Here is a 56318-nt window from a genome sequence, read left to right on the forward strand (position 1 = left end):
CTTCTTGATAAGAAAAACCACCTTTTTTCGTAACCTAAATTTTATTTTGGACGCTACTGATGAGGCAATTGAAAAATCCCGGAAATATAACAATGACGAAACAATTCCTATCCGATAAAAAAGTCCAATGTCCTTGTGGGGCAAAAGTTTAAACCTCCTTATTATACGGGCAAAATAATAATTTAAAAAAGTAGAGTCAATGCACAATTTCTGCGTATCTCTAATAGGAAGACAAAAATGGATGGATCTTACAGTCTGTAAGATCCATTTTTTATAAATGATGTTTAACAATGGGCATTTTACCCACAGTACTAAAAAACAAACAACATGAAAAAGAAAATTGTGATATGTGATGATGACAAAGAAATATTGAATACATTTTCTATGGCGCTGGAAGATCAATATACGATTGTTATAACCGTAGCGGACAGCTTAGTACTGGCAGAAGTGTTGGATAGTATAGATGCTGATATACTGTTTTTGGATATTCATATGTCGTCACGCAACGGAGATCTTGTATTGCGTAATCTCAGGAGCTCATCTAAACATGATAAACTGCCCGTGATCATGATTTCAGGCCATATTGACGGAAGGAGAATTTCAGAGGAGTGCGGGGCAGACGGTTTTTTAGCTAAACCTTTTGATCTTACCGACGTGGAAAACTACATACGAAGATTTGTTTATGAAAGTTAATCTTAGTATTGTATTTGGTTTTAAGTTGCCCGAAATTTTGGGCAACTTATATTTATATACGGTAAGCTGTATGGAATTTTGCTGTAACGGTTTTATTTTCAAAAATCACAATTTAATATAGCCCCACTGCTTGCATTGCTAACAAGCTGCCGATATTGACTTAACCATTTAGAATTCAGTTTTTTTCTAATCGGAGTAAAGTTTTTTCTACGCATTTGGATCTCTTCTTGGCTAATATCAACTGAAAGTATATGTTTGTCAACATCAATAAGGATGCGGTCTCCGTTTTTTAGTAATCCAATCAATCCGCCTTCAGCAGCCTCAGGTGAGACATGTCCTATAGCTATTCCGCGAGTAGCTCCGCTAAATCGGCCATCTGTTACCAACGCTACAGAACTGCCCAATCCCATTCCCATGATCAGGCTTGTAGGTGTCAACATTTCCTGCATCCCCGGGCCACCTTTGGGACCTTCGTAACGTATTACCACAACATCGCCGGCTTTGATCTCACCGGCAAGGATGCCTACTATGGCATCTCCTTGACTATCATAGCAAACTGCAGTTCCGCTAAATTTCTTGTTGCCCGTGATTCCTGCGGATTTTACCACTGCTCCCTGTTCTGCAAGATTTCCAAATAGAATCGCCAATCCTCCAACAGGACTGTATGGATTGTTTATTGTATGTATGATTGTTGCATCTTTGATTGCTGCATTTGCAATTTTTTCGAATAGCATTTCGCCACCTACCGTCATATTATCCAGAAGGATATGGTTGCTGCGCTTGGTCATTTCGTTCATTACAGCGTTTACTCCTCCGGCGCGATGGACGTCTTCCATGTGAACGGTGCTTAAACTTGGCGATATTTTTGCGATGTGCGCTACTTGATCTGCTATTGAATTAATGTCCCTAAGCTGAAAATCTATTTCCGCTTCGTGAGCTATAGCAAGCATATGAAGGACAGTATTGGTACTACCGCCCATGGCCATATCCACTGCAAAAGCATTCTGGATGGCTTTTTCATTGATGATGTTTTTAAGTTTGAATTGTTTGGAAAGCTGATCGTCTTTGGCGATTTCACAGATCCTTCTGGCTGATTCCCGATATAGATTTTCACGCTCGGGTGTTAACGCCAATATGGTTCCATTACCAGGTAGTGCTATACCCATAGCTTCCATCAGCGTGTTCATGGAATTTGCTGTAAACATACCTGAGCAGCTGCCGCCACTGGGGCATGCGTTACACTCGATGTCTTTGAGCTCTTCGTCACTGATTATACCTGCTTCGTGTTTGCCCACTGCCTCAAAGGCTGTAGACAGGTCAATCGCAGTACCATCTTTGGTATAACCCTTTCGCATGGGGCCTCCACTAACAAAGATCGTGGGCACATCTACGCGTAGTGCACCCATAATCATCCCGGGTACAATCTTATCGCAGTTAGGGATAGCTATCATAGCATCCAATTTGTGCGCATTCATGACACTTTCAATTGAATTAGCGATCAATTCTCGGCTGGGGAGCGAGTACAACATACCATCGTGTCCCATAGCGATACCATCGTCTATACCGATTGTATTGAATTCAAAGGGAACACATCCGTTTGCCCTAATTTCTTCTTTAATGATTTCTGCCACCTTATTCAAAAAAAAATGTCCGGGTATAATTTCGATAAAGGAATTGGCCACTCCAATAAAAGGCTTATCAAAATCGTTATCATTTACGCCTGTAGCCCGAAATAGGGCTCTATGGGGAGTACGTTGGTATCCTTTCTTTACTTCGTCGCTTCTCATTTTTTATTAGTTATATAGTAGATTTGAGCCTACTAAGTGTTTCAGGTGATATCGCCAGATAAGCCGCAAGGTTGGCATTAGACAAACGCTGTATGAGCTCAGGATTATTTTTCAGTAGATCGCGATAGCGTTCTTTAGCTGTTTGGGTTAATAAGCTGCTGAGTTTATTATTTACGACAGTTAATCCATATTCGAGAATGTAGATATAAAAATTGTCCCAGCCAGGCATGTTTTCTCTCAAAAAGGTAAAATCAGTGTTGCTGATGCTTAGGACCTCCGTGTCTTCTACGGCTTGGATAAATTCTGTAGCTGGCTGTCTTGAAATAAAACTGACGATAGAGGTCAAAAAAGTATGCTCAAAAGCCATGAATCGGGTTGCCGTTGATAGTTCGTCATTGCGAAAATATAAACGCAAACAGCCCTTGCCGACAAAGAAAAGATAGTCTGCAATTGAACCTTCGTTGAGGAGATGGTGATTTTTCTTTATCGATTGATGTTTAAAATAAGTTAGGGCCTCCGTTAATTGCTGTTCGGTTAACGACGCTTTTTCACGTAACAATTGTAATAGTTGCTCTCTCATCGCTTATTATTTTATACGTCAAAGATGCACTTTATGTTAGGATATAGTCGTTGACATTGGTCAAAAACGTCAACTATTTATAAAAGTTTTAAACTCCTCATAGGGGGAGTTCTCTTTGTTTAACTTATTACTCTATACGATGACAAATTTCATTAAAGAACTTTTGAGCGTTTCACATGTGCTGGAATCAGCAACAACTTGATTGCAGCTATCTATTGCCATTGATTCACAACTTAAACAGATATTTAGAACGGAAACAATTTCTCAGATTTTTTTATAGAACACGATAGCATCCCTGTAAATAGGAGCATACATAACCTATACCTTAGCCTTACTAAATATGTAATAATCTAGATAGTTAATATTGACAAGCATATTAATTCAGCATAAACAATGTATATTAGGCTTGGGTATTAACCTTGCCCGACTGAAAAGTAGCATGCCATGATAGTAACTACGACCAATTCCATCAAAGGGAGGGAGATCTCACGATTTAATGATCCAATAGCTGCCCATATAGTCATCGGCACCAATGTCTTTAGCGATATAGGAGCGAACTATGTCGATTCTTTGGCGGTTGCTCTACCAGCTATGAGAGGTTTCATCCATCCGTTGCATATAAAAAATAAGAAACCCTGAATATCTTTACTGCTTACAATGTTACTAATATTATTAGTAATATTGTAAAATGAAACCGCTAGAAATCTTTTGCCGAAATCGGGTAATGTACGCTCAAATTACCGTGCATGATAAAAGCATGGGCATGAAAGATTATCATCTTTACAACAAAAATGGTCTTGCTTTTTATGTTTTCAGGAAATCTCAGGGAGTGTGGCAATTGGCATTCGGTGTACTTGCCGATGACATCAAGGAAGCCTGCATTGATGCCCTTATACTTCGTTTTGATACGGATGTGCCTGAGCTGTTTTATCATCATGGAAAACGCCAGGTAGTGGAAGTTAGGGCCAAGAAATACAGCCTTTGGCATATATACCTCAATAATGCTTATGTAGGAAGTATTCAGTATGAAACCTTCACTAAACAGTTCAATTACCACCTTGACGACAATTGCTTATTGACAAATGATCACGTGCAAAAGTATATTGCCATGATCCAATGCGGGGAATTAAAGTGGATAAAGGATGATATTAGATGAAAAAGGATATAAAAGGAATAAAAAAAACTTGAGTCTGGGAGGATCTCAAGGTTTACCAATTACTACCTAAATTACTACCTATTTTTGAAAAGTACTATTAATACAATATTGAATCCTGTTTGGTTTTTAAAAAAAAATATTTCTAGATGTTCAGAATGAAGTATCAGCGGTCTAAAAGTTTTCTATTACCAGATACCTAACTATAGATGATCTAAGCATTAAAAAATATTTCATGTTGACGGACCAGGTTTGGAGGATCATATAAGAACTTTTTAACAAAAGACGGTTGTTTTTTATCCAAGAGTGGGTTGATCTGGAGTGATCGTGAAACTGATAATACTATTTGAGGAAGTAAAATAGCATTTCAGAATGCAATTATCATCAAGTGGCAAGTTTTGAACAACATTTTCAGCGAAATGAACAACTATCATCTAAAAATAATTTATGATCTTTACATTAGATGAATGCCCAAAGCCGGTTAACATCTAGCTCAAGCGGACATCTAGCCAAAATTGCCTCCTTTAACGGTTATAAGGGAGGCTTTTTTTTAATTTTTACCTTCTTAAAATTGTTGAATAAATCAGCTACGTTAAGCATGCCAACATTACTCCCTTGGTCAAATATGCAATTACTGGTTGGAAATTTCATATTTTCTTCAAAGGAGTTCCCTATATGATCTAATTCTTCGCTATACAAAATACCTTACGTACTATTTCCAGTAACCGTTAAGGTATTTGTCAATCTGATTTCTGTTGCTTAAATCGATTAATTGCAAGCTATTCCAGTCCGCTAAAACCATTTCGTATTCTTCTCCTAAGCTATATAGTGCGTCTTTAATCAATTTGAAATGTTCTCGTGAAATTTCCGTTCGAGAAGCTGTCGCGTTGATCGAAAGCCAAATATGTTTTACAAATTCTTCTTCCGTATCAAAAAATACAGTGAAGTTTGAGAAACCAAAAGCTTTAGTGGATGTTGTTTCGCAGTTGGCTATTTTATAGCCGACATAGTTAATGCTTTCTGCTTTTTCAAATTTATAATTTGTTAATAGTTGACTCAGCGGCTCTGTTAGGATTTCTTTTGAAAAAGTCGTTATAGACATCTGGCCGACTTCGAATATTTCAGTAAAACCCAGACCTTCTCCTGATTGATCCGCGAGAATTTTTACTTCTGTAATCCTCTTCTCTATAGACTCCCTATTTTCGGCGGGGACAATTTCAATTTGACAATAATCGTCGTCCCAAGAAAGGGGCAAGTATGCATTCCTCTTAGTTTTTGATGGAATCTTTCGTTTAAATATTCTGAAAAAGTCTAATATCTTCATCCTGTCTTAATCGCTGTATAAAATGCCAATTAAAAAATCTATTTTATTAAATTAAACCGTGCTTTTCTGCATATTCTTTGAGCCTCGCTAGTTGATGTCGATTGTAATTTTCATTTGATATTTTCCTGTATTCGACTCTGACTTTATCCAGGAGCTTTATCTCTGCGAAAAACGTCATTTTAGCGGCGGTGTGCAGTAAGGTTTCAGAAGCTTCCAGTTCGTTGATAAGCTTTTGTACTGTGTTTAACTTTTCAAAGAACGGTAAAATAAAGCCTAAAATATTATATTTCATTTCAGCAACTAGTTCGTCAGCATCTGTCGTCGTTGTTACAGTATACCAAGTATCGTCTATACCTCTCATACAACCAATTCTTTTTCTTATTAAACACTCAGGTTCGGTTGGATATACCGGTACATCTTTGTTATGATAGTTAAAGCACGCTAGCCAATACTCGGGTGAAAATATTCCAACGTTTACGGTGAAACGGATATCGTCTTTGGTGCTATATCTACTTTTTTGAATATTAATGATGTGACCAATTTTCTCAAGCGGCAGATAAAAGTTTTTTTTGGCCTTCTTTTTAAAACCAAGCGGTTTTAAGATTTCAATAAAGCTTTCTTTTATGATTCTGTCAAATTTTTCTTGAGTTTCTGTTCCCATAAATCACTGTGTTACCATTATAATTATTCAATTTTTGAAAAGCGGAAGGCTTCAAAAATGGTAAGTCTTCAAACGCGCCTTAGCATCCTCCGTAATTTACATATCTATTAAGTTATTAAAGTAATATAAGCGTTTCAAGTCACAAACTGGTTTTGGATTATCGGATAAGGTTTGGACGATTTCTATGTTTACAGTAGCGTTATTAATCCATTTGCTTATGATTTGGAGACGCAATATGCCAACATTCGGCCTGGTAGCAGTTTGGGCTTTAATGGATATTGCAGTCGCAAATAAAAAAAACAATAACCTTGTTTTCTTATCCGCTATTATCGCGGCTGTTATTATCTTTCTAAACGTGGTTACATATTATATTCGATTTAGAAAGGAGAAGGTTGCTTACTCTTGATCTTTTTACTGAAATTTATCGACGTTTTCTAAAATTTTGCTTGTTCATATTGTGACAACAGTTATAAAATATTACAATGGAAGCTACACTATGACGATCTTTTGTAATGACTGGAAATTACTTTACCACAAAAGCATATAATTTAGTACATTTAATTATCTTTTACTCATACATATAGTTATGCACCTTCCATTAGAAAAGCATTATGTTAATCGTGTGGGTTGGCTTCGTGCTGCGGTATTAGGCGCCAATGATGGACTGTTATCGACTACAAGTATTGTTATTGGAGTTGCGGCCGCTAATCCTGATCGGAATACCATTGTATTGGCTGCGTTGGCAGGTTTGATTGCAGGAGCAATGTCTATGGCTGCGGGGGAATACGTTTCGGTAAGCTCGCAGGAAGATACTGAAAAAGCAGATCTATTGCGTGAGCAAAAAGAGCTCGAAGAAATGCCAGAGCTAGAGTTGCAGGAGTTGGCGAAGGTCTATGAGAAGAGAGGAGTAAGTCCGGAGACAGCACAGCAAGTTGCGCGAGAACTCACCGCGCACGATGCATTAGGGGCTCATGCTCATGATGAATTGGGGATAAATGAAATAACGCAAGCCAAGCCTCTGTTGGCGGCAATAGCATCATTTGGCTCTTTTGCTCTCGGAGCCGTGCTTCCATTTATGGTATCATTATTTGCACCAATTAAGCTGATGGTCTATTTACAATATGGTTTTACGATTATTTTTTTAATGATTCTTGGGGCAATTTCTGCAAAAACAGGGGGCTCAAATATAGGCGTTGCTGTGGGCAGGATCTGTTTTTGGGGTACCATAGCAATGGGTGTGACTGCATTAATAGGTCATCTTTTTGGAGTAAATATCGCTTAGTTCATTAACTATAGATTCTTTCAGTACTTGTTGCAGTTTCGATTACAGCATTTTTTGTATTCAGTCTTTCATATGCCGGTATAAAGTACCGAGACTTTATAGTGTGTTTTTACACAAAAAAAGCTTTACTTGCTTTTTCGGATTTTTATAGAACCCGTGTGAAAAATTTGCGTGTATTTTTGAACTACTTTGATCTTAGGTTGTTTGTCTAATCAAAAGATTGAAAATTATAATTATGAAAGACAAAAAAATATTAGTTTCGGGTGCTAGCATCGCCGGTCCTACATTGGCTTACTGGCTGGATAGGTACGGCTTCGAGGTTACCGTGATAGAGCGTGCAGCAGCCTTGAGACTGGGTGGACAGAATATAGACGTGAAAGGACCAGCAAAAGAAATTGCGCTTAAGATGGGTATTTTAGAAGAGATCCGCGCACATAATACCACCGAGATTGGGCTACGTTTCGTTAATTCCGACAATCATACAATAGCAGAATTTCCATCTGATAGTTCAATGAGCATGACTCAGGAACTTGAGATCCTACGTGGCGATCTGGTTAAGATACTGTACGATCTCACCGCGAAGCGTGTAGAATATATTTTTGGTGATCACATCATTGATTTGATAGAAAGTGAAAATGAGGTCAAGGTGGATTTTGCAAGTGGAAAGAAGGGTGTCTTTGATATTGTGGTTATAGCTGAAGGTATCGGTTCTGCAACGCGTGATCTTGCCTTTGGCGGTCGTCCTCGTTTTAACTATTTAGGTTTATATACCGCTTATCTTACTATCCTTCGAAATAATAGCGACAGTCGATGGGCACGTTGGTATAATGCGCCAAAGGGCATTGTATTTATGTTGAGGCCTGATAATTATGGAAAGACAAGGGCTTCGGTAACTTTTCTGGCAAAAGAGAACGCGTATAAAGACCTAAGTGAAGCAGATCAGAAAAGAGCGCTTATTGATCGTATACAAGGTGCAGGCTGGGAATCTGAACGATTAGTTAATGAGATAAAAGAGAGTGAAGATCTTTATTTTGAGAGGGTCAGCCAAGTCAAGACTGATAAATGGACTAAGGGAAGGGTTGTCATTACAGGTGATGCCGCTTGGTGTGCTACACCAATTGCAGGAAAAGGTACAGACCTTGCCTTGGCAGGAGCCTATATCCTTGCTGGAGAGCTTTATAGAGCAGGTAATTATGAAGAGGCTTTCCGTAACTACGAAAAAATAATGAAACCCTACGTTCAAGAGTGTCAAAAGCTGCCTCCGGGTATTCCTCGTATAGTATATCCGGAGTCGAGAGTCGGAGTTGCACTCCTAAATCAATTGATAGCCATTGTTGGAAGCAAACCTGTAAAATGGTTGATGCGCGTTTTTTCAGGAGATAAAAAAGACAATAAGAAGAATAGAAAGAAAGAAATTATACTACCAGATTACGAATAGGTAACACTTAGCCGGAACCAGTTCAGTGTATCCATCTACAATTGACTGAATAAACAGATATAACCGTCATTCATCGGGAAATCGTTTTTTCTAACAAACCAGGTCAGACAGGTTAAATACTTTTTTGGCGGAATACTGACTCTTAATTGCCGTGCTAAAACTTTTTGAAAGAAACTTTATGACGGGCCTTAGATATATTATGAAGAATAAGTTCTGGAATAAAATTATGGTTAACGGCTTGTCAGTGCTATTTTAATCCCCCATGCAACGCTAAATGGTTTATATTTTGTATTGTTAAAAGACCTATTTTATCCCAAAAAGTTTATTAACGAATGATTCAACAGGCATTAAAATATGAATCTTATTTAACTGGACGGAATTGGATAACGTCGAAACCTATAAACGATTTATTGAATTTGCCAAAGTTAGGATGAGTAAAGAATCATTTGATTTTATAGCTGACTTAGAATTGGCAATATACAATAGTTGGATTAATAGAAATCGGAAATAAAAATATGATTTAGCTATTGGACTGAACAAACTGCATAGGTTTCAATGTCGATTTAATTCAATTACATGAATTTCATATTTTATATAATCAATGTAACTTAAAAACTAGCTATGTCTAAGACATCGGAAATAAACTGGCGGGACTACGAGGCCATTACTAAATACGTATATGAGTCCCTCGGTGCGCAATATGGCATCAAGATCTTAGGTTACGGTAATGCGTGTAAGTTGAAAGGGAAGTCTGGTATCATGCATCAGATTGATGTCTTGACTGAGCAATTAGATGGTACGAAAAGCATGCGTACTGCGATTGAATGTAAATACTGCAAAGAGAAAGCTAATAAGGATATTGTAATGAAACTATCTGAAACTATGCTTGACTTGGCTATAGAAAAGGGAATAATAGTATGCAAATCAGGATTTACTAAAGATACCGTAAAGTATGCTGAACACAAGGGCATAAAGCTAGTTAAGTTCTGGGAAGCCGGAGAGAGTGATGTGGATTACAAAAAGGAAATAGAATTTGGAACTCTGGATATTCGTCTAAACATTACACGCACTCGTGCTAATATAACCAGTATAACCTTTGGAGATAAAACTATTAATTTTGATCCTTTGATAGGTGCGGCCTATTTATTTAATCTTCGTGATGCTTGTGGAAGAGAAGTTAACTTAAAACCGTATCTGCTAAAATTTGCTTCTGAGGTTACCAAAAGGAGAGAGGTTCTAAAGAATATTACACTTGATTATTCAACGGATAGAAAATTATTCCTGGATGTTGAAAACGGAGTACTAGCCATCAAAAAGTTTTCTGTTACCGGATTTTTGACTATAGATGATCTAAGCACCAAAAATATTTTACGTTGACGGATCAGGTGTGGATGATCATGGAAGAACTTTTTGATAAAAGATGCTTGTCATTATCGAAGAGTGAATTGATCTGGAGTGTTTGTGAGACAGATAATACTATTTGATGAAGTGAAATAGCCTTTTGGAATTGAATTATTATTAGGATGGAATTTTTGAACAACATTTTCGAAGAAATTAACAACAATTATCTCAACTAATCTCGCGATCTTTACAGTAGATGAATGCCCAAAGCCGGTTAACATCTAGCCCAAGCGGACAACTAGCCAAATTGCCTCCCTTAACGGTTATAAGGGGGGCTTTTTTTATTTTATTGTCTTCTTAAAATAGTTGAATAAATCAGCTACGGTTTCCCGTAACCATTCCTAATTCCAATCCCGTATTTTAGCCTTACAGTTTGTAATAATCTTGAAAGTTAATATCTGTAAACATATTAATTCAGCATAAAAAATGTATATTAGGCTTGGGTATTAACCTTGCCCGATTGAAAAGTACAATGCCATGATAGTAACCACGACCAATTCCATCGAAGGGAGGAAGATTTCACGTTATAATGATCCAATAGCTGCCAATGTTGTTATCGGCACCACTGTCTTTAGCGATATAGGAGCGAGCTATATAGATTTCTTTGGAGACAATTTTACTATTCGTATTTTTTCTTTGCACACGAAAAACTGCCTTTTTTGAATAACTAATATCTGATTTAACTGATATTGAAACCGCTAATAAATTATAATAATAAATATGGGAAAAACAGTAAAAATCGTCGAAGACTTCACCTATATCGAGGATATGCCTCGACCAAGGTTGAAGAAATTGGTAGTTAAAAATTTTAGATGTATTGGTAGTAAGGGAGTGGAGATTGACCTTGACGATATCGTTGTATTAGTTGGAGCAAACAACGCTGGGAAAAGTTCAATTTTAAAAGCTTATGAAGTCGTTATGTCAGACGGCTCGAAGAAAGGAGAACTTACATTGGAAGACTTTCCAAATAATATCATTAATCCAGAAAGCCTTCCTGAAATAGAACTTCACACTGTTGTATATGATGAACGAGTCGGACGAAAATGGCTTTCCGCTACGGACGGTGGGTATTTGGTTAGGGAGAGATGGACATGGCCGAGCGTGGGAAAGGCGGTCCGTCGTGGATGGAATGTTGAGATAGATGATTGGGACGAGTCTAGTTTTCCTTTCGGCCCACCTAACATAGCTAACAAAAGAAGGCCTGAACCTCATAAAGTTGATGCTTTTTCTGACCCAGAAGAACAGGCGAAAGAAATTAAGAAGCTATTGATGGCAGCTATTACGGAAAGAGTTAAAAGCTTACAATCATCTGAAGAAAAAAACGAGTATCATGAACTTCTTGAGCAAGCACTAACTTTGCAGGCAAAAATTATTGATGAAACAAGAGATCAGATTGATGTTGCCAATAGCTCACTGACTGGATTAATAAATCAGGTTTTTCCGAATTATATAGTGAATTTTGAAGCGCAACCTGATAATACTTTAGATTTAGGAATTTTCAAATGGCATTCTCAATTGAAGATGGGGCCAGAAGGTGGATTTCAAAGTACTATTGACAAACAAGGAAGTGGGGCTAGAAGAACTTTGTTATGGACAGCATTGAAATATATTGCTGAAACAAATAGAAAAGCGAAAGAAGAGAACGCTCTTCAAAGACCATATTTATTATTGATTGACGAACCAGAAATATGTTTACATCCAAGTGCGATACGTGAGGCATGTAAAGTTCTTTATGATTTACCATTGTCAGGAAACTGGCAAGTTATGGTAACGACTCATAGTCCTGTTTTTATTGATTTCTCTCGTGACAATACTACGATAGTGAAAGTGGAAAGAAGCTTAGATGGAGACATTGAAGGTACTACGGTATTTAGGCCTGATAGAGTTAATTTTGATGGAGATGATCGGCAGAATCTTAAACTTCTTAATATTTGTGATCCTTATGTCGCGGAGTTTTTCTTTGGCGGTAGAGTGATAATTGTCGAAGGTGATACTGAATATACCGCCTTCAATTACGTTCGTCGAGAAAAACCTGAAAAATATAATAACGTCCATATAATAAGGGCACGAGGAAAAGCTACTATTGTGTCCCTTGTTAAAATTCTTAATCACTTTGGAACAGCCTATTCTGTATTACACGATAGTGATACACCACGCACCAAAGATGGAAATCGAGCAAATCCTGCTTGGACAAATAATCAACGAATTTTAGATAGTTTAAATGCTCGGCCTGTAGGACTAGCTGTTCGCTTATTGGCCTCTATACCAAATTTTGAAGGTGCCTATTTTAAAGAAGAGATAGTAGGTGATAAGCCGTACAATGCTTTAGCTACGCTTACAACGGACAATGAAAAATTCGGCGTGGTTGAGCAGCTTCTGGACTCTTTGATCGATCATGCTTTACCTCACCCACCTAATTGTTTAGAATGGAATGATATCGAACAATTGTCGGAAGGCCTTTCTAATTTTATGACTAAAGGATAATAAATTCGGACTATATTATGAAAGGAAAAGAATATACACTTGATCAAATTTCATTGTTAGAGACACAATTAGTTCAATAAATAAGTGTTTCAATAATCATTTAAAAAGATTCAATAAGTTGTTACATACCTAAAATGAGAATTTGAATAAACGTATTTCCGAGATTGGGAATAATAGATAATTTATTATTAAAGTGACTTCTTTTATTATAATTTGATATATAAAAAATAAGGAAATCATAAACTAAATTTTATGCAAGTAGAACCAATAATTAATGCCCGATTTAAGCAATTTAGGCAAAAAAATGAGTTAGAGCATGTCCCAGATGGAGTAGCTTTTGAAAAGTTTGTAAATTATACAATTTTTACTTTGCATCAACCAGATGCATTTAGTGCAGATACCGAACTTTTAGATTTCGTGAGTATAGGAGGTGCCAATGATATGGGGATCGATGGGATAGCTATTAAAGTTGAAGATATAATTGTCAAAACTAAAAATGAAATTGACGATATAATAAAATTTAATAGGAATAAAAGAATAAATGTTGAGTTTATTTTTATCCAATCAAAATATAAAATCCATTTTGATAAAGGTGAATTAAATAATTTTGTCGATGGGGTTAGAGATTTTTTATCTGAGGATCATCATTTTCCTATGAATGAATCTGTTAAAGATTGTCTCGAGTTGAAGGAATATTTATTGAGTGATGAAATCACTATAATGTGGGATAACAATCCTAATGTAATTCTTTATTATGTAGGAATGGGCCGCTGGAAAGATCCTGCTGATCTTATTGGAATTGCCAATCATTTTAAAAAAGATATATCATATTTAAATATATATAATTTCGACGATAATAATTTTAAGTTTGTTGATAGCGGAGAATTAAAAGAATTATATGATAGTATTCAGAATACATTTAATGTAACGATTGATACTAGGCATTCCATGCCACTGACTGATGTTTTGGGAGTAACGAACGCTTGTTTATCAATTGTGTTTGGTAATGAATTAATAAAATTAATTTCTACGGACGATGGTATAATACGTAAATCACTTTTTAATGATAATGTGCGAGACTTTCAGGGATTAAACCCCGTAAACTTAGAAATAGAAAATACAGTTAAAGATAGCCCCGAAAAGTTTATTGTTCTTAACAATGGTATTACTATTGTGTGTGATGATTACAAACAGAATAATACGAAGCTTACTATTTATAATCCACAAATTGTAAACGGATGTCAAACAAGTCATATAATATATGATTGTTATCGGAAAAATTTAGATTTATCAAAAGTGCCTATATCTGTCAGAGTAATTAGTACAACTGATGAGGAAATAGTGAACGATATTGTTCGAGGAACAAATAGACAAAACATTGTTTTAGAAGAAGCTTTTGAAAGTACAAAAAAATTTCATAAGGATTTGGAAGAATTTTTTATAGCTGTGTCTATAGATTATCAACCAATATATTATGAAAGAAGATCTAAGCAATATCAACATAATCCAACTATTAAGCAAACTCAGAAGGTAAATCTAAGAATACTTACCCAATATTATATTGGAGTTTTTTTAAATAAGCCTCATATATCTCATAGACATGAATCTATTCTTCTAAAGGAGAATAAGGACAATATATTTCAAGAACTTCATTCAAAGCTTCCATATTTTACTTTAGCTCATCTATTTCTTTCGTTTGAAAAATATCTTAGGGAAAATAATGTTCCTAGAGCTGTTAGGACCTATAAATCTCACATCTTAATGATGCTCAGACAGCGGGTTATGGGGTATTTCCCATCTCAAAATAAAGAGACAGAGGTCGATAAAGCCTGTAATAAACTGCTAGAAATTCTAAAAAATGAGGTTAAATTTAAAGCTCTTGTGAAAGAAATAATAAATTCCTTTACTAACTCTTTAGAAAAATGGGAAACAGAACTTGGTAAATCTAAACAAGGAACGAAAGATGTTGAAGCTTTTACATTGCATTTAATTACTGAGATTAACAATTTACCAGATAGAGATAAATCTTTAAAAGAAAAAATCAGCGAAAACACAAATGAGAATACATATGTTGGTAAAGTTATTTCTGTAATTAGAGACCGGTACGGAAATTATTATGGGTTTATTGAAAAAAATCCTAATAATATTTTTTTACATTCCAAGGATAATATGGAAATTGATTTTACTTCTTTAAAAGACAAGAAAGTAGCTTACCGTATTATATTTGATAATAAATCAAAATTAGAACACACAAAGGAAAAGGCTATTGTAGTAAAAGTATTGTGAAAATTGTAAGCCTCCTGTATGAGTAGCAAAAAAGAGAATGTAAAAACAAACTTTGTCAATGGTTCAATTACCGCACGTGGTGCGGTAATTGAACCATTTTTCTTATTGCAAATCCTTAACTTGCAAATAAAATCGGTAGTACCAGTTAGGCAGCTTTTTGATTTTTGCTCTTTAAAAGTGTTTGCAAAAACTATATATGGTAAAAAATCGTACGACTACCGTGTAGAGCTTGTAAACTTATACTTTTTGCAAGATTTGATACAACATCAATTCAAAGGTACGAAGATAAGGATTAACGATAGCTAGATTGAAAATGGGCCCATAGTTGCTGCAAGTAGCTTGATATGTGTACTGCTACGGTTCAGAAATACGAAAACCTCTCCACTATTAGCCTGACCTAGCATCCCCGAAGTTATCAGCCCTTTGAGCCCATAAAAAGGTTTTCGCATATTACAGTGGTTGTAGTAAAGATTAAAACGTGTGATGAACCCAGCGCAAACATCATTACAGACTGATCAGTTGGTACAGAAGGACAAGACTATTGTCTACCTTTACACATATACTATTGGGGTAAATAACCTCTATTTAGTTCCTTTTGATCACCTCGTATACAGTTTCAATATAGGAAACATCATTTAAAGTATGTATTTTTACACGAAATGCAGATTATTATGCAGAATAAGCCGATAAATAGATTGAAAGTAGTACTTGTAGAACGAGGCAAAACTAGCAAGTGGCTTGCACAGATGCTTGAAAAGAATGAAACGACAGTATCTCGTTGGTGTACTAACGAAGTCCAACCGAGCTTGGAGACTTTGTCGCAAATAGCTGCTTTATTAGAAATTGATATCAAAGAATTATTGAACTCATCAAGATGATACAAGACATACTATCTCAAAACGAAAATATCAACGCAAACGATAGCAAATTAGCTGTACTTAAAGAGAATTTCCCTACTTGCTTTAAGGCCGATGGAAACTTTGATGTAGAGCGTTTTAAAACTGAAATAAGTGGTATAACTAATGTAATATCAGAAGGTTATGAGCTGAAGTTTTTAGGTAAAAGCTATGCTAAACTTATGGCCAGTACCGATACCACCACGGTAATTCATCCCAACACTGAGCATAACAACCTACCCGAAAACTCTAACAGCCAAAACATTTACATAAGTGGCGATAATCTTGACGGACTTAAACACCTGCTAAAAAGCTACAACAAAAGTATAAAATGCATATATATAGACCCTCCTTATAATACAGGCTCTGACGGCTTTGTATACCAAGATAATTTTAACTATACATTAGAAAGCCTACAAGAAAAACTGAGCATAAGCGAAGATGAAGCTCAACGTATACTTGACCTCACCCGTCGTGGTTCTTCTTCTCACTCGGCTTGGCTCATGTTTATGTATTGTCGCCTGCTACTTGCTAGAGATTTATTGACAGATGATGGCGTTATTTTTATTTCTATTGACGACAACGAACAAGCTAACCTCAAACTCCTTTGCGATGACGTGTTTGGAGAAGAAAACTTCCTTGGAAACATAGTTAGAAGTACAGGTCAAACAACTGGACAAGATAGTGGAGGACTAGGAAGTTCATTTGATTATATTTTATTATATTCAAAGAATGAAAATTTTGAAATATTAGGGCTAGAATTGACAGAGCATGACCTAAAAAGATTTGAAAATGAAGACGAGAGAGGAAAGTACGCTTATGATCAGATGCGTAAAACTGGAAGTAATGATAGAAGAGTAGACAGACCTAACATGTACTACTCAATTCTTGATCCCGATGGTAACGAAATATACCCTTTAGGCCCTAGCGGGTATGAGAGCTGTTGGAGATTTGAAAAGAAAACATACGAAAGACTAAATAATGAAAATTATATACTCTGGAAAAAAACCAAAAAAGGTGGCATAGAAATTTGGTGGCCTTATGTAAAGTACTATTTAGAAGGTAGGACGAAACGTCCTTCTCCACTATGGGATGATTTGGATGGAAACAAAAAAGCAACAAGAGATTTAAGAGCTTTATTTGAAGGGAAAAAAATCTTTGATTTCTCAAAACCAATTGATTTAATCAAAAGAATAATCAGAATTTCAACATCTGATTTCGATACTATATTAGACTTTTTTTCAGGTTCAGGATCAACTGCGAACGCAATACTAGAAATGAATGCGTCCAGTAAAAATAGTAAAAGAAAGTTTATCTCAGTTCAACTGCCCGAGGTAATCAGTGCCGATAGTGCATCACAAAAAGCAGCATATGATTTTTTAACAGAGCAAGGGCTGCCCAAAACCTTAGATTATATAGGCATTGAACGAATAAAGCGAGCCGCAGCCAGAATAAAAGAAGCAAAGATAGAAAAACAGAAAGCCTCTAAAGCCGATTTGTTTAAAGAAGAAAGTACCTCAGTGTTGGATTTAGGTTTTAAGCATTTTACACTGGTAGAACCCAACCAAAACACCCTAGACAAACTTGATAGTTTTGATAAAGCAGCAATGCTGGCAGATACTACCATTTTAGATGATTTCGGCAAACCTACCATACTTGCCACGTGGCTCAATGCCGATGGTTATGGGTTGAGTATCCAAGCCGAAAGCGTAGATTTGGCAGGTTACACAGCCTATTATTGCCAAAAACATTTGTACTTAATTGACGCCAATTTCACGCTATATAGCATGAAGGAACTATTGAACAAATACGATAATGAGGGCAGTTTTAATCCCGAAAATTTGGTACTATTTGGCTATAGTTTCCCTAACTGGAGCATCAGCGAAATGATAGAGAAAAATCTCCGTATCTTAAATGATAGTGAGAAGAATTTAAAAATCAATTTTCAAGTAAGATACTAATAGGCCATGGAAATTATTCTGAAAAATGACTTACCACATCAGGTAAAAGCGTACCAAGCCATAGCCGATGTGCTTAAACCCGAGTTGATAGAAAAGAACACGTTTTACTACCAAAACCCTTCATTGGTACTAGACCGTCCCGCAATTATGAGCCAAATGGCAAAGGTGCAAAAAGAAACAGGTATACCATCTGAGTTTAAGTCGCTAAATGGAATAGGTAGTTACCTTAATCTCGATATTAAGATGGAAACAGGTACAGGTAAGACTTACGTGTACACTGCGTCTATGTTTGAATTGCATAAACGTTACGGTATAAATAAGTTTATAGTCGCCGTGCCGACACTGGCCATAAAAGCAGGAGCAAAACAGTTTATGCAAGATGATTACACCAACCGCCATTTTAAAGACCAGTGCGGCTATGGTACTGAGTTGGACGTTTTGGTGTTAGAAGCTACCAAAAAGAAAAAAGGAAAAAATTTTTTCCCCAGTGTAGTACGTGAGTTTGTGGCAGGTAGTAGTCAAAACGCCAATAAAATATATGTTTTGCTAACTAATATGAGCCTTTTGGGCGGTACATCTAAATTGCTTACAGACACTTACGACTATGGTGTAGAAGGTTTTTATAAGCCCATAGAAGGCATAAAAGCTACTAAACCTTTTGTAATAATTGACGAACCTCACCGCTTTAATAAGTCGCAAAAAGCGTATGACTATATTGAGAAAAACATCTGCCCGCAGGCTATTATACGTTTTGGTGCTACCTTTCCAGATATAGAAATAGGCAAAGGGAAAGCTAAAGTAAAACGCAAAGACTATCAAAATCTCTTGTATGACTTAAGCTCGTTTCAGGCTTTTAATCTCAATCTGATAAAGGGGATAGCGAAAGAACATTTGGAGCCGATTTCTCAAAAGCAAGAAAAAATAAAAATCACCAGAATACAAAGTAAGCTGGCTGTTTATTTACAACTTATCAAAAAACACGAACCTGCTAAAACATTTGAACTTAAAAAAGGGGATAGCTTAGGGCTTGTGGCCATCGAATTAGATGGTATTGTAATTGATGCCATTACCAGTAGCACGATTGAACTATCTAATGGGCAAACCAAATCTACAGGTGAAGAATTTAGTACCGATATCTACTCGTCATCCTATCAAGAAAGCATGATACGCTTGGCTTTGGAGCGTCATTTTAATACAGAAAGAGCCAATTTTAGTAGAAATAACAAGATTAAAACACTGGCTTTGTTTTTTATAGATGATATTTATTCATATAGAACTATTGAAACCCAAGAAAAACAACCCTATTTAAAAGCAACTTTTGAAAGATTGCTTGCCGAAAAAATAGACGCTATTTTACCAGAGCTAAATGAGCAGGAAAAAGAGTATAAAGCTTATTTGCTAGCTACGAAGGAGGACCTTAGCGCTTCTCATGCCGGTTATTTTTCACAAGACAATAGTAGCTCTGATGATGCCATAGCACAGGAAGTACAAGATATTTTATTTGAAAAGAAAAAACTACTTTCCATTAAAAACAATGGGGGCGGCTATAATACCCGTAGATTTCTTTTCTCTAAATGGACATTGAAAGAGGGCTGGGATAATCCCAACGTATTTACCATAGCCAAACTACGAAGTAGCGGAAGCGAGAATAGTAAAATACAAGAGGTGGGGCGTGGCTTACGTTTGCCAGTAGATGAATTTGGTAATCGGATTTCAAACGAAGAGTTTAAACTCAATTATATCATCGACTTTACAGAAGCCGACTTTGCCGAAAAACTGATAAATGAGATAAATGCTGACACACCTAAAGCCTTTGTGATTACTGATGAGCAAATAGCTGATATTGCTCAAAAAAGGAACATAGATGCTGATAATTTGTTTGTGGAATTATTGACCAAAAAATTCATTGACAGAAACAAAAACATCAAAACTGAAAATAGCATAGCTTTCTTTAGTGAATATCCAGAGTTCGCAGTTGGTTTACAACAGGGCAAAATTGAAGATAGAAACAAAAAGAAAGAACAAAAAATCAAAGTAAGAAAAGCCGTTTTTGATGAGCTTAAAATATTGTGGCAAGAAATAAACAGCAAGTATATTTTACATTATGAAAAAGTAGAAGAGGATAACTTCTTACTCAACGAAGTGGTTAATCTGTGCCAAAAAGGTGTATTTGCCGATATGTATATTACCAGTTCTCGTTCGGAATTAAATACAATTGGTTCGGTAGCTAAGCTTAATGAGGGGTCAGGTGTACAGTTTAAGGTAAGCAAGCCGTTGAAATATAGTGATTTTCTGAAACACATTAATCGCCAAACTAATTTATCTATACAACTACTACATAATGCACTGGTTATCTATTCAAGAAACAACACCTTAACACCTGAAAAGTTTAATGAACACAGTGCATCTAACTTTGTTAAACAATTTAGCGACTGGAAAGTAAAAAAGCTCAATGGTAGATTTAGCTACTCAAAAGCAAACCTACCTGTAAGAGCAACTACTTTAACCTATGCTGATGGCACACCAAAATCAGAAATAACTCAAGGCATCATAGGTACAAAGTTTATAGAAGGTACACCAGGTGATAAATACCTGTATGATTTATATGCTTTTGACTCACCGTTAGAAAAAGAGAATATTCTTGCAGGAGATATTCAAGAAGTTATAGTTTACGGAAAAATTCCAAAAAATAGTGTAGCTATACCTACTATTACTGGCCAATCATACAGTCCAGACTTTATGTATGTGATAAAAAAAGCCAATGGAGATAAGGTTTTGAATGTAATCATCGAAACTAAAGATGTAGAGAATCAGAGTACACTAAGAGAAATAGAACAAGCCAAAATCAACAGTGCAAAAACCTTTTTTAACCAGCTGACTATAGATGGTTACAAAGTGGAATTCAAAACACAGCTAAACAACAAGAAAATACGTCAGATAATTGACGAGGTTATACTGCCAGAATCGCAGTAATAAAAGCAATAATAGATAAGAACAAAAAACGAACTATATTATAGTAAATCATGTTAATAATTTTAGTTAATCAAAATTAGCTATTAAAATAATTTCAATGTGGGAATATTTCGTTGAATAGATACTTTATCAATTTGTATCATCGCAATTTATTTGCAGCGGTTCGCCGACAGCAGAATCATTATTGTGGAACAGATCCTTTTTACCGATGCCGAACTTGTGTATATATCAATTATTCCGGCCCAAGCTGAACAGATAGAAAAAGATCCCCGCCGGATACATCTTGATCGCAGTTTTCCGATCTATTTGCCGAACTCAGTTGTGTAGGTGTTACGTGCCAGCTATTATGGCAGAAATTTATTAATGAATATCCCGATGGCTTTGGCTATTCCAGATCCTATGAGATTCTACAGTAAAATATCCGCAAACAGGGAGCCACCATGCGTTTTGAACACGAGCCTGGGAAGCTGCTGCAGGTAGACTTTGCTGGTAATATGCCACATTATGTGGATATGGACAGTGGTGAGCTGATATCCTGTCTCGTTCTTCTTTGTAGGAACTAATTAAAATTCAATATAAGATATTTTTTGGTTGTTTTGTGAATAGATTATTTTTAAATTGTCGGGAAATAAGAAATTGTGTGTTTTCTTACATTTTCTAGAAACCATTATATGCCAAATATATTAAATGTTGCTCCTATTTTTTTTGAAAATTGCATAATAGAGGGAGAATATTTTCCTTATTCAGATGAAAAAAAGGAAGAATTACTGAACCATTATAGAAATAGTCACTTAATAAAACGTGAAGGTGATAAACTAATTGCTATATCCACTAAATCAGGACAAAGCCGATTGGGAGGTATTGTTCAATCTTTTGAATTAAAAGATAATTTATCGTTGGTCAGGTCTTTAGCAATAAAGTCCCTTTTTAAAGAGTTATACTTTAGGGATTGTTGGATATATAGCTCTAAACCATTAATTTATCTTAAAAATAAACAAAATCTTTTAAATGACTGCTTACCTGAAGGCGTTAGACCGATTAAGGGTTTAGCGGTTTTCCCAAAGTATGAAATAGACTTCAGAATAATCGATACGATGTCCACAGGACCTTTTGTGGGACTGTCTTTAAATTTGAGTCTAGCTCCAAGAATAAGTATAAATTGTTATGAATTAATGCGAAACGGAGTTCCTATTTTAGGTTATTATGTTGGTAAGGCATATGGAGGGCGTAATCCAGATTTAAAGCCAAGATTTACAACATTAGGAAAGGTAAAAAGCGTAAATGAGGATGGAATGCTTGTATTAGATGATGTTAAATCTAGTGAAGACGAATTAGTAGACCCTACAATTGTTTTTTTAGAGCCAAGAGAAGATCTACTTGAATATTGCATCCGCCATTTATATAAAACAAAAGCTAATGAGATATTAAGTAATTTGGATCGCCAATTATTACAATATCATACCGGGAATAATAAATATAACAAACTAAATAAGGCATTAAAGACCTATCAGCAATTTAACCTGAGTCTAGTCGAAGGTATAATGTTTTCATTGGGTGATTTTTTAATGGATAACAATGGAAAGTACCATATAAAAGTATTTAATGCAGGGAAACCAGTTTTTGTATATGGTCATGGTGGAACCAAAACTAATACCTATAATGATATTGGTTTACAAAATTATGGACCATACTCTAGGGAAGATTTTACTCCATCCAAACCGAATATATGTATTATTGCTCAAAAAAATAAAAGAGGACAAGTTGAGCAGGTAATACAAAAATTTATAAATGGTATTCCGCCAGCAGCATTCGGCAAACAAGGTAAGACGTTTGAATTTACAGGATTAAAAAATAAGTTTCGTATTCAGGATTTTAGTTATGAATTCTTTGAAGCCGAAAATAGCACAATAGAGGCATATAATAAAGCAATTAGTGCAGCATTAAAAAAGAGTGGGGATACAAAACCCTTTAATTTGGCACTTGTTCAGATAGACAATAACTTCAGGGATAGGAAACCAAATGAGAACCCATATTTGGTAGCAAAAGCTAGGTTTATTGGCCAACAGATTTCTGTTCAGGAATTTACGCTTGAAAGTTTGAGTTTACCAGATTCAAGAATTATGTGGAGTCTTAATAATATGGCGTTAGCTACCTATGCAAAAATGGGGGGAGTGCCATGGTTGTTGACTGCAGATGCTCCTATGGCACATGAAATAGTCTTTGGCATTGGAAGTGCTATGATTTACACGAGTAGGCTTGCTGCCAAGCAAAGGATGGTGGGGATTACAACTGTTTTTAAAGGAGACGGGCGCTATTTTATAAATAATATATCTTCAGCAGTGTTAATGGAAGATTACTTTGAAACTCTCCTAGAAAATCTTAGAAATACAATTGAACGTGTTAAAATAGATTTTAATTGGCGACCAAAAGATTCTGTGCGGTTGGTATTTCATGCTTTCAAAACGTTTGCGGACAATGAAGTAAATGCCGTTAAAAAGGTCATGTCTGAGCTTGGCGAATTTAACGTTGAATTTGCCTTTGTTCATGTGGCGCAAAATCATCCCTATATGTTATTTGATTATAGCCAGAAAGGATTTTTTGGCAAGGGTGCTTTTGTTCCTGAACGTGGGAGATATCTTCAGTTGACAGAACATATTTCATTGGTAATGTTAACTGGACCCACAGAGTTAAAAAAAGCAAGTGATGGAAATCCTCGGCCGATTCAGTTGGTTTTACATAGAGATTCTACATTTAGAGATATGCCATATCTTTCTAAACAGGTAATTAAATTTGGAGCACATTCATGGAGAAGTTTCGCACCCGCACCCATGCCAGTTTCTGTTTATTATTCCCAGCTTATGGCTCAGATGCTGAGTCAGCTTACAGGTGTTTCTTCATGGAATCCAGATGCGATATATAATAAAATAGGTACTACACGTTGGTTTTTATAATATGGAAGCGAAACAATTCTTACTTAGAGATATCCAGTTATATTTAGAAAAAAAGCTCATCCAAATATCGCCTAATACTATTGAATGTTCTCTATCAAATTGGCTATATCCTGATGGTAAATTGAATATTGAACTTCCAGCGGAATTCTCTATTTTTGACTATAGTCATGTTGCACAACTAAGTTTCATAACAGTATCTAATTCTAATTTCCTAAATGAAAAAGAATCTTTATTGATTGAAGGTTTAGAAAGGTTGATGGGAAGACCAGCTTCAAATAATTCTTTTGTACCTTCGACTTTTCATAATGATGCAATATCTCTTTTAGGACTTGCGCTAGGAGCTGATTTGATAGGCAATAAAACTCGTTTAAATTTTTACAATTGGCTAAAAAGTTTTGTAAACCTAAGTAATGATAACCTTCCAGAATGGAAAAAGATTCTATTGCATGCCGCTCTTTGGATAACCAACAAGGAGACTAAAATTGATGCTCATTATTCATCTGATAATCTAGATCTATTATTTGCACTTCGCTCCAAAGGCTTTGAATGCTTCCAGGAAATAGATATAAATGAAGTGTATGCGTCTATCTGCAGACTAAGCGTTTATGAAGAGACCGATACAATTCAAATTATAGCAAGACTACAAGCTATAAATTATTATTTATTTCATTCTACATTTTTTTCATTGGCAAACCCAAATTTGAATCAGCTCATAACACTTTTGAATAATTTGCCTGGCTCTTTTAAAAGATGGATATGGGAAGAAAAAGCCAAAACTACTACTGGAACCCCACAGAAATGGGATATTCAAAATGAATATCATGTGCAAAGTTTATTATATTATATTTTAGCTCCAATCTTCCCTGACATTGAATCTGAATTTTATTTGGAACCGGTAGGATCTTTAAATTCTAGAGCAGATATAGGCCTGCCCGGATTGAATCTGATTATTGAAGTGAAATTTTTGAGAAAGACTAAAAAATTCCATGATATGATTGAAGAAGTTGCCGCGGACAATTCTCTATATTTCAAAAGGGACAGTGTATTTAAGAAAAAATATTCTCGAATGCTCGTATTTCTTTGGGACGATTCTGGAAGAATTGAAGAGCATCAAACATTTAAAAATGCGGTAGACGGTTTGGAAAATATTATAGGAAGCATAGTGATTCCTAGACCGGGAATGATGATTTAATTTAGGGTAAAATACACTGTGCTAATCAAATGAAAATTGTTGACAACATTTCATGTTTCATTCCCATTGATTAATAAAAGGGTAGACCAACTTAAGAATTGTTGATAAAAATTAAATATATATTGTATTTTTAATTGTCTCGTATTGAAAAAACTCTACAGGTAAATTTCATTCTAATTTACAAATTCAGTTGAGCTTCTTTTGCTGGATGAATCATTATAAATGAGTCGGCCATTGTGTAAAATAAGTGTTAATTATCTAAATATGAAAAAAAATAGTTGTAGCTGTTTCTTCCGTTATCATTCTCTACTGTCATCTTTGTTATGCAGGAATTTTTATATTCATATTTAAAGTTATAAATTTTAGCGATCTCTACACTGGATGTCTTCAAAATTTTGTCAAATATCGTATAACTCTGAATATAATATTTTGAATGATCGAATGGTAAATAAACAGGTAGCTCTGCATTATACATAAAGTATAAGAACACAGGATTATTATATTCCAAGTTTTTGTAGAAAATTTGATATTTTTCACTGCGGTTTTGACAATAACCTAAGCTGCTATCACATTTTTCATTGAGTAAGATTTCTGATAATCTATTATCCTCGTAAATGTATTGATAAGTGTGAGTTATAAATAATGAACTGTAATTTTGTCCTACATACCTCTTCTCTACCACCTTAGTTAATCTATCTTCTTTGTCATAAAAATAATCAGCGTCCGTATCATAATGGATTTTGTTATGGATAATTTTGTTTTTATCCAAAACTACTTTTGGGGAATCCAAAGTGTCTGAAACCCATTGATCATTTATATATGTTAGCTCAATAGAATCTTCTCCATTGAAATTAATTTTGGATATCTTTTTTATATTTTTAGAACAAGATGAACAAGATATCAAGGCGACCATTACGAAAATATACCAAAATTTAATATGCATAATATTTTTATATGATTAAAATAACGATCGTTTTCAATTCGAATTCCTGAATGAGGGTTAGTGATTTTTATAATATTTATTTTTGCTCAGGTTCGCTATTTCGAATTAATTCCAATACATCTTCCTTCGACATCTTTTCATACTTTGCAGCGTGATCTTTATGTACAAAAATCTTTGGCGAGCTATTTTTAAACAGTGGTACTATCATTTGGTTACGTGGAGATTTGCTAAGAAGATTGGTGATTTCAGTAAATTTCCTTTTTTCGAGTGTCTTATCCATTTGTGAATGGAGGTATTTCGCTGTCGTTGGTTTATTTAAATAACCTGCCGAAATGAGACGATCTAGTTCATTAGCTAATAAATTTTCTGTCGACCTTAACTTATTACCTGTACTTTCTGATATTGCTGTTTGGGTAGATGAAGGTAAATCATTTAAATCAATCTCCTTTTTGGAGAACTCAACAAATTCCTTATATGAAACTCCCCAAACAAGTGTACTAATCCTGTCGGCTTCATCTAGGCTCAACTTTCTTTTTAAACGTTCAAAGGCACTGTAATCCGATTGTTTAATACCAGCGAGTGTTGCTACAGTTTCTTGGCTTAATTTATATTTTAGTCTCAAATATCTAAGTGCTTTTGAGAATTCTTCGTTTGCCATTTCAAAAATAGATTTAATTTTATTTGATTTACTCTATTTATATATGTATATTTGTCATGTAGTTATAGCGAAAAGTAGGGTAGTATTCCCAACTTCACGATGTCACTCTCGTTCCGAAATCGCCAAATTCCCACGAGATGACCGTAGGTTCGCCATATCTCTGTGTAATCTGTATATTTGTATAAATTACCAGAGGGTGGACCTTATGTCAGTCTTTTGGGGAACCCTAACTTAGGTTAGGAGGGCGTTTGGCGATGCCTGGTCAGAAGCATTAAGGTTCATTCTTTGGTTTTTGCTCTGTTAGATCTAGAACATTCAAGAGTAACATCGTTCACATAAAACCAAAACAATTATGAGAACGAAACGAACACACACCACCCATCACCAGCATTCGATCAGAGATCGATTGACGAGGTATTCCCGCAAATCACTTTTAAAGAACATATTCCGCGCACCCGAATAGGTTGCATTCCATCAAACACAGGCTGTAATGAGCAATAAAAAGGGGAGGTCTTGACTTTCACTAAAACGAAAAGACAGCTGAACCTCGTTCAGTTCAATTTCTCGCTATTTATGCCTGTCACCGACCTATACATTTATGTAATTGCATTAAAAGGTAATATTGCCAATGATACAGCTTGATTTAATATTTGCACCTTAAAATTAAGCAAATTTTCATTCAGTCCAAACTTTTTACCTGTAGTTTTATTGCAATACAATAGTTGTGGTAGGTCGGTCTTTACTTCTTTCCGGCAGGGAGCGCCATAATTAACCCTATTTATGCTTTGAAATTGTATCAAGGCGCTTTTCGGACTTTTAATCTTATTTGTCCATTTGGCATAGGTCGCATTTGATCTGTGCAGTGACAAGCCTTTTTAACGCGAAAAAATCGCGAAGGGGGATGCTATGCCTTTATTTAAGCTAGTACCTCTGGTTTGTCATACTTGATGAAACTAAATTATGAACCAACAAGCAAACAATATGCTACCCTTTGAGCTAGCATGTTATGAAATATACGACAATGGATACGATCCATTACATACCATTCGGGAGTTCTGGTCCCAACATACCATCACCGACTGTCAGGAAAGCCTGTGGGCACTCTTTGAAAACTATAGGAAGAGCATAGTACAGGAAGATGCTGCCGACGTAAAGCAGATGCATACCTTTTTGATGAAAGTGTGCCGTGTGCTGATCGCTTATTTCCTTGTGCACTTTCGCAAGATCGAAATCGATGCGGTGCCATTTGCGTTTGCAGAACCTGCAGAAGTAATTACGGCGGATTTGGAAGCCAAACAAAGGATCCACAGTTTCTTTAACCGAATTGCTGAATAATACTTAATCCACAAGCAGATGATAAAAAGATCTAATCTATTCACTGCCTTATTGGATAAGGTAGTCAATATTCCAGTTATACAGATTACATTACTTGTAATCGTGTTCTTACTAGTTTTTCAATCCTATTTAACTTGTTTTTTAAAGGCATTGAAGAATACAACAATGCTTTTTACTTGCATTGCTGTATTTCATATGTTTAGTTTATCGGCTCAGACGCCCCGCAAGGACAGCGGGGCTGATGGGCCAACTCCGCTGCAGATCGGTGATACAATCCCCGAAAAATTATGGGACAGTGAGTTTTCCTTTTTTAATGAGCAATTGAATAGTACCCAGAAAGCTTCACTTAAAGAGTTTAAGGCGAGACCGCTGGTGCTAGACTTTTGGAATACCGGATGTGCTCCATGTTTAACCGGGCTAGCCAAACTTTCTGATTTCAGCAGAGGTTTGGATATAGGCCTTGTTGCAGTCTCAGAACAGACGGAAAAGTCCATTTTGTCCTTTTTTAAAAGGAATGATCTATTAAAAGGTACTGGTCTGAGAAGCATTATAGCTGACAGCAGATTGAAAAGTTATTTCCCGCATGAAAGTATACCTCATCTAGTATGGATAAATAAAGAGGGCGTCGTTGTTGGCCTCACAGGAAGCAAGGAAATCACGAAAGATGACCTGCTTAATTTCGCCACAAAAGGTGTATTGCATGCGGAACTCAAACCTGAGCTCCAGCCGAATTTCCATCGATTTATAGTGGATATGGAGCTTAATCGAAAGGTACAATCTACCCATGACAGTCTATTGGGCTATGCAATTATTACTAATCATATAAAAGACATTAGCCCTTTTGAAAAATCTAAGGTCGGTCCCTACGAGATTATTTCTTATCGAAATAGATCAATTCTGAGCTTATATAGATTGGCCTATGCAGACCGCTACAAATTTGCCGCTAATCAGATCATCTGGAATGTTTCTGATCCGGAAAGATTCGAATATTATCTTTCTAAAGGCGAGGGTATAGCATACTGGGAGAAAAAAAACCTGATCTGCTTTGAATCAAAATCCATAGGAAGGATCAATATGGCTGATCTCTTGAACACCTGTCTGGGCTTAAATGTCTGTGTAAGGGATTCACTAGTTGAATGTATTGTTGTAAAGGCGTGCAAGGGGAGGACCACCATAAGACCTAAATTGGGCAGGGAATTTAAATCGCTAAAAAATCTGATCAAAGATCTTCGCATGAGTAGGCCTAATTGGCAGATTATTGATTCAATAAAAGGCGAAGTTCGTATTCCCAATTATTCAGTGAAGGACTTTGAGACGAAGGACAAGCTCTGTAATTTCTTCAAAGAAAACGGTCTCATTGTCGAAAAAGACAAAAGAATTGTAAACTTCTTAATTATACAGCGATGAAACAGTTGAACTATTATATATTATTGGTCGCAACTTGTTTTATTTTGCGGCTCGATGTTTTTGCACAGAATCCTGTCATGCTAAAAGGCCGTGTGCAGAATCAAGAAGGAAAGGCGCTTTCAGATGTCAATATTATTTCGGTAGGAAAGGGCAACTTTAAGGTTCAGAACAATGGTACCTTCAATATAAACAGTCTTTCGGTCGGCGATACCCTCAAATTTTCGCATATATCCTACGTACCCAAATCATATGTTGTCAGGTCGAATGACCTGAATATCCTGATCGTACTGGAAAGTAATTCGATCCGATTGCAGGAGGCTGTATTCTCTACAGGTTTTCAGTATATTCCAAAAGAACGTGCTACTGGATCGTTCGAGAAAATAGATTCACTTTATATCAATCGCTCACCAGCACCTAATATTTTGACACGTGTCAAGAGCATGATCTCTGGTATGTATTCGGATAATGCCAATGCTAATTTTAACAATACAGGGAAATTTGCAAATGAGTCACTCAACATACATGGGGTTAGCTCAATCCGAGGGGCCAATTACCCTCTGATCATTGTCGATAATTTTCCCTATAGTGGTGATATAAATGCCATTAATCCGAATGATGTGGAAAATATCACTGTCTTAAAGGATGCTGCCGCCAGTTCCATTTGGGGAGCACAGGCGGGCAATGGTGTTATTGTTATTACCACAAAACGAGGTAAACAAAACTCATCGCTGGTGGTAGAGGCGAGTCAAAATACCGCAGTCATCCAAAAACCTGATCTTTTTAAAAGACAGGCTATTGCAAATGCTGACCTGATTGCGGTGCAGCTGGAATTATACAATAAGGGTTATTACAATTCGAATATAAATTCGAGATCCAAACCCATCCTTCCCATGGCAATTGAGGCCATGGAGAAAAAGAAAAAAGGATTGCTTACCGAAGAGGAATTGAATGATGTCTTGGATACGTATGGTCAGACGGATATTAGAAATGATCTATTGAAATATCTTTATCGGCCTGCAATCAGTAGGCAATATTCTTTTTCAGTGAGTGGCGGCGGTGACAGGAATAGTTTTCGTATATCAACAGGGTATGACCGCTCAAAAGGTGCTCAGGTGTCCTCAGATAATAATAGGTTTACGCTGAAGGCTTATAATAAACTCAAGCTGACGCGAAAACTAGAGGCGGAGCTTGATATGATGTATGCTAGATTAGAAAGCAGGCAGACGCAGCTGCTCAGCTACTATGACAATTCCGGGAGCAGGTATCCATATTCTTCATTGGCAACTGCAGACGGCCAGTTTCTTTCAATACCCTATAATTATAGCATTGGCTATATCGAAAGTTTAGCTGATCCTAATCTGCTGGACTGGACATATAAGCCCTTGGAAGAATTACAGCACAATAAGGGCAATGCTGTGCTGAACAGCTTATTGACCAGCGCCTCGCTAAATTATCAGATCAACAAACTGTTTGGACTGAGTTTTAGGTATAGAAACGAAATACAAAAGAACGATGATGAGACGGTTTTCGACCAGTACTCCATAAGATCAAGAGGAATGGTCAATCTATATACCAATGTCGGCACAAATGGAGTGGTCAATAGACCGATACCTGTTGGGGGGATACTTGAATTCGGAAGCAATAATGCCGTTTCACATTTTGGTCGTTTTCAGGTAGATTTTAAATGGAACGATCATCCTGATCATAGGGTGAACGTAATACTGGGGTCAGAAGTCAGCGCGAAAGCCGTTAAGGCGTTTACGGATGGAATGTATGGTTATGATGGGGAAAAGCTAATATATAGTACCCAAATCGATTATATGAATAGGTATCCTACTTACAATAATCTCGCATCCAATGCACAGATACCTTCTTTTGTAACCAAGAGCCAGACAAACAATAGATACGTATCATTATTTGGAAATGGATCTTATACTTTATTGAACCGTTATACGGTAAGTGGCAGTTTCAGAAAAGATGCTTCCAATGTTTTTGGCGTCAATACAAATGATAAATGGAATCCGCTCTGGTCGGCTGGATTGAGCTGGAATATAAAGAAGGAACGGTTTATGGAATCTATTGCTGTCAATGAACTGAAATTCCGGGCGACATATGGTTTTAGCGGGAATATTGATCCCTCACGTTCGGGGAATACAACAATTCAATACAGCACACTTAACGCCTTGTACGGTATTAGTTGGCCATCAGCGCAGGTGCTTGTTGCTCCCAATCCTTCTTTACGCTGGGAAAAAATAAAAACATTTAACCTGGGACTTGATTATTCCCTATTCAATAGCCGTATTTCAGGAAGTGTGGATATGTACTGGAAAAAGTCATTTGATCTGATCCATCTCTACCCGCTGGATCCGACGGTGGGTTTAATCAGTCAGCTTATGAATGTGGCAGATGTAGACGGAAGGGGTGTTGATATTCGTTTATCGTCCATTAACTTCAATAAACGGTTTAAATGGCGGACTGATTTTATCTTCACCTACAATAACAATTGGGTAAAAAAGACTTTTGTTGATTATCCGGGAGCTTCTTCTTTGGTGTCCAGTTCTTTTATTGCCTATAAAGATGTGATGCCCTACGCCATGTATAGTTATAAGTTCGCGGGGCTTGACCCGCAGACAGGTGAACCGATGGGATATTTTAATGGCGAAGTGTCAAAAGATTATTCAAAGATGGCGGGAAAACAGGCTCCTATTGAAGATTTGAAGTTACATGGGTCTAAAAGGCCGCTGATCTACGGTACTGTAAACAGCTTTTTTGATTACAAAAAATTTAATCTGTCCTTTTCGTTGGCGTATCAGTTTAAATATTTTTTCAGACGGCCTTCCATAAGCTATTCAGATCTTTACAGCAGGGGGGATGGTCATCCTGATTTTTACAGTAGATGGCAGAAGCCGGGCGATGAAAAGTCGACCAATATACCTGCAATGACTTATCCATTGAACAAAGCGGACGGATTTTATGGAAATAGTGAAGTGTTGGTTGAACCGGGCGATCATATCAGATTGCAGGATATCAAACTACAATATCGGTTGGGTGAGATTAGTCCCTTGCGCATCAGTCAATTAAGCTTCTTTATTTACTTAAGTAATCTCGGAGTAATCTGGCGCAAGAATGATAAGGGCCTTGATCCGAGTTACCCAAATGCAATTCCGGTTCCCAAACAGTACACTTTTGGTGTCAATCTAAAATTTTAAAAACATGAAATCAAAATATTATCTATCGCTATTTTATTTTGCCTGTTGTTTGTTTATAACATCGTGCAAAGAATTTTTGGAAGAAAAGCCCGATTCCAAACTTAATACGCCGAATAGCAACATTGAACTGCTCGCTATTTTGGACAATCATTCGTTCAGAAATCCTGGGCTTCTAGAGGTCGCCTCCGACAATTATTACCTGACAGATGCAAATTTTAAAGCCATTTCAATGGTAGAATATCGGGAGGCTTATCTCTGGTCAAAAGAACCGACTGAAAATAGCTTTTGGAGTAATTCTTACATCACTATTTTTTACGCTAATGTGGTGTTGGATTATCTTGATAAGGTAAATTATCTGCCGGATGGTCTTAGTCGTAATGAGCTGAAAGGGATGGCCTTATATCACCGTGCCTTTTCTTTTTATTCACTTGCACAGGTATTCTGTAAATATTATAACAAAAACAGTGAAAATGCCTTTGGAATAGTCCTTAAGACCAATTCGGATATAAATGAAAAATTACAGCGGTCAACTTTAGGTGAGACATATAATCAGATAGTACAGGACCTGGAAGAGGCTGTTGGGCTTTTATCGGATAAAAAATATGAATACCCAACCAGACCTAATAAAACAGCGGCTCTGGCGCTGTTAAGTAGAATATATCTGGGAATCGGACAATATGAAAAATCATTGGCATATGCAGATAGGGTGCTGGCGACTGGTGGAAAAACAATTGATTATAATCAAATTAAAAAAACAGGACCCCGTCCATTCGATGCCTACAACGACGATATTCTCTTCTATGCCATGATGGTACCTACAAGTATTTTATTGGAAGATAAGGCTACTGTGGATACGCTGCTGTATAATAGTTATGCCAAGGAGGATAGGAGAAAAGAATTGTTTTTTACGAAAAATGCTAATGGCACCTACGCGTTTACCGGTAATTATAACCCTTCTGGACAGGAAATATTTATCGGATTGACTGTAGGAGAAGTTTTATTGAATAAAGCCGAAGCTGAATGTAGGAGTGGAAAAATTAACGAGGCAAAATCAACGCTGTTGGAATTATTAAAAAACAGATATTCCGAGATACCAATCTTACCAGTTAACGAAGAGTCCCTGCTGGAATTTATTCTTTTAGAAAGACGGCGCGAACTAGTCTTTAGGGGGCTGAGGTGGACTGATTTAAGGCGGTATGCTGCTGAGAATAGGATAGTTGATCTTAAAAGGAGAATTGACGGTGAAGTAGTTTTGATACAGGGAAAGAGTGTGATGGAATTTGCTTATAAAATTCCGCTGCAGGTCATTGAACGGGGTGGCATCGAACAAAATCCATAATCGAAAGTGGGACAATATTTATTGTCCCACTATTCTTTACCTACTTAGTTATGAAAACGCACTTTGTTGGTGTCTTGAGGTTCGTTTTTTAGAATCTGGTTTTCCAGTTCATTTAAACTTCCTTGAGTAGGTTTCCCACTTCCATTATCTTCACCATGCACCTCACACAATTGTGCCCCAGTGCTACAGGAAGGAGATGTAACTGGCGTATAGTTGTCTGGATCCATTATTTCATCCTCATAATTAGGATCAGAGGAATTTGGTCCAGTATACTGGAACCATTGATCCGGAACAAATGTGGATTGTTTTTCAATATTAGACTGCTTATCCACTTTCTTTTCCATTGCATTTACCGCGAATGCGATACCTAGTACTAAAGTCAATGCCGAGCCAACGGTAATTAGACTTCTTTTAATGCTCTTTTTTGAAATCATGGTTGTGGTCTTTTTTATACGGTCAAAAAAAGGTTGCCTCAAAAAACTTTGATTAATTTTTATGTTGTGGGTTGTCTTTTAGCAGACCTCGCTGGCTGGCTTTGCATCCCGATGCGCTGCCTGCCTGTTCCCAGATGACCCCTAAGGGCCATCCGGGATTTCCGTGAATAGTGCCCCTTTACGGTTGTGCGAACTTCGCTGTACAACTCTCTTCTGGGCGAAGGCAATCCGATGTGGTAACGTGTCCAGCTGAAGCAGGTCTTTGACTAGTCTGCAGACCAACCCCTTGGGCATAGACAGCAGCTGCACCTGCGTCCTCAGGGACGAGTATAGCTTTCCGATGCAACGGAAAAGGGCTGTCATCCTGTTCAATGTATAGTGCATGCTGTTCATACAACTTTTTTTACCTGATCCATTTGTCTGTTGTCAGCGGCGCCTCTTTAGCATGGCCTGCCCACTTGACTTTTATTAGTTCTTCGTTTTTATGCCGCTAACTTTTACGTCGTTAACTTATACCAAAGTTCGGCCTTAAAGGAGCGCTGGGCTTGACTGAATCTGGAGAGTAGTATATACAGGTTCGGAATAATGAAAGGGTATAGCAATAAAAAATCCCCTCACGAGGGGACGCGACAGTTAAATTTTCAAAGGTATTGTGGTGGCTTCTTGGATAATCTCGTCAATGAATGCCAGATATTCGTTTTCGCTTTTAAAATTTGGCTTAATTTTCCGGTCTACCCTGTAAAGAATATGATCGCGTATAAAGGCTTCTTCAAAAGCGGAACAGATAATTACATATTTATGTGCCAGGTCAATCTTCGAAAGAAGATGATTTACTTCAAGATAATCACCACCGCTGCTCAATATCAGTATCTCGGCTTTAGCAGCAGACAGTTCCAGCGTTTCTTCACGAATTTCTATTAAACGTGGGTGTTTGGTGAGGGTTGTCACGACATCCACTTTTGATAGATTGATCATCTGCCAGGCCACATAGCTATAGTTCGATTTAAAGGGTAATGGCTGCCGTGGTGCCGCTATCTTTCTCGCATGGGACAAAAGATAATAAAGCATACCTTTTGGAGAATAAATGTTGCCAGCAGCATTTGCTGCCTTGAGTACCTCTTCATCAAGCTGATAATTTTCAGGAAAATAGGAGGCGGCCATTTCGATAGAAATACGTAGCGGGCCATATTTCCAGGCTCTATATTTGCCACAGACTTTTCTCGAAATAATCTTGCTTTTGTCAGCTGGCTCAGCTACAAAAAGTTGTCCGATCGCGCTGAAAAATTTTACGGTTTTTTGAATGATTTCTTTCATGTTTTTAGGTTACTAGGTTAATTTAACAATGAATTTTATAAATAGTCTTGGGTATATCGCTTAAAAAACTCCGTTGCGGTCATGCCGGTTTTCTTTTTAAAAAAGCGTGCAAAACTGCTGGGTGACGAATAGCCCAGTTCATAGGCGATCGCATCGGTATGCATACCGTCCACGATATATTTCTTGGCGAGATCCAGCATAAATTCTATTTTCAGCTCTTGGGGACTCTGTCCATAATAAAGCTGGATAAGCTGATGCAGATAGTCCATACTGATCCCGAGCTGCCAGGCAATATCTTCCAGTTTAAAATCCTGACCATGCTCGGCTGTAGCCTGCTGAATGGCTGCATGGGCTTCTTTGGATTTGATTTGGGATTCCGAAATCTTGTCATATTCTTCAAAGATCTTTTCCTTGGATAGCTGGATTAGTTTCTTGATACCCCAAAGGATATTGACCTCACTGTCGAGGTCGCCTTTCTTGATGTTTGACGCTATGGCTTTCATCAATGAAATAGTTCGGACGCCGGCACGGAAATCGATGCTGCACCATACATGCGGATCTTGTTGTCGATAGGCATGGATCAAGGGGTGAAGAAATTGGAAGGGACGCTCATTGCCATCGCGGAAAATGCTGCCGCGGAAATAAAAATTAATGAGGGTATACTTTCCGGCAGGAACATGGATTTCATAATCACCTGTGGTTAAGTAGAAGTAACGGCCGCGATTGTAAGAAATGCTGTAACTGATCCGCTTTCTTATATCCCTGATCTGAATGGCACGATCTTCCGTGATGAGATAAAAGATATGCATATCCGAACGCGTGGCTTGTATAGGAATAACAATGTCGCCGGGCAGATGCAGATCCAGTATATTGATGTAGCCGAGCATGCCGTCAAACTGCTGCAGGCAGGCCTGCCCATTTTGGTTTTCGTAATGTTCATAGTCTGCATTGGACATACTTATTCGCGGCTTGAGCGAATCAGTTCTTGGACTGAGTGGCTCGCCAAATACCTCTGCGAGATCGATCTGTAATGTTTTCTTCATAATGGGTATAGGTCAATATAATCCCCCCGGTCAGGATTTCGGGATGATCGGGGGAAGTGGTTTTTGGATAACGTAGGATCGATCAGGTGCTAGGTCATTCTGTAGGAGATCCGAATAAACAGAGGGGTGAACGTCATCCGCACCCCAACATCCTGCCATTCATCGAGGCCGTGAACTATAAGATCCTTAAATTCCGGATCATCATCATCACCCTTGTCTTCTTTTTGAAATTGAAGCACGTTGCCCTGCATGAGATAATTGCTTATCGCAGTGCCCAGTTGTTTACGATCCGTATCGGAAAGCTTGTAAAGCTGCTGCACCTGATGGGTTTTCAGATTAAAATTGTGTTCCATCCAGACTGCAAAATCGTCTTTAAGAAGTTGCATCTCCAGTGCTCGCTCCGCTATTGGCAGAGCGAGAATCATGGCTACTTTTTGCGCCACGCCTGCATTGCTAAAGTTCTCTTTCATTCAAATTGTATTTTTGCAAATATTTATTTAAATAGATCAAATTAGCAACCGCCGTGTCCTAACCTCCGGGATTTTGGAGGAAAGTCTTCTTTTGAGCGAATAAATTTTGCTTAATATTTGATTTTATTTAGTAAATTAGGTGTGTAAACCAGTAGAAACCTAAGCCATTTAAGAGACCTTGACGTAGCATATGAAAGTATTAAAACTAACGGTGGAGAGTTTTCTCATCTCCATGCTTTTTAATTTAATCGGAAATCACGGTATTTATCTGAATCGATTTTGGACACAGACCTATTGGATGTGGACAGTGGCATTTGCAATTGCGATTGGTACTGCGGTCGTGTTCACGCAGATGTTTCTCAAAGCCTTTTGGACTTATTGGCAGAAGCAGTATCCTGATCGGATACTCATGAGCAAGGGGAGGATCAAGACCAAGAGTATACCCAAAGGCCAACTCTTCTGTGCAATTCTTGCTACAACTACACCGATTCTATCCATTTATCTCTTCTTTATTTATTTGTTCGCTACGCACCGAAGGGAAGATACGTACAGCTTGTTTAGAAGCTATCTGTTGCATTATATGCCTTTTATTGTTACAGGCTGTGTAGCTTACGTAAGCTATGTTTTTCTTAACGGCAAATTATGGTGGCTGACAACTGAAAATGTAATAGCACTGTTCGGGAAAGAGGTTTTAGCGCAGCGTAGCCTTGTTGAAAATACAGCAGAAAAAGAAGTTGTCATAGCACCTCCAAGTGTATTGGATAAGACTATCGTAATCGGATCACTCTATGATGTGCTGCACAGCCATTCGCCATTCAATCCCAATACTTTGGGGACGGATGCTGTGCGTATGTTTGATGTTCCTTTTTATTTTTCCCAAAAAAGAAAAAAGGAAGTCATCCTCATCAACGGTACCCGCTTGGAGGCCAATCATTTCGTGCAGGAGCTAGAAAGATTGGGGCTTGATAAATGGTATTTTCGTATCAATAGCACCTGCAGGGTAAATATGATGCACGTGCGTCAACCGATATTGCCAAATGCCACTTACCTGGAGTTCCGCAAGGAAGTGTTTGACAGCCTCAAGTTGAATATGACGGAATTGGAGATCAGCAACCTGCTGCAGATAACGGAATGGATGCGCAAAGAAAAAAAGCTAAAGGATTTTTTGGATAACGTCAATAAGTTAGAGCATGAGGGATGGGATTACCTTTTACCGCTCAATTGAATCATCCCATTTTATAAACTTAGATAGACCGAGCGCAGTAGGCAACAGGTCTGCTGCTGCGCTGGATTTCGGCGGTTAGTCGAGCTAACCTTACCCGTTTATGTTTTTTGTTAAAGGATCTCCTGATCAGAAGGAGATTAATCCTCATTTTGTGTCCAATGCGACAGGTATTCGCCTAAAAATCCACTATTCTTTTCAACTAAAACCAAGCATCGAAAATACGCCTTTAGAAGCTAAGCTGGACCGTATCCTTGACCTGCTGCAGGAACAGCAGTATACCGAGCTCCACAAGCTGACAGGTACGATGACCATCCACGAAGTCGCCTATTTTTTGAGCAAAAGTGTGCGCACCATCGAGCGCCGTATCGCCAAAGGCCTACTCAAGGCTACCTATAAAGAGGGCAATGCGGATCTCTTCCTCAAAAAAGATGTGGTGCAGCTGTATGTGACCGAATATAAAAAATGGCCGCGGCAAATGCCTTAAATCCCTACACTATTCGGACCTGCTTCGTATTGCCTTCGGAGATGAGCTAAAGAGCAGCCACTGTTGAACCACTGCTGAACAGTAATTTCCTGTTCGGAGACTGGTCAAGGTCTGTTCAGCATCTGTACAACATCTATTGACGATCCGAAGCAGGTACGGAGCTGGTCCGAAACAAAGGCCTGAGATTGCCGAGCGCTTAGTTTTTGAAGTGCCAGACGAAGGTGTACCTGAAATGTGTCCGATTGCAGGGCTTATTTTATACCGGCTATCGTATACTCTCCGACCGGCCGCCGACAAAAGCTATGCTGCCACCGACGAGTCTCCGCCAACCTGTCTTACGCTATTGACAAAGGGCTGTGTGATGTGGTATGTTTGTCGAAGTAAAGCAATACATACCGGTATAAATGAAAGCTTTATGGGGTTTAACTTTTTAAATAAAACAACATGGCAACAATCAACAATGGTGTAATCGGAAGAGCAAGTGGTAAGGTCGGCGCGGTGATCGCCTCGTCCTGGAAATCTATCAACTACCTCAAAGGTTTGCCCAAAAAGCGGACGAAAGGGATGTCCGAAGAGCAGCTGATCCAACAGGACCGTTTTCTGAAAATCTCCAAATTTCTGATGCCGATCACGCCGATCCTGCAGGTGGGGTTTGGGCTGTCCAAAACCGATAAGATGACGCCCACAAACGTGGCGCTGCAGCTCAATATCGCCCAGGCGGTAACCGGTACTTATCCAAACTTTAGCTTGGATTACAGCAAGATCGAAATCAGTACGGGTTCTTACCTCAACGGCGGTGGAATGGAAGCTGCTGTGGATAGCGGAATTCTTTCTATCTACTGGGATACCATCCTCAACAGCCTTTACAAGACCAAGGCCGATGATCAGGTCATTATCCTGGTCTATTCACCCGAAAAGGATGAATTTATGACAGCACCAACACCGCCGACCCGTGCCGCCGGTACAATAGACATCCAGATTCCTGCCCACCTGCTTGGTGGCAAGGGGCATGTCTGGATTTTCTTTAAAGACCGCAAGGCCGAGAAAGTCTCCAAAAGTACGTATTTGGGTGAGTTTGACCTGGCTTAGCCGCTGATGGAGTAATGGAACGGGAGGAGTATAAGGCTCCTCCTGATTTTTGAACACAAAACGATAAGATATGCAGGTGATTTCTGAGTTTAAAAAGCAGGTTAAAGATCCGACACGTAAGGAGGCTGCGCAGGAGCGCTTTCGGCTGGCACGCCGGTTTTTAAATCCACTGTATCCACTTATCCTCAAGGCGTATGGCCATAGCAAGTGCACGGTGCAGGCGGCTTTTGGCCGTGCCATGTCACATACGCTGACCAATGTGATACAGGGTGAATATCCAAATTTTGAGATCGTGCCCGCCCTGGCAAAAATCAGCAATGGCATGTTGTCTACGCTCGAGGTGAGTACCTGTGTACGCGCATCCAATACGATTCAGCTGAGCTGGAATGTAACCGAATCCGCCATCAAAGATTATAGCCAATGGGACGATCAGGTTATACTCTGTGCTTACGATATTATTGGTGAGCAGGCCGCGATTAATGAACAACAGGTGCTGCGGCGGGATGTCCAAATGACGATCGAGCTGCCATCTATCCTGCATGATAGGCCGGTACACCTTTACCTATTTCTACATGATCGTGATGAAAACCTGTACTCCAGAAGTCAATACCTCGGTCTTTTCTAATTAAAATTTAGCGTATGAAATCAACGATAAAAATACTTCGTACAAAACAGGGCAAGCATAGCACGCTGTCCGAGATCTACGTGAACAATCAATTTGTCTGCTACGGTCTGGAGAATATCCCGCGGCCGGTGAAAATAAGGGGTGAGACCGCCATACCTGCCGGGCATTACCCGCTGGGTTTTAACCGCGACGGAGCAATGAATGGCCGTTACTACGACGATTACCCAAAAATGCACCGTGGTATGCTGGAGATAGGGGCTATACCCAACTTTAGCTATGTCTACTTCCACAAAGGGAATAGCTACAAAGAAACTGCTGGCTGTGTGCTAGTGGGCAATCAGTATGTGCTGGAAGATGGTGACTACCGCCTGCTAGCCTCGGGCGTCGCCTACAAAAAGTTCTATCCGCTAGTGGCCGAACTACTGCTGCAGGGGCTCGTCGAAGTGCAAGTCGAATGAACTGAGCCTCTGCTAAAGAATTGATCACCCTTAAAAAAGCAAAAATGAAAAAGATCTTCAATAAAATAGGACAGGTGCTGCAGTTGGTTCTGGCGGCACCTGTTAAACTGCCGGGAAAGGTAGGGAATGTAATAAAATACCTGGCCCTGGGGCTTGACATCGTCGAAACGGTATTGGACGAGGATAAGTCACCGCCGGAGAGGGACGATAAGGATGGTTCGGTGGAAGAGACCGGTAGGAAGCCTGCTTCTGAATTGGAAAGCGATAAGTTTACTTCGGAGGGCGTTGGAGATAACATGTCCGCTAAAAACGGAGCCGAAAATACTAGGGAAAGGAGCGCGAGGGATGAAAGTGAATGATATCCGTGTCTCAGCCATTGGCGGAACAATCTGCTCCATTTGGGCCAGCATCTCGCTGGGGGATGTGCTGCAAACTGCCCTGACGGCTGCCTTGGGTACCCTGGTCAGTTTTGCAACGAGTAGGCTACTGGCCAAATTGGGTAGACGGAAAAGATGAATTCGAATAGAAAGGCGCACAGGATCGTGCGCCTTATCACAGGATATCGCCTTTAAGGCTAAAAGCCTGCTGTATCTTGGTCCGCAGCTCTAAATAGCAGATTTTAATGATACTATCTTAGCTTGTAGCAATCCTTCTTCTAAATTCAAGGGGTGAGATTTCCGTTTTCTTTTTGAATAGACGATTGAGTGACTGCGGCTGTTCAAAACCGAGCTGATAGGCAATTTCGGCAACCGAAAGTTCGGACCTGGACAGCAGATCCTTTGCCTTTTCAATGAGTTTATGTTGGATATGGTTCTGGGCGCTCTCTCCGGTCTGCGAACGTAATAAATCGCTTAAATAGTTTTTCGACATGTTGAGCCGCCCGGCAAAATAGCCCACCTGGGGTAAACCGCTACGCCCGGTTTCATCATTGATGTACTCATCCAGTAGCTGTTCGAAGCGACTGACCAGGGGAACATTGTGCACTTTACGGGTAATAAACTGCCGGTTGTAGAACCGCTGCGAATAAACCAGCAGCAGGTCGATAAAACTGACAATGGCATCCTGGCTATAGCTGTCAATCGGACTGTCGTATTCGCTCAAAATACCTTTTCCGATATTTCGGATCTGCTCTTTTTCCCGGTCGGATAGAAAAAGTGCTTCGTTGACTTCATAGTCGAAAAAACTATAGCTGCCGATTTTGTTGGCCAGATCGTAGGTGCGGATAAAGTCGGGATGAAAAACAAGGGAATATCCGACTTCGGCAGTGGTTGTCGTGGGGTCAATGCTGATGGTCTGCCCGGGTTTAAAGAAGGTCATCAGGCCTTCCCTAAAATCGTATTGATGGGGCCCATACCGCAATACGCATTGCGCATCTTCTTTGACAGAAATGCAGTATAGGTTGAGCTGAAAGGTGGTCTCGACCGATGGATGCACAGGTTTGTTCTGTGAGAAATCGGTGATGCTAAAAAGCGGATGCCGGGGTTTGGGCAGCTGCAGCGCTTCATGATAGTCGGCGATGCTATTGACCCTGATCAGTACTGATTCTTTCTTTGACATGCTTGTATTGCCTGTTAATTGATAAACGAATTTAAGTAAAATGCCATGCTTTCTGCAAGCATGGCATTTATATTTTTTAGGACTGCAGGGGCATGCTGACATCCCGCGATCCTGTATCCAGGCCAACGGGCAGAATCGCTTCAATGCGTTGCAGTTCTTGGTCGGTCAGCAGGATGTCGGTTGCGGCGATATTCTGCTCCACATAGCGCACTCTTTTTGTGCCCGGTATCGGCACGATTCCCTTTTGGATGAGCCAGGCCAGAGCCAGCTGGGACGAGGTAACGCCTTTTTCCCTGCCGATTTGTTCGAGCTCCCGGACCAGATCCAGGTTTTTATAAAACTGCTCACCCTGAAACCTCGGGATCAGTCTGCGGAAATCATCTTCGGGGATATCGTCCGGCGATTTGATCTCACCGGTGATAAATCCGCGGCCCAGAGGGGAATAGGCCACCAGGCCGATACCCAGCTCTCGAGTCAGATCGTATACACCATTGGTCTCCACTTCGCGTCCGAATAGGGAGATTTCATTCTGTACAGCGCTGATCGGGAAGGTCGCATGTGCTTTTTGGATCTGTTCGGCACTGACCTCTGAAATGCCTAGAAACCTGACCTTGCCCGCTGTAACCAGTTCGCCCATGGCACCGACAGTTTCCTCAATCGGTACATTGGGATCGGGACGGTGCATATAATAGAGGTCAATTACATCGGTATTGAGGTTTTTTAGGGAGCGCTCGACAGACTTCCGGATATAATCCGGACGGCCGTTGATGCGCCAGGTCACCTGTCCGTTATCATCAATCTCAAAGCCGAATTTGCTGGCCAGGATAAATTGATTGCGTTGGCCGCGTATAGCTTTGGAAATCAATCTTTCGTTTGCAAATGGACCGTACAGATCGGCTGTATCCAAAAAGTTGCCGCCCAGTTCCAGTGACCGGTGGATGGTAGCGATAGATTCCTGCTCGTCGGCCTTGCCGTAGATATCTCCCGTGGATGCAAAACTGCTCATCCCCATGCAGCCTAAGCCGATCATTGGAATTTCAAGTCCCTGCTTGCCTAATTTTCTTGTTTTCATCTGCTTCTCATTTTTGTTAACCAAATTTACGGCGTAGGACCGGTCGCAGGCTTAACCCAATTACAGAATGTTGTAACTGAATTACAGATCGTAACAGGTCGGTGCCGTTTAATAGCAGATGACTGGAGGCAGTTTATTCCAATTGCCGCGAAATAGTGCTTCGGTTAAGCGACTCTGAATTTTTCTCTATAAGCATCTTCGAGGTACTGTCCCAAGGTTCTTGTCCTTTCTGTATCAATGGTACTGATGTACCGATGAAACATCTGCTCGGTACTGTGACCTGTGGCTTCCATCAATAGCGGTGTGGGGATTTTACCGTAAAAATTTGAGGCAAAGCTTCTTCTTCCGATGTGGCTTGTGATCGCTTCCCATTTTTGGACAAACATTTCTATGGCACGGAAGCCCTTTCTTTTGCGGACTTTGACCAGACTATTGATACCGGCTAGTTCCGCCACTTCTTTGATCTGCAGATTATACTTTTGTGCGGTAAGCTTCTGTGGAAAAACATTTAAATTTCCGGATAGGATGGTGAGTGGAACCGGATGCAGAGGCAGCAGGATTTCTTTTTGCGTTTTCTGCTGGACGAATGAGATACAGGGTTTTCCCTTGATTATTTCCAGGTTCTTGATATCGAAATTCATGAAATCAGAAATACGCTGTCCGGTATAGCAGCTGATGATCAACCAGTCGCGTGCTGCTTTTAGGCTCGGGGGAACATCCATTTCCTTGAGTTTGACCAGTTCATCCTCATTGAGGGTGACAAAAAGATTGACTTTCTTTTCCTTGGGGAGTTCAAGTTCATAGACGTAGGTTCTCACGCCTCTTTTTTCCAGAAAATTGAGTACCGTTCTGACAAAATGTATTGTCCGGCCAATCGTACTTTTATTATATTCTTCTATTCCGCCAAATTCGAGAAACTCTTTAACAAAGGCTGCATTGACTTCATGCAGCAGAAGGTGTTTTTGGCGATGTCCTTCAAAACGCTCGAGCAGGTGGAGAAATACCCGGTACCGTTTGGAAGTCGGTTCGGAAATAAGGTGGGCGCGGCTCCGGATATAGGCCTCTACATAATCTAAAAGGCTGTTGCTAGGGCGGCTGTTCTTTGTACCATCACAATTTTCTCTGATGATCTTACGGAGTCTGGCATGCGAAATTTTGATTTTTTTTTCGGTGACAGTGCGCAGGTATTCGGCGATGCTGATTTTGAGCTTATCGAGCTTGCTGTTTAGATTTTTATTTTTTTTGAGGTAGATATTTTGGGGACGCTGTTTTTCAAAATCCCATAAATCGGCAGCAATTTTAAGGGGTGTATTGATTACATGTTCGGTCTGAAAATCATCAAGGATCGTAAGGGATATTGTTGAAAAAGGGGAGGAGTATAGCAGCGTAAATTTAAAGTTTATCATTGGACGTAATTCTAGTTTTCTGAAAATAAATATATAAGTTTTTCAGAGAAGTCCAATTCAGACTACAGTCCCGATATTCAAATGTAACTATTTTACTTTACAAAAAATAATCTAATAAACATTATTAAAAACTAGACCTTAATAGCCAGTCTTTTCATGATAAATTCTGTCTGAGCAGATAATTTGATTTTTTTATTCTTTATAAATCAGTCAATTGTAAAAAATTAGTAGTCTGAATTGGACTACAGTTCGTCGTAACTAACGCATATTTCAAACTTAAACGCAGTCGAAAATGAAAGATCAAGTAAAGGCTAAACAGAATTATATACCACCTGCAATCCATGTAACCATAGTGGAAATGGAAGATGCTTTCGGAGCTAAACAGGTGGCCTGTCGGGAGGGGACTGAACAGGACTATCTGGCATTGGATATTTTGCAGAAGGGAGAAGATGCAAACTGAGATTGGACGGAAAATAAAAATAGCATTCGTAGACGACAGTCTGTTGCAGCGAACGCTTATGAAAATAGCGGTCGTCAACCATGAAGCATTTGATCTAAGTTTCAATTGCAGCAATGGACTGGAGCTACTGAAAGAACTTGAACGTACCGCTGATCTACCCGACGTATGCCTTGCAGATCTTCACATGCCTATTATGAATGGGCATGAGGCGGCGCTTCATATCCGCGATAAATATCCATCGATCAAATTATTTGGTTATACGACGACAGATAATGTCCTGGAACTCGAACGGTTTAAGGCCAACGGTGCACTTTTTATTTTCGATAAAACCAATCCGCGAATGACTTTAGAAGAGATTAAATTTTGGTTTAATGACGACATCTGATCTTCATTAATCAGGTGATAGATACACAGCATAGCGTATTGATGAACAGTAAGGCGATAGAATTTGAAATTATACAGTTAAAGGAATGGCAGCAGCAGGGCTTTCCCTGCTGGTATAGCGGTCAGGATCTTTTCCATATTCTGGTACCCTTTGATCCTATCGAGATCTGCCTGGAGCATGATTCTTTTAGCATCGAAGGCAACACGCTGATTTTTATTGGTCCGGCAAAAGATTTTACAGTAAGGCAATCCGCTACGACCGACGGCTATCTGATCAGGTTTACTTCGCGGTTTTACGAAAGGTCTTCCCCAGATCGGATATTGATAAATTCGGGACTTTTTTTTGACAGTGAAAGATTTCTAAGGGTTGTTAAAAACAGAATAAAACAGGAAGAGATGAGAATGCAGATCATGGAAAATATCGGGGGGTATCCGTCAGGGAATGCAGCTGTATCTTCACTGCTTGTCCATCACTTTATCGAATCACTCCTTTTACAGGGGATATGGGACATAGATTTTGATCAGGAACTTATTAGCGGTAAGGACAGTACGTTTCAGGGCATGGCTAATCGTTTTTCCATACTGGTACACAAACATTGTAAGAAAAACTGCAACGTAAAATTCTATGCAGACAAACTGAATATCACACCAAGGAAGCTAACTATGCTATGTACTGAAGTCTGGAACAAAACGGCTAAAAATGCAATTATCGATATCGTTGTGAAAGAGTCACTGCGTTATATTGAACATACGGATCTTTCGATTTCCCAGATCTCCTATGAGATGGGGTTTTCAGATGAATCCAATTTTCGTCATTTTATCAAAAAACATTCCGGCTCCAATCCGATTCAGTACCGCGAAAAAATGCGCAGAGCCATACAGTGATAAACACATGAAATTCCCTTTTTTTTGGGAAAGCAAGCAAAAAAAACTGGAACGAATCCCTTCGCTCCAGAGTCCATTAGTATTATCTTGAATAACAACTCGCAAAAAAGTTGTTATTCAAAAGTAAGGAGTTAAGCAGTGTGAAAGTAGGTGAAAAAAGGCAATAAACGTGTAAAAAGCAACAGCAACCTTTTTGAAAAAGTTGGCTAAAAGAGCAAAAATTGGAAACGTAAAGAAATTTGGGTACTTAAAAAATTGATTATGGAAAAATTTCAAGAACAGCGACAGGAAGATGATGCAGACAGTGGACGTAAAATCAGAGAAGCCACCTTACAAGATGCGGAGATAAGACGGTTGCGGGAGAAACTCAAATCACTCCTGGTCGGATTTGCTGCGCATAAGCTAGTCGGAGGTGAACTTCGGCCTTGCTTTACGGATCAAAAGATTCAGGAAGAATATGATCACACGGTTTTGCTGATCGAGGAGAGGCATAAGGAGATAAAAAGGTTGTTTGGGCGGTAAAACAGGAAGAAAGAATATTCAGGAACGATATGTTGTACGCTGCTACTCTTGTCTACCGATGGGTTCAGGGTGATTGTTAAAATAGATTTTGCCATTTGTTTACATTATAAATTTTGAATCATTCTTGTCGGTATACCATGTCTTTGCTCAGGCAGTGTTCTTCCCAGGGTATTGTGATAAGCCGGCTATGCGCGTTTTGGGGAATGATACTTTTTGATGTAGGCAGGTAAAAGTGGTTTTTGTTACCACTCCTCAGGGTATCGTGTAGATCGGGGATCTTTTTGAGGCTGCGCTGCAAGGCAGCAAAAAATGCTTTTGCGGATTTGTCTGCTTGCTTCATGATCTGCCGTAAGTGGATGATTTCTCTTGTTTTGTCAGTTTCATAACCGCCGCTTCCAGCAATGGTACATTCGGCTACAGGCGAATCATAGAAGACACCTGAATCTACAATAGCTTCCTGATCTGAAAAAGGATAGGTGGACAGGTAAAAACCATGATAATCCACTGATGAAAAGCTTTCCAGAAATGCCGACTGATGTTCCTTGCTGTATTTTACATAATTTCGTTTGCCTGAACGACGGTTTATCTTCTCAATATAGGCATGCCCACCATGTTTTTCCATCGTTTCACCGCAATACTGAAAAAATAGCTCCGCGGGTATAGCAATCCAAAAGTACTGGCCCATTTTCTTTCCTGTATTTAATTTAACTTCGATGTGTATTTGCGCAATTGCGGATTTTGTTAATGCGGTATTTCTTCTGACAGAATTTCGTTTCCGGCTTTATCATAGTACACACAGCTCATCTTGTCTAAGTCAACAGTCCATTTTTCGATACCACATGTTGCACACATCGCCATAAAAGTGGGGTAATCTGTTTTGCCCTGTTGATGCTCTTTTAAACCTTTTTTGAACTGTTCTGCATCAACAGTACCACCAATGGTCAATGGCTCATGACTAGCTGCTGAGCTGGTTTTGTAGTGATTATCCCCATAATAATCGCTGTGGCCATTCGCAACAAAAACGTCGTAAGCGGTAACACCTAATTTTTTGATGCCCTGGATATAGGCAGGGAAGTCCGCGCCTGATTTTACGTTGCTGTGAGCAGCTTTTATTTGTTCTATTGTAAACATGTTTTCTTGATTTACACCTGTTAACCCCTCTCAAATATCCTTCCATTTGGTAGTTAAGTAAATAAACTAAAGAATCAAAGCGCCAACCGAAGTTGCGGAGATTATCTTATTTTTTATTATCTTAATAGAACTAAAGATAATGAAAACAGACTTAAAATAATGCTTGATCAGTTCAAAAAACACCTGGATAAATTTATAAAAATTTCTGATGATGAATTTGTCGATATAACCGGATATTTTGAGCCGCAGAGGCTTAAGAAGAAGGAAAACGTTCTGACCGAAGGGCAGATCTGCAAAGCAAGTTATTTTGTACTGGATGGAATTCTACGAAAATTTTTTATTAACGAAAAGGGTGTGCAACAGACAACAGAATTCGCCATTGAAAACTGGTGGATGACAGAAACCTTCTCTTATATAAATCAGACTGCCACAGAATTTTACATCCAGGCTGTACAGCCAACGGAGGTCTTGGTCATTCGCCAGCATGCCTTCGATGATCTACTGGAAAAGCACCCGGTCATGGAAAAATATTTTCGTATGGTGTACCAGAAAGCGTATGCCGCCGCACAAATGCGTGTCAAGATGCTTTACGAGCACTCCAGGGAGGAGCTATACCGTCAATTCCTCAAAAACCAGCCTGCGTTCCTCCAGCGCGTACCTCAATATCTCGTGGCTTCCTATCTGGGCTTTACACCCGAGTATCTCAGCGAAATCCGCAAAAAGAATTTTTCTTAAACCCGTTTAAGTTTTTCCGGTTCTCCATTTTCCAAATTTGTAGTAACAAAACAAAAAATAAGAAACATGGAAAAACGAATCAACATCAGCACAACAGAACCACAGGCATTCAAAGCAATGTTGGGATTGGAAGGTTATCTTTCAAAAATTGAGATCGCGCAAACGCTTAAAGAGCTCGTCAAAATCCGTGCATCACAGATCAACAACTGTGCGTACTGTATCAGCATGCACACCAAGGATGCCATTAAAAACGGTGAAAGACCGGAGCGCATCTTTTTGTTGAGTGCCTGGAAGGAAGCGACCAAATTTTTTACCGAGGAGGAGCAGACCATACTGGCAATGACAGAGGAAATAACCCTTATCCACCAGCAGGGACTAAGTGAAGAAACCTACAGTAAGGCGTCCCAATTTTTTACTGAAAATCAGATTGCTCAGATCATTATGCTCATCGTGACCATCAATGGCTGGAACCGCATTGCCTTGAGTACGCATCTGCAAATAGAAGATTAAAGGGCAGGAATACAGGGATCTGTAGCGATAAACCAGATGTATTTCTTTAGATCCCTTTATTCGAAACTTTCTTAATTAAAAGATGGTGTCAATGCACGGCTTTGAAAAATTTTGATCGGCAGTGGTATCCAAAAATTAGGACAAGGCCAGGTAACAGCATTGGAACGGAACGAATTCTGGTACAACATCACAAACCTTAGGAATAGAACGGAAAGGTGAACTCCACAACAAAGAAAATTTGAACTTCACAACAAAACGGCGTAACAGTTATTCCACGAATTTTGTAGAAGAATAAAAACAAAGTATGATGTGGACAAAAAATAATATACCTGATTTATCAGGGAAAATAGCAATCGTGACGGGATCAAACACGGGCATAGGGTTTGAAACAGCAAAAGCATTGTTTGAAGCAGGAGCACAGGTGACTATCGCTGCACGAGATGTGCAAAAAGCAAAAAATGCGATCCAAAAAATCCAATCCGACACGGCTGGGACGGGAACATTGGACTATGGAAAACTCGACCTCGCAAACACTGGACAGGTTCGGGAATTTGCAGATCATTTTATACAGAAGCATACAAAGCTGGATATACTCATCAACAATGCCGGAGTAATGGTGCCTCCAGCTGCTAAAACAGATGATGGATTTGAATTGCAGTTCGGTGTAAACTTTATGGGCCATTTTGCGCTGACAGGATATTTGCTGCCGCTGCTTAAGCAGACCGCCAACGCCCGGGTAGTGACTCTTTCCAGCGGGGCGGCTACTTTGGTGGATAGCATAGATTTTGACAACCTCAGATTGGAAAAGAGCTATGATGAGTGGCGTGAATATGCGGTGAGCAAGCTGGCAGATATCTTGTTTAGCTATGAGCTGGACAGAAGATTCAGGGATGCTGCTCTACCAGCGATTGCTGTGGCGGCGCACCCGGGTGTTACGCGTACCGATTTACAGCGGAATATACCGGGTGAAAATCTGGAAGGCATGTTTGCTGCATTTGATCAGGTGATGGAGCCATGGCAGGGAGCCCTGCCCAGCTTATTTGCAGCGACAGATGCATCGGTTGAAGGTGGGAAATTTTACGGCCCGGATGGTCCAAAAGAATATGCGGGATATCCGGCCCTGTCAAACCATCATACCGCAGCGATGAACGATGAAGCGCTTGCCAAAAGGCTCTGGAAATATGCAGAGAACGCCATACAATTGACCTACGAATTCAAATAATTGATCCGAAATGAACAATCAAACAGTTTTAGTAACCGGTGGTACCGGATTTTTAGGCGTGAATACTATTCTTGCTCTACTTGAGCAGGGATTTACGGTAAGAACAACACTGCGCACGCTTTCCCGCAAGAACGAAATCTTGGATGCCCTGAGCGAAGGCGGCATCAGCACTTTTGATCAGCTGTCTTTTTATCAGGCCGATCTGCTTTCCGACAGCGGTTGGAATGAAGCGGCGCAGGGATGTGACTATGTCCTGCATGTGGCCTCGCCATTTGTCGCCGAGCAGCCCAAAGATGAAAACGAGCTGATTATCCCTGCAAGAGAAGGAACGTTGAGAGCGTTGAAAGCCGCGAAAAGGGCAGGCGTCAAACGTGTCGTGCTCACATCCTCTTTTGCTGCGATCGGTTATAGCATTGATCCCAAAAATCATGTTTTTACGGAGCTCGACTGGACCGATGAAAATGCACCGATACAGGCCTATATAAAGTCAAAAACTATTGCAGAAAAGGCCGCTTGGAAATTTATGGAGGATGCAGCCACCACTATGGAGTTAACGGTCATCAATCCCGTTGGAATTTTTGGCCCCATCCTCGGCGGCATTTCCTCAGCCTCGCTGGATACTGTCGTTAAGGGTATTGTTGACGGAATCATCAAGGAAAATGCACCATTTACATTTGGTGTGGTAGATGTACGCGATGTCGCTGATATCCATATCAAAGCGATGTTACACCCTGAAGCGGCCGGACAGCGATTTCTAGCAACTTCGGAAGGGGCAATGTCTTTTTATGATGTAGCCGAACTGATCAAAAAAGAACGCCCCCAACTGGCCGGAAAAATTGCGACCTTGCAGCCTACGCCGCCCCAAGAGTATACGAAGATGTCCAACAAAAAAGCGACAGAAATGCTAGGTTGGCACCCCCGTGCGAAAGAGCAAGCGATACTTGCAAGCGTGGACAGTTTAACATTTAGTCAGGCACAGGATTAATCGCTAGGGATCAGTATATTTGGTAAACCATGAAAGTAAACAACATCAAATCCTGTCACCTCGGGCCGGAGATCTCTCCCGAAAACTATATACCCGAAAACTATTTTCTATACTTATTGAAGGGAGATATGAAGGCTTATGATGGCGAAAAAAACTACAGCATGAAACCGGGCGACTATTGTATCGCCCGGAAAAATCATTTGGTACGTTATACGAAATATAAGGACAATGATGAATTTGAAAAGATCATCATTACCCTGGATGAGGAATTCCTGAAGCGCTTTCTTGAACGGCATGTTTATGAAATCCGGCCATCAGCCATCGGCGACGCCTTTATTTTTATACCAGAAAATAAGCTCATCAAGAATTTTATAACATCCTTGGAACCGTATTATACCGGCGATCTGGAGATCAGCGCAGATTTTGTTGACGTCAAGAGAGAGGAATTACTGATTATTCTGTTGAAATCGAATCCTGACCTCATTCATATATTGTTCAATTTCTCATTACCTGACCGGATTAATTTAAAGGAATACATGAACAAAAATTTCAGGTTTAACATCAGCCTGGAAAAGTTTGCATTTTTTACGGGGAGGAGCCTATCGACCTTCAAGCGGGATTTCCAGCGTATATTCGGGATGGCTCCGGGCACCTGGCTCAAGAAAAAAAGATTGCAGGAGGCCTATTTTCAAATTGCCGAGCAATCCAGAAAGCCGAGTGATGTCTATCTCGAAGTAGGGTTTGAAGATCTCTCGCATTTTTCTTTTGCATTCAAGAAAGAATTCGGAAAGACGCCAAATGAGATAGCAAAGCCCGTGTCAAATCGGATTTAATAACGAGTAACAAAAGTCCAACTAAAATCCAGCTGGCTGTCAGGTTTAACCAAAAAACCTTCCCTAGGCATTTCTTCTAAAATGCCGTTCTTGATGCTGAAATAATCGTTAAGGAAACCACCAGATTACATAAGAACACTTACGAACACCCTGAGCGTAAAAAACAGAGTGCCACTGCGCGTTTTGCCGAGGACTTCACCCATCATCGCCTCAACGATTAATATTCCCTTTTTAACGATACTTTATGCCCGTCCGATGGATAGTGAATTCGGCGGACGGTAAATAGGCCTAGATTTATAGCAGTAAAATAAAACAACAATTTAAAAAACAGTATTATGGAAATTATTCAAACTCCAGAAAACGCATAATTATCAAACACTCAAATTATAAATAACATGAAGGCAAACATTGGAATAAACGAAGCAAGCACAGATGCTGTTGCTGCACAATTGGCAAAATTATTGGCTGATGAAACTGTTCTTTATATCAAGACCCGAAATGCACACTGGAACGTTACGGGAGACAATTTTCACGCAAACCACCTTTTCTTTGAGGAGCAGTACAAGCAGTTGGACAAACTTATTGATAGCGTTGCAGAACGCCTGCGTAAAATCGGGCATTATGCACCAGCAACGATGAAGAGTTACTTGGAACTGACACACCTTACAGAGTATAGTGACAGGACAAATGATGGTCTTGGCTACATGAAAGACCTATTGGCAGACCACGAAAGTATCATTGAATTTTTACGTGGAAATATTACACCTTTTGCCGAGGTATATAAAGATTATGGAACCAGCGACTTCATTACGGGACTGATGGAAAGCCACGAGGAGATGGCGTGGATGATCCGTTCCTATTTTAGATAGGGGCTATTGGTTAGCGATAAAAAAAGAAAGTAATAAGTATATTTGTCATATTAACATATATACTTATTACTATGAAAGCTCTGATTGTTGACGATAATGATATTGCAAGAACGACCTTAGCCCATTTGGCAAAGCAGGTTCCGGACCTTACCATCGTGCAGGAATTTTCAAACGCTATGGAGGCCTACCATTTTATTCAGAAGAACGAGGTTGACCTGCTCTTTCTGGATATTGAAATGCCTGAAATGACAGGTATTGAGCTTACCAAAAGTTTATCGGGAAAAGATACAATCATCATTTTCACTTCCTCCAAAAAGGAATATGCGATCGAGGCTTTTGAGCTTAATATCGCGGATTATATTTTAAAGCCCATTTCTCCTGTCCGGTTTTTACAGGCCGTGGAGAAAGCCCAGTCAATCCTGGATAGCAGAAAAGACAATGTGCATATCAGCAATGATGAATTTTTGTTTGTCAGAGATGCTAATGTGACAAGGCGCCTGAAGCTTGAAGATATCTTTTACGCTGAGGCAATGGGTGATTATGTGAAATTTTATACAAAAGAAAAGATGTTTGCCATTCATGGCAAGATGAAAACCGCAGAGGAGCGTTTACCAAAAAACGACTTTATCAGAGTACATCGGTCCTACATAATATCCGTCAGTAAAATAGATACGTTACAGGATGGTGGTATTATTATAAATGGCCAGTTTATCCCTGTAGCAGATGCCTATCGAAAGGCTCTTAATACAAGAATGAATGTATTTTAGCTGTAAACTGCTGTTATTCTCGTCCTGATCCATGAAGCAGCCAAAACCTTCTTAGCTTTTATATATGACAAAAAACTCTGTAATGAACAGTAAACGGTTTAGCTATTTTATAATTCTGACATTTATTGCGGGAACAGTACTACTGATCGCGGTGCAGTTTAATTCGGCCAGCAATACAAAGGCGCTGATTCAGAATAATAACACACTTTTGGCTGAGCTACGTGCAAGTAATCATCTTCGCGAGATCGATCGCGATATCCTTGGCGTGGAAAGTCGGATCAGGGCATCGATAGCAACGAATGATACGACCCATCTGGAAGGTATCGATAAAAAGATAAATCAGATTGAGAATTTCCTGGATTCCTTGTCCAGAGATAATTCCGATCCTGTGGAAGAAAAGCTGATACAACGGCTAGGCGTCCTTGCAATGGACAAAAAAATAGTCCGGGATCAGCTTTTGGCACGGTATGATTCTCTTGGCAACATGGATGATCCAACTTCGATTGCCAATCCAGGAGCCCGAATTATTTCCAATGAAATTACAGCAATCACGGCTAAGATCTATAAAAGTAGGCAATTGCTCATGAGTGAACTCAGCTTGCAGAGTGAAGAAATGGGCAGAAAAGCAAGGCTATACGATATTTCCCTATTGGTTTTATTGATTTTGAGCGGTTCGGTAGTAGGTTTCCATATCCTACGCCAGTTCCGCCGGCAACGTGTGCTGATCGAGGAATTGGACGCTGCGGAAAAAAAAGCCTCTATTGCCGCGCAGACCAAAGAGAACTTCCTTGCTAATATGAGTCATGAGATAAGGACTCCGCTCAGTGGAATCCTTGGTTTTACCAATCTACTTCAAAAAAGAGCGCTGGATGAGACATCTTCCGAATTTGTATCATCCATTCAGCGATCCGGCGAGAATTTAATGACGATCATAAATGATATACTTGATCTTTCCAAAATAGAAGCCGGAATGATGCGTATTACTGTTGGGACATTTAGTATCAGTGGCTTATTAAATTCTGTAGAAACCTTCTTTACTGGAAGGGCTAAAGAAAAGGGACTATTGATTTCAAGTAAGATCGACAAGTCGATTCCAGATACACTAATGGGGGATGCTACGAGGCTAACTCAGATTTTGGTCAACTTGATCGGTAATGCCATTAAATTTACCAAACAGGGCAGTATCCATATCGAAATTTATCAAAAGGACAGAAGCGAGAAGGAAGTAGTGGTTGGATTTATCATCACTGATACGGGAATTGGAATTGACAAGGAAAAACTCAGTGAAATATTTGACCGTTTTAATCAAGGCGAAGATTCTATTACCCGCAATTATGGCGGAACAGGTCTGGGATTGTCTATTGTGAAAAATCTGATTCTATTGCAACATGGTGATATCGAGGTTCAGAGTGAGCAGGGAAGAGGGACGACTTTTAATTTTTTTATTCCTTATGGCATAGCACAGGAGCAGTTGTTAGTCGCTTCGGTGGTCGATACCGATTATTATAAAGACCATTCAAATTTACCACTTCATATTTTAGTCGTTGATGATAATATGATGAACCAAAGTCTGATGAAGCATATGCTGGGGCAATGGAATGTTGATTTCGGAATTGTTTCCAATGGACTGGAGGCCATTGAATATTTGAAAACCGAACATTGCGACCTTGTGTTGATGGATTTGCAGATGCCCCAAATGGACGGTTATGCTGCAACGCAGCACATCAGGGAAGTATTACAATTGGATATTCCGATCATTGCCATGACTGCGCATGCTCTGGCAGGTGAACGGGAAAAATGTCTTACCAGAGGAATGGATGAATATATTTCTAAACCTATTAACGAGGGGGAGCTGTTTAAACTTATTTCACATTTTGGGCTAGGG

56 protein-coding genes are annotated in these 56318 nt (G+C 39.1%); 39 read left to right on the plus strand and 17 right to left on the minus strand.

Annotated elements, in window-relative coordinates; translation table 11 throughout:
- Nucleotides 1-327 precede the first annotated feature (327 nt).
- Nucleotides 328-693: a response regulator gene (locus B3C94_RS21680; RefSeq protein WP_293907697.1), complete on the plus strand. Its 366-nt coding sequence runs from the start codon at nucleotides 328-330 to the stop codon at nucleotides 691-693.
- A 98-nt stretch (nucleotides 694-791) separates the two neighbouring features.
- On the opposite strand, the gene ilvD is transcribed toward B3C94_RS21680, so the two are convergent.
- Together ilvD and B3C94_RS21690 are read right to left on the minus strand one after the other, a co-directional pair.
- Nucleotides 792-2480, minus strand: coding sequence for a dihydroxy-acid dehydratase (gene ilvD, locus B3C94_RS21685; RefSeq protein WP_293907699.1), 1689 nt, complete (start codon nucleotides 2478-2480; stop codon nucleotides 792-794).
- 10 nt (nucleotides 2481-2490) lie between these two features.
- Entirely contained in the window at nucleotides 2491-3060 is a 570-nt protein-coding gene (locus B3C94_RS21690; protein WP_293907701.1) for a Crp/Fnr family transcriptional regulator, read from the minus strand.
- A gap of 444 nt (nucleotides 3061-3504) precedes the next feature.
- Here B3C94_RS21690 and B3C94_RS23575 point away from each other — a divergent pair, with 444 nt between their 5' ends.
- Together B3C94_RS23575 and B3C94_RS21695 are read left to right on the plus strand one after the other, a co-directional pair.
- Entirely contained in the window at nucleotides 3505-3699 is a 195-nt protein-coding gene (locus B3C94_RS23575) for a heavy metal-binding domain-containing protein (protein ID WP_414712711.1), read from the plus strand.
- A 124-nt stretch (nucleotides 3700-3823) separates the two neighbouring features.
- Nucleotides 3824-4216, plus strand: coding sequence for a hypothetical protein (locus B3C94_RS21695; protein WP_293907703.1), 393 nt, complete (start codon nucleotides 3824-3826; stop codon nucleotides 4214-4216).
- Between the two features lie 709 nt (nucleotides 4217-4925).
- On the opposite strand, the gene B3C94_RS21700 is transcribed toward B3C94_RS21695, so the two are convergent.
- Nucleotides 4926-5537: a hypothetical protein gene (locus B3C94_RS21700; RefSeq protein ID WP_209581870.1), complete on the minus strand. Its 612-nt coding sequence runs from the start codon at nucleotides 5535-5537 to the stop codon at nucleotides 4926-4928.
- Between the two features lie 46 nt (nucleotides 5538-5583).
- Nucleotides 5584-6198, minus strand: a complete 615-nt coding sequence (locus B3C94_RS21705; RefSeq protein WP_209581885.1) for a DUF4304 domain-containing protein — start codon at nucleotides 6196-6198, stop codon at nucleotides 5584-5586.
- Between the two features lie 586 nt (nucleotides 6199-6784).
- Here B3C94_RS21705 and B3C94_RS21710 point away from each other — a divergent pair.
- The 7 genes from B3C94_RS21710 to B3C94_RS21735 all read left to right on the plus strand — a co-directional run bounded on the left by B3C94_RS21710 (nucleotide 6785) and on the right by B3C94_RS21735 (nucleotide 15395).
- Nucleotides 6785-7480: a VIT1/CCC1 transporter family protein gene (locus B3C94_RS21710; protein WP_293907707.1), complete on the plus strand. Its 696-nt coding sequence runs from the start codon at nucleotides 6785-6787 to the stop codon at nucleotides 7478-7480.
- A 235-nt stretch (nucleotides 7481-7715) separates the two neighbouring features.
- Nucleotides 7716-8918, plus strand: a complete 1203-nt coding sequence (locus tag B3C94_RS21715) for an FAD-dependent monooxygenase (protein WP_293907709.1) — start codon at nucleotides 7716-7718, stop codon at nucleotides 8916-8918.
- Nucleotides 8919-9539: 621 nt separating this feature from the next.
- Nucleotides 9540-10295, plus strand: a complete 756-nt coding sequence (locus B3C94_RS21720; RefSeq protein ID WP_293907711.1) for a restriction endonuclease — start codon at nucleotides 9540-9542, stop codon at nucleotides 10293-10295.
- A gap of 501 nt (nucleotides 10296-10796) precedes the next feature.
- Nucleotides 10797-10982 carry a heavy metal-binding domain-containing protein gene (locus B3C94_RS23580; RefSeq protein WP_414712714.1) on the plus strand — a complete coding sequence of 62 codons (186 nt, stop codon included), beginning with the start codon at nucleotides 10797-10799 and terminating at the stop codon, nucleotides 10980-10982.
- 57 nt (nucleotides 10983-11039) lie between these two features.
- On the plus strand, nucleotides 11040-12803 hold the full coding sequence (locus B3C94_RS21725; RefSeq protein WP_293907713.1) for an ATP-dependent nuclease: 1764 nt from the start codon (nucleotides 11040-11042) through the stop codon (nucleotides 12801-12803).
- A gap of 252 nt (nucleotides 12804-13055) precedes the next feature.
- Nucleotides 13056-15089, plus strand: coding sequence for an AIPR family protein (locus B3C94_RS21730; protein ID WP_293907715.1), 2034 nt, complete (start codon nucleotides 13056-13058; stop codon nucleotides 15087-15089).
- Between the two features lie 18 nt (nucleotides 15090-15107).
- Nucleotides 15108-15395, plus strand: coding sequence for a hypothetical protein (locus B3C94_RS21735; protein ID WP_293907717.1), 288 nt, complete (start codon nucleotides 15108-15110; stop codon nucleotides 15393-15395).
- On the opposite strand, the gene tnpB is transcribed toward B3C94_RS21735, so the two are convergent.
- Complete coding sequence (gene tnpB / locus B3C94_RS23585) at nucleotides 15392-15574, minus strand: IS66 family insertion sequence element accessory protein TnpB (protein WP_414712716.1); 183 nt, start codon at nucleotides 15572-15574, stop codon at nucleotides 15392-15394. The genes B3C94_RS21735 and tnpB overlap by 4 nt on opposite strands.
- 186 nt (nucleotides 15575-15760) lie before the next feature.
- Here tnpB and B3C94_RS21740 point away from each other — a divergent pair, with 186 nt between their 5' ends.
- The 6 genes from B3C94_RS21740 to B3C94_RS21765 all read left to right on the plus strand — a co-directional run bounded on the left by B3C94_RS21740 (nucleotide 15761) and on the right by B3C94_RS21765 (nucleotide 25062).
- On the plus strand, nucleotides 15761-15967 hold the full coding sequence (locus B3C94_RS21740; protein ID WP_293907881.1) for a helix-turn-helix transcriptional regulator: 207 nt from the start codon (nucleotides 15761-15763) through the stop codon (nucleotides 15965-15967).
- On the plus strand, nucleotides 15964-17946 hold the full coding sequence (locus B3C94_RS21745) for a site-specific DNA-methyltransferase (protein WP_293907719.1): 1983 nt from the start codon (nucleotides 15964-15966) through the stop codon (nucleotides 17944-17946). The genes B3C94_RS21740 and B3C94_RS21745 overlap by 4 nt, the downstream gene beginning before the upstream one ends.
- A gap of 6 nt (nucleotides 17947-17952) precedes the next feature.
- Nucleotides 17953-20919 (plus strand): type III restriction-modification system endonuclease, encoded by a 2967-nt coding sequence (locus B3C94_RS21750; protein WP_293907720.1) that lies wholly within the window; start codon nucleotides 17953-17955, stop codon nucleotides 20917-20919.
- A gap of 440 nt (nucleotides 20920-21359) precedes the next feature.
- Nucleotides 21360-21482, plus strand: a complete 123-nt coding sequence (locus B3C94_RS21755) for a hypothetical protein (protein ID WP_293907722.1) — start codon at nucleotides 21360-21362, stop codon at nucleotides 21480-21482.
- Between the two features lie 108 nt (nucleotides 21483-21590).
- On the plus strand, nucleotides 21591-23870 hold the full coding sequence (locus B3C94_RS21760; RefSeq protein WP_293907724.1) for an argonaute/piwi family protein: 2280 nt from the start codon (nucleotides 21591-21593) through the stop codon (nucleotides 23868-23870).
- Nucleotide 23871: 1 nt separating this feature from the next.
- Nucleotides 23872-25062, plus strand: a complete 1191-nt coding sequence (locus B3C94_RS21765; protein ID WP_293907726.1) for a hypothetical protein — start codon at nucleotides 23872-23874, stop codon at nucleotides 25060-25062.
- Between the two features lie 250 nt (nucleotides 25063-25312).
- On the opposite strand, the gene B3C94_RS21770 is transcribed toward B3C94_RS21765, so the two are convergent.
- Both B3C94_RS21770 and B3C94_RS21775 read right to left on the minus strand, forming a co-directional pair.
- A complete protein-coding gene (locus tag B3C94_RS21770; protein WP_293907728.1) occupies nucleotides 25313-26005 on the minus strand; it encodes a hypothetical protein in 693 nt (230 codons plus the stop codon).
- Nucleotides 26006-26081: 76 nt separating this feature from the next.
- On the minus strand, nucleotides 26082-26663 hold the full coding sequence (locus B3C94_RS21775) for a helix-turn-helix domain-containing protein (RefSeq protein WP_293907730.1): 582 nt from the start codon (nucleotides 26661-26663) through the stop codon (nucleotides 26082-26084).
- 960 nt (nucleotides 26664-27623) lie between these two features.
- Here B3C94_RS21775 and B3C94_RS21780 point away from each other — a divergent pair.
- From B3C94_RS21780 to B3C94_RS21795, 4 genes are read left to right on the plus strand one after another with little or no spacing between them, the layout of a single operon-like run.
- Nucleotides 27624-27998, plus strand: a complete 375-nt coding sequence (locus tag B3C94_RS21780; protein WP_293907732.1) for a hypothetical protein — start codon at nucleotides 27624-27626, stop codon at nucleotides 27996-27998.
- 18 nt (nucleotides 27999-28016) lie between these two features.
- Nucleotides 28017-29405: a TlpA family protein disulfide reductase gene (locus tag B3C94_RS21785; RefSeq protein ID WP_293907734.1), complete on the plus strand. Its 1389-nt coding sequence runs from the start codon at nucleotides 28017-28019 to the stop codon at nucleotides 29403-29405.
- Nucleotides 29402-32614, plus strand: a complete 3213-nt coding sequence (locus B3C94_RS21790) for a SusC/RagA family TonB-linked outer membrane protein (RefSeq protein WP_293907736.1) — start codon at nucleotides 29402-29404, stop codon at nucleotides 32612-32614. The genes B3C94_RS21785 and B3C94_RS21790 overlap by 4 nt, the downstream gene beginning before the upstream one ends.
- A gap of 4 nt (nucleotides 32615-32618) precedes the next feature.
- The gene (locus B3C94_RS21795) at nucleotides 32619-33953 is read left to right on the plus strand and encodes a RagB/SusD family nutrient uptake outer membrane protein (RefSeq protein WP_293907738.1); all 1335 of its coding nucleotides are present in this window, start codon (nucleotides 32619-32621) and stop codon (nucleotides 33951-33953) included.
- A 44-nt stretch (nucleotides 33954-33997) separates the two neighbouring features.
- Here the strand turns inward: B3C94_RS21795 and B3C94_RS21800 are convergent, their stop codons facing one another.
- From B3C94_RS21800 to B3C94_RS21820, 5 genes are all read right to left on the minus strand, one after another.
- A complete protein-coding gene (locus tag B3C94_RS21800) occupies nucleotides 33998-34387 on the minus strand; it encodes a hypothetical protein (RefSeq protein WP_286752153.1) in 390 nt (129 codons plus the stop codon).
- 141 nt (nucleotides 34388-34528) lie between these two features.
- Nucleotides 34529-34780 (minus strand): hypothetical protein, encoded by a 252-nt coding sequence (locus tag B3C94_RS21805; RefSeq protein ID WP_293907743.1) that lies wholly within the window; start codon nucleotides 34778-34780, stop codon nucleotides 34529-34531.
- Nucleotides 34781-35020: 240 nt separating this feature from the next.
- Complete coding sequence (locus B3C94_RS21810) at nucleotides 35021-35701, minus strand: hypothetical protein (RefSeq protein WP_293907745.1); 681 nt, start codon at nucleotides 35699-35701, stop codon at nucleotides 35021-35023.
- A 35-nt stretch (nucleotides 35702-35736) separates the two neighbouring features.
- A complete protein-coding gene (locus B3C94_RS21815) occupies nucleotides 35737-36744 on the minus strand; it encodes a helix-turn-helix domain-containing protein (protein WP_293907747.1) in 1008 nt (335 codons plus the stop codon).
- Between the two features lie 89 nt (nucleotides 36745-36833).
- On the minus strand, nucleotides 36834-37214 hold the full coding sequence (locus B3C94_RS21820; RefSeq protein ID WP_293907749.1) for a hypothetical protein: 381 nt from the start codon (nucleotides 37212-37214) through the stop codon (nucleotides 36834-36836).
- Between the two features lie 190 nt (nucleotides 37215-37404).
- On the opposite strand from B3C94_RS21820, the gene B3C94_RS21825 reads away from it, so the two are divergent.
- The 7 genes from B3C94_RS21825 (at nucleotide 37405) to B3C94_RS21855 (ending at nucleotide 41611) form a co-directional block, all read left to right on the plus strand.
- Nucleotides 37405-38439 (plus strand): hypothetical protein, encoded by a 1035-nt coding sequence (locus B3C94_RS21825; RefSeq protein ID WP_293907751.1) that lies wholly within the window; start codon nucleotides 37405-37407, stop codon nucleotides 38437-38439.
- 100 nt (nucleotides 38440-38539) lie between these two features.
- Nucleotides 38540-38923, plus strand: coding sequence for a hypothetical protein (locus B3C94_RS21830; protein WP_293907753.1), 384 nt, complete (start codon nucleotides 38540-38542; stop codon nucleotides 38921-38923).
- A 444-nt stretch (nucleotides 38924-39367) separates the two neighbouring features.
- A complete protein-coding gene (locus B3C94_RS21835) occupies nucleotides 39368-40012 on the plus strand; it encodes a DUF6266 family protein (protein WP_293907755.1) in 645 nt (214 codons plus the stop codon).
- Nucleotides 40013-40082: 70 nt separating this feature from the next.
- A complete protein-coding gene (locus B3C94_RS21840; RefSeq protein ID WP_293907757.1) occupies nucleotides 40083-40637 on the plus strand; it encodes a DUF6266 family protein in 555 nt (184 codons plus the stop codon).
- A 14-nt stretch (nucleotides 40638-40651) separates the two neighbouring features.
- A complete protein-coding gene (locus B3C94_RS21845; protein WP_293907759.1) occupies nucleotides 40652-41095 on the plus strand; it encodes a DUF5675 family protein in 444 nt (147 codons plus the stop codon).
- Between the two features lie 44 nt (nucleotides 41096-41139).
- Nucleotides 41140-41454 carry a hypothetical protein gene (locus tag B3C94_RS21850; protein ID WP_293907761.1) on the plus strand — a complete coding sequence of 105 codons (315 nt, stop codon included), beginning with the start codon at nucleotides 41140-41142 and terminating at the stop codon, nucleotides 41452-41454.
- Nucleotides 41441-41611, plus strand: coding sequence for a hypothetical protein (locus B3C94_RS21855; protein WP_293907763.1), 171 nt, complete (start codon nucleotides 41441-41443; stop codon nucleotides 41609-41611). The genes B3C94_RS21850 and B3C94_RS21855 overlap by 14 nt, the downstream gene beginning before the upstream one ends.
- Nucleotides 41612-41728: 117 nt before the next feature.
- Here B3C94_RS21855 and B3C94_RS21860 read toward each other — a convergent pair whose 3' ends face one another.
- From B3C94_RS21860 to B3C94_RS21870, 3 genes are all read right to left on the minus strand, one after another.
- The gene (locus B3C94_RS21860; protein ID WP_293907765.1) at nucleotides 41729-42652 is read right to left on the minus strand and encodes a helix-turn-helix domain-containing protein; all 924 of its coding nucleotides are present in this window, start codon (nucleotides 42650-42652) and stop codon (nucleotides 41729-41731) included.
- Between the two features lie 76 nt (nucleotides 42653-42728).
- Entirely contained in the window at nucleotides 42729-43724 is a 996-nt protein-coding gene (locus tag B3C94_RS21865; RefSeq protein WP_293907767.1) for an aldo/keto reductase, read from the minus strand.
- Nucleotides 43725-43888: 164 nt separating this feature from the next.
- Nucleotides 43889-45130, minus strand: a complete 1242-nt coding sequence (locus B3C94_RS21870; protein WP_293907769.1) for a site-specific integrase — start codon at nucleotides 45128-45130, stop codon at nucleotides 43889-43891.
- A 292-nt stretch (nucleotides 45131-45422) separates the two neighbouring features.
- On the opposite strand from B3C94_RS21870, the gene B3C94_RS21875 reads away from it, so the two are divergent.
- From B3C94_RS21875 to B3C94_RS21890, 4 genes are all read left to right on the plus strand, one after another.
- On the plus strand, nucleotides 45423-45590 hold the full coding sequence (locus B3C94_RS21875; protein WP_293907771.1) for a hypothetical protein: 168 nt from the start codon (nucleotides 45423-45425) through the stop codon (nucleotides 45588-45590).
- The gene (locus tag B3C94_RS21880) at nucleotides 45580-45975 is read left to right on the plus strand and encodes a response regulator (RefSeq protein WP_293907773.1); all 396 of its coding nucleotides are present in this window, start codon (nucleotides 45580-45582) and stop codon (nucleotides 45973-45975) included. The genes B3C94_RS21875 and B3C94_RS21880 overlap by 11 nt, the downstream gene beginning before the upstream one ends.
- A 14-nt stretch (nucleotides 45976-45989) precedes the next feature.
- Nucleotides 45990-46859, plus strand: coding sequence for a helix-turn-helix domain-containing protein (locus B3C94_RS21885; RefSeq protein ID WP_293907775.1), 870 nt, complete (start codon nucleotides 45990-45992; stop codon nucleotides 46857-46859).
- A gap of 261 nt (nucleotides 46860-47120) precedes the next feature.
- Entirely contained in the window at nucleotides 47121-47381 is a 261-nt protein-coding gene (locus B3C94_RS21890; protein ID WP_293907777.1) for a hypothetical protein, read from the plus strand.
- Between the two features lie 118 nt (nucleotides 47382-47499).
- Here the strand turns inward: B3C94_RS21890 and B3C94_RS21895 are convergent, their stop codons facing one another.
- Together B3C94_RS21895 and B3C94_RS21900 are read right to left on the minus strand one after the other, a co-directional pair.
- On the minus strand, nucleotides 47500-48066 hold the full coding sequence (locus tag B3C94_RS21895) for a hypothetical protein (protein ID WP_293907779.1): 567 nt from the start codon (nucleotides 48064-48066) through the stop codon (nucleotides 47500-47502).
- Between the two features lie 56 nt (nucleotides 48067-48122).
- The gene (locus B3C94_RS21900) at nucleotides 48123-48512 is read right to left on the minus strand and encodes a DUF1398 domain-containing protein (protein WP_293907781.1); all 390 of its coding nucleotides are present in this window, start codon (nucleotides 48510-48512) and stop codon (nucleotides 48123-48125) included.
- A gap of 159 nt (nucleotides 48513-48671) precedes the next feature.
- Between B3C94_RS21900 and B3C94_RS21905 the strand changes: the two genes are divergently transcribed.
- The 8 genes from B3C94_RS21905 to B3C94_RS21940 all read left to right on the plus strand — a co-directional run.
- A complete protein-coding gene (locus tag B3C94_RS21905; protein WP_293907783.1) occupies nucleotides 48672-49247 on the plus strand; it encodes a Crp/Fnr family transcriptional regulator in 576 nt (191 codons plus the stop codon).
- A 66-nt stretch (nucleotides 49248-49313) separates the two neighbouring features.
- Complete coding sequence (locus B3C94_RS21910) at nucleotides 49314-49757, plus strand: carboxymuconolactone decarboxylase family protein (protein ID WP_293907785.1); 444 nt, start codon at nucleotides 49314-49316, stop codon at nucleotides 49755-49757.
- Nucleotides 49758-50061: 304 nt separating this feature from the next.
- Nucleotides 50062-50979, plus strand: coding sequence for an oxidoreductase (locus tag B3C94_RS21915; RefSeq protein WP_293907787.1), 918 nt, complete (start codon nucleotides 50062-50064; stop codon nucleotides 50977-50979).
- A gap of 10 nt (nucleotides 50980-50989) precedes the next feature.
- Nucleotides 50990-51964 carry an SDR family oxidoreductase gene (locus B3C94_RS21920; protein ID WP_293907789.1) on the plus strand — a complete coding sequence of 325 codons (975 nt, stop codon included), beginning with the start codon at nucleotides 50990-50992 and terminating at the stop codon, nucleotides 51962-51964.
- A gap of 29 nt (nucleotides 51965-51993) precedes the next feature.
- Nucleotides 51994-52797 carry a helix-turn-helix domain-containing protein gene (locus B3C94_RS21925; protein WP_293907791.1) on the plus strand — a complete coding sequence of 268 codons (804 nt, stop codon included), beginning with the start codon at nucleotides 51994-51996 and terminating at the stop codon, nucleotides 52795-52797.
- A gap of 395 nt (nucleotides 52798-53192) precedes the next feature.
- Nucleotides 53193-53666: a Dps family protein gene (locus tag B3C94_RS21930; protein WP_293907793.1), complete on the plus strand. Its 474-nt coding sequence runs from the start codon at nucleotides 53193-53195 to the stop codon at nucleotides 53664-53666.
- A gap of 71 nt (nucleotides 53667-53737) precedes the next feature.
- On the plus strand, nucleotides 53738-54433 hold the full coding sequence (locus B3C94_RS21935) for a LytR/AlgR family response regulator transcription factor (protein ID WP_293907796.1): 696 nt from the start codon (nucleotides 53738-53740) through the stop codon (nucleotides 54431-54433).
- 82 nt (nucleotides 54434-54515) lie between these two features.
- Nucleotides 54516-56318: ATP-binding protein (locus tag B3C94_RS21940; RefSeq protein ID WP_293907797.1), on the plus strand; the 1803-nt coding region annotated here is incomplete at its 3' end.

The organism is Sphingobacterium sp. UBA5670, from assembly GCF_002420705.1.
Lineage (GTDB): Bacteria > Bacteroidota > Bacteroidia > Sphingobacteriales > Sphingobacteriaceae > Sphingobacterium.

What these genes read in the sequence shown, in the direction of transcription:
- B3C94_RS21680 (WP_293907697.1), top strand. Translation starts at nt 328, where the DNA reads ATGAAAAAGAAAATTGTGATATGTGATGATGACAAAGAAATATTGAAT.
- ilvD (WP_293907699.1), bottom strand. Translation starts at nt 2,480, where the DNA reads ATGAGAAGCGACGAAGTAAAGAAAGGATACCAACGTACTCCCCATAGA.
- B3C94_RS21690 (WP_293907701.1), bottom strand. Translation starts at nt 3,060, where the DNA reads ATGAGAGAGCAACTATTACAATTGTTACGTGAAAAAGCGTCGTTAACC.
- B3C94_RS23575 (WP_414712711.1), top strand. Translation starts at nt 3,505, where the DNA reads ATGATAGTAACTACGACCAATTCCATCAAAGGGAGGGAGATCTCACGA.
- B3C94_RS21695 (WP_293907703.1), top strand. Translation starts at nt 3,824, where the DNA reads ATGAAAGATTATCATCTTTACAACAAAAATGGTCTTGCTTTTTATGTT.
- B3C94_RS21700 (WP_209581870.1), bottom strand. Translation starts at nt 5,537, where the DNA reads ATGAAGATATTAGACTTTTTCAGAATATTTAAACGAAAGATTCCATCA.
- B3C94_RS21705 (WP_209581885.1), bottom strand. Translation starts at nt 6,198, where the DNA reads ATGGGAACAGAAACTCAAGAAAAATTTGACAGAATCATAAAAGAAAGC.
- B3C94_RS21710 (WP_293907707.1), top strand. Translation starts at nt 6,785, where the DNA reads ATGCACCTTCCATTAGAAAAGCATTATGTTAATCGTGTGGGTTGGCTT.
- B3C94_RS21715 (WP_293907709.1), top strand. Translation starts at nt 7,716, where the DNA reads ATGAAAGACAAAAAAATATTAGTTTCGGGTGCTAGCATCGCCGGTCCT.
- B3C94_RS21720 (WP_293907711.1), top strand. Translation starts at nt 9,540, where the DNA reads ATGTCTAAGACATCGGAAATAAACTGGCGGGACTACGAGGCCATTACT.
- B3C94_RS23580 (WP_414712714.1), top strand. Translation starts at nt 10,797, where the DNA reads ATGATAGTAACCACGACCAATTCCATCGAAGGGAGGAAGATTTCACGT.
- B3C94_RS21725 (WP_293907713.1), top strand. Translation starts at nt 11,040, where the DNA reads ATGGGAAAAACAGTAAAAATCGTCGAAGACTTCACCTATATCGAGGAT.
- B3C94_RS21730 (WP_293907715.1), top strand. Translation starts at nt 13,056, where the DNA reads ATGCAAGTAGAACCAATAATTAATGCCCGATTTAAGCAATTTAGGCAA.
- B3C94_RS21735 (WP_293907717.1), top strand. Translation starts at nt 15,108, where the DNA reads ATGAGTAGCAAAAAAGAGAATGTAAAAACAAACTTTGTCAATGGTTCA.
- B3C94_RS21740 (WP_293907881.1), top strand. Translation starts at nt 15,761, where the DNA reads ATGCAGAATAAGCCGATAAATAGATTGAAAGTAGTACTTGTAGAACGA.
- B3C94_RS21745 (WP_293907719.1), top strand. Translation starts at nt 15,964, where the DNA reads ATGATACAAGACATACTATCTCAAAACGAAAATATCAACGCAAACGAT.
- B3C94_RS21750 (WP_293907720.1), top strand. Translation starts at nt 17,953, where the DNA reads ATGGAAATTATTCTGAAAAATGACTTACCACATCAGGTAAAAGCGTAC.
- B3C94_RS21755 (WP_293907722.1), top strand. Translation starts at nt 21,360, where the DNA reads ATGCGTTTTGAACACGAGCCTGGGAAGCTGCTGCAGGTAGACTTTGCT.
- B3C94_RS21760 (WP_293907724.1), top strand. Translation starts at nt 21,591, where the DNA reads ATGCCAAATATATTAAATGTTGCTCCTATTTTTTTTGAAAATTGCATA.
- B3C94_RS21765 (WP_293907726.1), top strand. Translation starts at nt 23,872, where the DNA reads ATGGAAGCGAAACAATTCTTACTTAGAGATATCCAGTTATATTTAGAA.
- B3C94_RS21770 (WP_293907728.1), bottom strand. Translation starts at nt 26,005, where the DNA reads ATGCATATTAAATTTTGGTATATTTTCGTAATGGTCGCCTTGATATCT.
- B3C94_RS21775 (WP_293907730.1), bottom strand. Translation starts at nt 26,663, where the DNA reads ATGGCAAACGAAGAATTCTCAAAAGCACTTAGATATTTGAGACTAAAA.
- B3C94_RS21780 (WP_293907732.1), top strand. Translation starts at nt 27,624, where the DNA reads ATGAACCAACAAGCAAACAATATGCTACCCTTTGAGCTAGCATGTTAT.
- B3C94_RS21785 (WP_293907734.1), top strand. Translation starts at nt 28,017, where the DNA reads ATGATAAAAAGATCTAATCTATTCACTGCCTTATTGGATAAGGTAGTC.
- B3C94_RS21790 (WP_293907736.1), top strand. Translation starts at nt 29,402, where the DNA reads ATGAAACAGTTGAACTATTATATATTATTGGTCGCAACTTGTTTTATT.
- B3C94_RS21795 (WP_293907738.1), top strand. Translation starts at nt 32,619, where the DNA reads ATGAAATCAAAATATTATCTATCGCTATTTTATTTTGCCTGTTGTTTG.
- B3C94_RS21800 (WP_286752153.1), bottom strand. Translation starts at nt 34,387, where the DNA reads ATGATTTCAAAAAAGAGCATTAAAAGAAGTCTAATTACCGTTGGCTCG.
- B3C94_RS21805 (WP_293907743.1), bottom strand. Translation starts at nt 34,780, where the DNA reads ATGAACAGCATGCACTATACATTGAACAGGATGACAGCCCTTTTCCGT.
- B3C94_RS21810 (WP_293907745.1), bottom strand. Translation starts at nt 35,701, where the DNA reads ATGAAAGAAATCATTCAAAAAACCGTAAAATTTTTCAGCGCGATCGGA.
- B3C94_RS21815 (WP_293907747.1), bottom strand. Translation starts at nt 36,744, where the DNA reads ATGAAGAAAACATTACAGATCGATCTCGCAGAGGTATTTGGCGAGCCA.
- B3C94_RS21820 (WP_293907749.1), bottom strand. Translation starts at nt 37,214, where the DNA reads ATGAAAGAGAACTTTAGCAATGCAGGCGTGGCGCAAAAAGTAGCCATG.
- B3C94_RS21825 (WP_293907751.1), top strand. Translation starts at nt 37,405, where the DNA reads ATGAAAGTATTAAAACTAACGGTGGAGAGTTTTCTCATCTCCATGCTT.
- B3C94_RS21830 (WP_293907753.1), top strand. Translation starts at nt 38,540, where the DNA reads ATGTTTTTTGTTAAAGGATCTCCTGATCAGAAGGAGATTAATCCTCAT.
- B3C94_RS21835 (WP_293907755.1), top strand. Translation starts at nt 39,368, where the DNA reads ATGGCAACAATCAACAATGGTGTAATCGGAAGAGCAAGTGGTAAGGTC.
- B3C94_RS21840 (WP_293907757.1), top strand. Translation starts at nt 40,083, where the DNA reads ATGCAGGTGATTTCTGAGTTTAAAAAGCAGGTTAAAGATCCGACACGT.
- B3C94_RS21845 (WP_293907759.1), top strand. Translation starts at nt 40,652, where the DNA reads ATGAAATCAACGATAAAAATACTTCGTACAAAACAGGGCAAGCATAGC.
- B3C94_RS21850 (WP_293907761.1), top strand. Translation starts at nt 41,140, where the DNA reads ATGAAAAAGATCTTCAATAAAATAGGACAGGTGCTGCAGTTGGTTCTG.
- B3C94_RS21855 (WP_293907763.1), top strand. Translation starts at nt 41,441, where the DNA reads ATGAAAGTGAATGATATCCGTGTCTCAGCCATTGGCGGAACAATCTGC.
- B3C94_RS21860 (WP_293907765.1), bottom strand. Translation starts at nt 42,652, where the DNA reads ATGTCAAAGAAAGAATCAGTACTGATCAGGGTCAATAGCATCGCCGAC.
- B3C94_RS21865 (WP_293907767.1), bottom strand. Translation starts at nt 43,724, where the DNA reads ATGAAAACAAGAAAATTAGGCAAGCAGGGACTTGAAATTCCAATGATC.
- B3C94_RS21870 (WP_293907769.1), bottom strand. Translation starts at nt 45,130, where the DNA reads ATGATAAACTTTAAATTTACGCTGCTATACTCCTCCCCTTTTTCAACA.
- B3C94_RS21875 (WP_293907771.1), top strand. Translation starts at nt 45,423, where the DNA reads ATGAAAGATCAAGTAAAGGCTAAACAGAATTATATACCACCTGCAATC.
- B3C94_RS21880 (WP_293907773.1), top strand. Translation starts at nt 45,580, where the DNA reads ATGCAAACTGAGATTGGACGGAAAATAAAAATAGCATTCGTAGACGAC.
- B3C94_RS21890 (WP_293907777.1), top strand. Translation starts at nt 47,121, where the DNA reads ATGGAAAAATTTCAAGAACAGCGACAGGAAGATGATGCAGACAGTGGA.
- B3C94_RS21895 (WP_293907779.1), bottom strand. Translation starts at nt 48,066, where the DNA reads ATGGGCCAGTACTTTTGGATTGCTATACCCGCGGAGCTATTTTTTCAG.
- B3C94_RS21900 (WP_293907781.1), bottom strand. Translation starts at nt 48,512, where the DNA reads ATGTTTACAATAGAACAAATAAAAGCTGCTCACAGCAACGTAAAATCA.
- B3C94_RS21905 (WP_293907783.1), top strand. Translation starts at nt 48,672, where the DNA reads ATGCTTGATCAGTTCAAAAAACACCTGGATAAATTTATAAAAATTTCT.
- B3C94_RS21910 (WP_293907785.1), top strand. Translation starts at nt 49,314, where the DNA reads ATGGAAAAACGAATCAACATCAGCACAACAGAACCACAGGCATTCAAA.
- B3C94_RS21915 (WP_293907787.1), top strand. Translation starts at nt 50,062, where the DNA reads ATGATGTGGACAAAAAATAATATACCTGATTTATCAGGGAAAATAGCA.
- B3C94_RS21920 (WP_293907789.1), top strand. Translation starts at nt 50,990, where the DNA reads ATGAACAATCAAACAGTTTTAGTAACCGGTGGTACCGGATTTTTAGGC.
- B3C94_RS21925 (WP_293907791.1), top strand. Translation starts at nt 51,994, where the DNA reads ATGAAAGTAAACAACATCAAATCCTGTCACCTCGGGCCGGAGATCTCT.
- B3C94_RS21930 (WP_293907793.1), top strand. Translation starts at nt 53,193, where the DNA reads ATGAAGGCAAACATTGGAATAAACGAAGCAAGCACAGATGCTGTTGCT.
- B3C94_RS21935 (WP_293907796.1), top strand. Translation starts at nt 53,738, where the DNA reads ATGAAAGCTCTGATTGTTGACGATAATGATATTGCAAGAACGACCTTA.